This window comes from Thermodesulfobacteriota bacterium, assembly GCA_040756475.1.
Classification (GTDB): Bacteria; Desulfobacterota; Deferrisomatia; order Deferrisomatales; family JACRMM01; genus JBFLZB01.
Window position 1 is genome coordinate 1 of the sequence record JBFLZB010000016.1, and the last position, 43,792, is coordinate 43,792.

Below are 43,792 nucleotides of genomic sequence, written 5' to 3' on the forward strand. Positions count from 1 at the left end.
GCGGCGGGGTTCCCCCTGTAGGAGCCTGCTCCCGCAGGCGATGCGGCCCCGCAGGGCCGCTCGAACCCATTCCGGCCTTCGGCCGGATCGCCGGCAGGAGCCGGCTCCTACAACGGCGATGCGGCCCCGCAGGGCCGCTCAAGCCCCAGCCGGCCTTCGGCCGGATCGCCGGCGGGAGCCGGCTCCTACAAAGGCGATGCGGCCCGGCGGGCTACCGGAGTCTTCGGGGTGTGACGCTGCCGACCAGACCGGCGAGGCGGCGCAGTCGCTGCTGGGCCTGGGCCAGGGACTCCTGGTGGCCGTAGGCTGCGAGCGCGCGGCGGGCCTCTGGGCCGCCCGCTGGGGGCGCGGCCGGGAGAACGCCGGGGTTCCCGAGCCAGCGGTCCACCAGCTCTTCGCGGCGCCGCCGGTCCAAGCGACGGACCCGGTGCTCCAGGGCGGCCAGCACCGCCGCGCGCAGGGCGTCGCCGCTGAAGGGCTTGGCCAGGAAACGAAAGATGCCGCCGCGGGCCGTGGCCTCCTCGGCGATGCGCAGGTCCTTCTCGCCGGTGAACAGGATCCGTACCACGTCCGGGTGGGTGCGCCAAACCCGCTCCAGGAGCGTGGCGCCGTTCATGCCCGGCATGCAGTGATCGCTCAGGAGCACGGCCACGGGCTCCGCCGCGAGGGTTTCGATGGCCTCACCGGCCCCCGGCGCGGTCCGGACCCGGAGCCCGAGGGGCCGCAGGTGGCCCACGCACACGCCGGCGATCCCGGGGTCGTCGTCCACCACCAGGATCGCGGCCGACGGGGTCCCCACGGGCGGGAGAGACCCGTCCGGCAAAGGTGGGGGAGGATCGAGCGGGTTCATGTCGGAGCGGTCCCCCGGTTACGGCTGCGGCCCGAAGGTTCGCTCGGGCCCGATCGCATGATTGTCCGAAGCTCCCCATCGGCAGGAGGGAGGGGTTTCTTGAGCGGTTTGGAGGGTGTAGGACCCCCCGCCTTCGCGCCGGGAGCCGGGTCCCGCGGGCGACTGCGTGCGGTCTCGACCGACCTGCGGCGCGGTTTCCCTTGTAGGAGTTTGCTCCCGCAGGCGACTGCGTCGGGTCTGACCGGCCTTCGGCCGGATCGCCGGCGGGAGCCGGCTCCTACAGGGGGGCGGGGTCTGGCATGGGAGGACGGCCCGGAAACGTGACCCGGGGGGCTCAAGGTTTCGGCGCGGGGGCCGATGAGGGGGAGATCAGGGAGAACTCGCCGGAAAGAGGGGGACACCCATGCGCGCACTCGTCATCGACGATTCATCCACGATCCGCCAGATCATCCGCCAGACCCTGGAGAAGCGCCTGGGGTTCGAGGTGGTGGAGGCGGACAGCGTGGGCGAGGCCATGGACCGCATCGCTTGGGGGGGGCGGTACGACCTGGTGGTCACGGATCTCCTCATGCCCGGACTTCCGGGGTACTCCCTCATCCGCCGCATCCGGCAGGAGGAGACGGGGGGGGAAGTGCCGATCCTGGTGGTGTCGGTGGAGGCCCTGGACCGCAAGTGCCTCGAAGAGGCTGCCGAGGCGGGCGCGTCCGGCTTCCTGGCCAAGCCGTTCCGGATGGGCGAACTCGAGCGCGCCGTCCGGTCGGTGCTGGACGCCGGGGAGGCGCACCACCGAACTCAAGGGACTGGAACGCCGGTGGAGACCGCGCCGTCGAGGTGACCGCCCCTAGGCTCCGAGCACCTCGCGCACCTTGCGGGCCAGCGCGTCGCGGGTGAAGGGCTTCTGGAGGAAGGCCAGGCCGGGGTCCAGGACCCCGTGGCGGACAATTGCGTCGTCGGTGTAGCCGGAGACATAGAGCACCCGCAACCCCGGCCGCTCCTTCCGGAGGCGTTCGGCGACGTCGCGGCCGCTCATCCCGGGCAGGATCACGTCGGTGATGAGCAGGTCCAGACGGTCGAGCCCGCCCGCCAGGAGAAAGGCGTCGTCGGGGGTGCGGGCGTCGTGGACCGTGTAGCCCAGGGCCGCGAGGACCTGCCGCACCGTGGCCCGCACGGGGTCTTCGTCTTCCACGACGAGCACGGTCCCGGTACCGGAAACCGGTGTCTCCTCCGGCTTCGGGTCCGGGGCTGGGGCCCCGGCGTCCTCCGCCGCCCGGGGAAGGTAGACCTTGAAGGCGGTGCCCGTACCGGGCTCGCTGTAGACGGCGATGTGGCCGCCGCTCTGCTTGACGATGCCGTACACGGTGGCGAGCCCGAGACCCGTTCCCCTCCCTTGCTCCTTCGTGGTGAAGAAGGGCTCGAAGAGCCGGGCGACGACCTCCGGGGGCATGCCCTGGCCCGTGTCGCTTACCGCGAGCATCACGTAGGGACCGGGGGCAAGTTCGGGGTGGAGCCGGGCGTAGGCTTCGTCCAAGTCGGCGTTGGCCGTGGAGATCGTGAGCTTGCCACCCCGGGGCATGGCGTCGCGGGCGTTGAGCGCGAGATTGACCAGGATCTGTTCCACCTGCCCGGGGTCGGCCAGGGTCCTTCCCAGGTCGGGGTTCAAGAGCGCCTCTACCGCGATGTCCTCCCCGATGAGCCGGCGGATCATCGTTTGGATGCCGGCCACCACGGCGTTGAGGTCCAGGACCCGGGGCTGGAGCACCTGCCGGCGGCTGAAGGCCAGGAGCTGGCGGGTGAGGCTCGCGGCGCGCAAGGCGGCCTGGACCATCTCCCCGAGGTCGGCGCGGGCGGGATTCTCCGGCGCCAGCCGCGCCAGCGCGAGCTCCCCCCGCCCCAGGACGACCTGGAGCAGGTTATTGAAGTCGTGGGCGATTCCTCCGGCGAGAAGGCCCACCGCCTCCAGGCGCTGGGCCTGGGCGAGCTGCTCCTGGCTGCGGTTCAGCTCTTCCTGGGTGCGCTTGCGCTCGGTGACGTCGATCGCCAGGATCGCCAGGCTCACCACCCCCCCCGCCTCGTCCAAAACCGGCTGGAGCACCTGCTCGTAGGTGCGCCCCGAGCGCTCGTCCTCGAAGCGCACCGGGCGCCGGGTGCGCACCGCCTCCGCGAAGCGTTCCCGGCGCCGGGCGGCTACCTCCGGGGAGAAGAGACCGTGGACGTCGCGGCCCAGGAGCTCCTCCCGGGGGGCCCCCAAGCGACGCGCCCCGGTCTCGTTGACGGCGAGGATGCGCCCTTGGGCGCTCACCAGGAGCAGGGTCTCGGGGTTTCCGTCCAGGAGGGCCCGCAGGGTCGCCTCGCGCTCCCGGCGCTCCCGCTCCCGGCGTTCCACGTCCTCGGCCATCCGGTCAAAGGCCCGAGCCACCTCCCCGAGCTCCCCCGGGGCGCCGGCGAGCCGGGTCCGGGCCGAGAGATCCCCCTCCCCAAGGGCCCTGGCCGCCCGCGCCAGGGCGCGGGCGGGCCGAACGATCAGTGCCCCCCCAAACCCCCAGGCGGCGAGCACCGCGGCCAGGATCGCCCCTGCGAGCAAGGCCGTATTGACCAGGAGCACCCGGTTGGCGCCGGCGTAGGCCACGGCCGTGGGGATCCCCACCGCGACGTGACCCACCTCGTCGCTTCGGTGGCGCAGGGCGGCAATCGCGTAGAGGCGCTCCACGCCGTCGAGGCCCCGGAGCTCCCTTACCCTCTGGGAGGGCCGAAGGACGGCGCGCCCCAGCTCGGTTTCGGCCGCGGCCCGGCCGACCCACTCCCCTGGCTCGGGGTACCGGGCCAGCACGGTTCCCAGCCGGTCGAAGACGGCGAGCTGGGAACCCGGCGGCAGCTCGGCTCCCGCCTCGAGCCGTCCCAGCCAGTCCAGGCGCAGACCGGTCACGAGGACGAACTGGAGCCGGCCTGCTTCGTCGAGAAGGGGATGGGCGAAGGGGAGGACGGCCTCGCCGGTGACCCGACCGATCAGGTACTCCCCCACGGCCGGTTGGAGGGTATGGACGGCCTGGCGAAAGTGGTGCCGGTCTCCGAGGTTTACCGGGGAGCCCACTCCTCCGGGGGCGCAGACGATCTCCCCGTCGGGCCGGCCCACCAGGAGGGCGGCGAGCTGGGGGAGCTCGGAGACGAGGGAGGCGGAAAAGCGCTGGCACTCCTCGGACTCCGGCCGGAAGACGGCCGGGACCCGAGAGGCGGCGGCGAGCACCTGGCGGGTAGCCTCCACCAGGGTCTGGTGCTGGTCGCGCGCGATGCGCGCCAGGCGCAAGGCCTCGCCGTGGGCCGCCTCCCGGGCGAGGCGGCGCAGGGTGAGCCCGTTCCAGCCGATCAGCCCCACGGCCGGGGCGAGGGCCAGAAGGACCAGGAGGGCGACGCGGGTGCGCAGGCTAGCCAGCAGGGCGAGGACCATGCACGCTCCCTTCGGGCCCTGCGGGGCCCGTTTCTGGGAACCACCATAGCGGATCCGGCACCGTCGGCAAGGGGTTGCGGCGTTCCAGGCCGGCCCCCCTCTCAGGGCTCCGGCTCTCTTCGAAGTTCGGGGTAGAGCTCGCGGGCGCAGTCGCCGCAAATGCCGTGGGTGAACTGGGCGCTGCTGTGGGCCTGGATGTACTGCTCCAGGTGCTGCCAGCAGCCCCGGTCGTCGCGGATCTTCTTGCAGTGGGCGCAGATGGGCAGGAGCCCCGTGAGGGTCTTGAGTTCGGACCGCGCTTCCTCCAGTTCCCGGACCTTTCTGTGGAGCTCCCGGTTGAGGTTGACCCGTTCGTCCTCGAGGGACGACATGCGGGCCAGCACGTCGCTGTGGGTCAGCATGAGACGAGTGGCGAGGATCGCGACGCCGGTTTCCGTGCCCGCGGCCCACCCCACCAAGGTGTGCAAGCAGCCGCTGCGCGGTGATAGCGTCAGGCGCAGGAGCCGAAATTCCCCGGGGCGCGGCCAAGTGGGCCGGGGAGCCTCTGCCTCGTCCAGGAGAAACTCCGCCAGGGGACGGCCCAGGGGCTCCTCGCCAAGCTCCGCGAGCCGCAGGAAACCTCGGTTGCAAGCGGTAATCCGGCCCGCCCTGTCCACGGCGAGCGCGACGGCGTCCTCGGTGCGTGCGAGGAGGTCCAGGAAGGGGGCGGAGGCCGGATCACCCGGGGTCACGGCCGCTCCACGGAGGGAAACCAGGCCCGCACCACGTCGGCGGCCGCGCCCGCGTCGGGGGCGTAGGCATCGGCCCCCAACCGCTGCCAGAGGGCGGTGGACCAGGCAAACGCGAGCCCGCCCACCAGGATCTTGGTGGCGCGCAGCACAGGGTCGCCGCGGACCGCCGTCACCAGGTCTGCGGCCGCCTCGAGGTTGTAGGGGACGCACACGGAGAGGCAAAGCACCCGGGGCAGCCACGACTCCAGGAGCGCGAGCACGTCGCCGGCCGGCGTGTCGGCCCCCAGGTAGCGCACGTCCCACCCCTCGAGCTCCAGAAGGTCCGCCACCATGCGCGCGCCGACCTCGTGGTGCTCGTTGGGGGCGCAGGTGACCACGGCCCGCAGCCGCCGGGCCCGGGCCGGAGGAGTGAGCCGGCCATACAGCGCCGTCATCATCCGCCCCGCCACGGCGGTGGCCAGGTGCTCCTCGGCGACCGAGATCTCCCCGGCCTCCCACCGCCGCCCCACCTCGTAGAGGGCCGGCTGGAGGAGCTTCTGGTACACATTCCGAAGGTCGTGCTGGGTACGGCACGCGGCTTCCGCGAGGGCGACGCAGTCGCGCGTCCGGCCGTCGAGGAGGCAGTCCACCAAGCGGCCCACCTCGGGCTCCCGGGGGGGGCGGAGGGGAAGCGGACCCGCGGCAACCGACTCGGCGGCCTCGACCGTGGCGGGGTGGGCGCGGAGCATCCACCGGTAGGCGGGGAGGAGTGCGGCCCCGTGGTCGGGCGGAAGCCGGGCCTCCAGGGCCATCGCCCAGGCCCGGAGCTCCACGGGGAAATAGTCGTAGGAGAAGCCGTGGGCGCGGTACGCCCGGTACACCCAGGGGAGGATGCGCGCCAGGAGCTCGAAATCCCCCAAGCGCAGCACGGTGCTGAGGAACCGGTGGTGGTTGCGGTGATTGGCGCGCATGACCTCCAGGGGGTTGCCGCCCAGGAGGTCCCCCAGGTCGCGGCGGGCGGCCAGGGCATCGTCCACGGCTCGGACGAGGACGTCTCCCGCCCCCCGGTAGCCTGCGGCGGCTTCCGGGGAGACGGGAGGCAGGGCCAGGGCTTCGGCGACGAGAGCTTCCGAGGCGTTCGACATGGGCTCGGCTCCTCAGGGGCGGGGGCCCAGGACAGCATCGAGGGCGACGGCTAGCTCCTTGAGGCTCATGGGCTTGGTGAGGATCCGATCGAAGCGGTGGCTCCCGCAGGCCAGGGGGTCCGTGCCCTGGGCGTACCCGCTCATGCCGACCACCGGGAGGGCGGGCTCCAGCTCCTTGAGGGCCTGGCACAGCTCCCGGCCGCCCATCTCGGGCATGGCGAGGTCCGTCATCACGAGCGCGACACGCCCTGGCTCCTTTCTGTACAGAGCCAACGCGTCGGCCCCGGTTCGGGCGGCCAGGGTGGCGAACCCCAGGCGTTCGAGGAGCGCCTGGATGATGGCCATGACCGACGCATCGTCCTCGGCCACGCGCACGGACCGCCCCCGTCCCTGTTGGTCTGGAAGGCCATTGGCCTCTTCCGGCACCACCGCAGGTGGTAGTCGGTGACCACGAGTCTCAGCCCGCCCTCGGCGAGGGCGCGGTCGAGCTCGTCCTGGTCCCGGGCCTCCCGGAACTCGCAGTGCGGAAGCTCCTTCTGGAGCGCGCGAACCACGAGGCGGCGATCATCGGGGTTGTCGTCCACCAAGAGGATGCGCAAGTCACCTGGCATGAGAACCCTATTGCTCCATCGTCTCAGGAGGGCTCGAGACAGGGGATGGATCCCGAAGAACGGCCGTTTCACACCCATCTCCCGGGCGCCGAGAAAGCTACCAAAGATCAACCTCCATGCAACAGGAACCGAAGGGCGCCTCCCGGAGCCGGACCGGCCAGAACCGCTCCCGTCGGGCCGCTTTCTCCTTCGGCCTCTCGCGCGGAGACCTTGACCAAAGGGGCGTCTCCGCCCCGGGGCGTTGCTTGGGGCTTCCCGGTTTCTCGTGGGCGACACTCGATCCGCAGGGCTCGGCTCTCCCATCGTCCCGATCGGCACCCCTCCGGCGAGAACCTGCTCCCGCAGGCGATGCGGCCCGCGGGCCGCCCCGGACCGGCCTTCGGCCGGATCGCTGGCGGGAGCCGGCTCCTACTGCCGTCCCTCACCTCCTGCGTCGGTAGTGCGCCCGCATCACCTCCCGCCATGTCCCGTCCGCGCCTAGCACCCGCGAGGTGAACACCCGGTGGTCGTCGCTTTGGAGCTCGATCGCCTCCTGGTACCTGGCCGTCTTGCTCTCGTCGGACATGTCGGGACCCTCGGTGTCGAGGGTCAGCACCCTCTCGGCCGCGTCGAGCGTTCCGTCGTAGACCCACAGGTGGGTCATGACCGACGCGAGGAACGTGCCCACGAAGCGTCTCCTGCGCGGGTCGTACCCGAGGGTCAGCAGCGAGGTCACGGGGATCCCCTCCGGGGTATCGCCCCGCCCCTCGGCCTGGATCCACAGCTCCCCCACGGGGCGGACGGTCTCGGTGCCGCCGAACGTCTCCACAGGGGCATCCGGCCCCATGCGCGCCTCCGCTTCGAAGGTCCACTCGCCGGCGAGCCGTTGGAGCCACCGGTGCTCCTTTTGGGGTTGGGGCACTTCACCGCAAGGTTGGGGTGTCTTCTGGGTCTCCATTGCGCCATCTCCTTTCCGCGCAGCGCCCCAGCCTCCCGCCGCCGCTCGGCCGAGCCGATGCACAGCGGCCCCCGCCGTCCGTGGTTATCGAGCGGCAGCGGGCTCCCCGGCGCTACCACCAGAACTCGGGGTATCGCCGGGAGGGGGGGATGTTGTTCACCGCCAGCGCCACGACCAGTAGGATAGCCACGCCGGCGGCCACGGGCATCAGGACGTAGGCGAAGCCCAGGGCGTGGATCTTCTCGCCGCCGATGACGGCGATGAGCGCGGTGGCCCCGCCGGGGGGATGCAGGGTCCGGGTGGCGTGCATGAGGGCAATGGAGGTGGCCACGGCAGCCGCCGCGGCGAACCACGGCCAGGGGCCCAGGGCCTGCTGGCACGCCACGCCGACCAGGGCGGAGAGGATGTGCCCGCCGACCAGGTTTCGCGGCTGGGCCAGGGGGCTGCGGACGGCGCCGTAGATCAGGACCGCCGAAGCCCCGAAGGAGCCGACGATCAGGACGAGCTCGGTTCCCTCCAGCCAGAAGTCGTGGGCAAACGCAACGGCGGCGATGCCGAGGAAGGCCCCGGCCCAGGACCAGGCGATCTCCCCCGGGCTCACACCGGGCGGGCTGGAGGTCGTCCCCCGCATCTTCCGGAAGTACTCTTTCGGAGTCATGGCGCCGCGGCCCCGGCCGGTGGTCCGCCCTGGTGGAGCCGCATCACGTCCGCCCGGGCCACGATTCCTACGACCCGGCCGTCGGCGGACACGACAGGGACGCGGTTTACGCCCGAGCGCGCCATCCGTTCGGCCACTTCCGCCAGGTTGGCGTCTTCCCGGACCGTCACCGGGGGCGCGCTCATGATGTCCGCCGCCGCGCGCCCCCGCACGGGAACGGCCAGGCACTTCCTTCCGTGCAGGCACTGGGCGATGACCCCCATGAAGCCCTTGGCGGACCCGTCGGCCATGCGCGAGAGGAAATCGGTCTCCGAGACCACCCCCACCGCCCGGCCCTCGGCGTCCACCACCGGGACCCCGCTCACCCCCTCGCGGGCCATGCGCTCGGCGACCTCGTGGAGGGGGGTATCCGGCTCGACTGTCACCACGGGGAAGGTCATCACGTCCCGGGCCCGCAGCGAGCCGCGCACGCGCTGCCACGCGCGCCGCAGCGCCACCCGGTAGAGCTCCCGGAAGTCGCCGGGGGTGATGTCGACATACCCCGGGAGCTCCCGCATGGCCTCCATGACGTCGGCTTCACTTATCTCGGGTTCGGGGAGGCACGACGGCGTTTCGTCGGCCATGAGGTGAGTCCTTTCGGACCGAAGTGGACGCTGGGGAATCTCGTCCAGACCGTGTGGGTGGTCCCATTGTATCGGCCTTGGCCGCGAAGCTGGCCGAGGGCCAGAGCGGTAGGGTGGGCACGGCCTTCCGGCTTCCGGTCGTGGCCGTGGTTGCGGTGGGCGGTGCCCACCCTTGCCGTGCAAAGCCTGGGGGCGGGCTGGGGGTCTCCCCGGAGGCGGGGCAGGCGGCTTTGGCGATGCCCTGGCGGGCACAGGATGCCCTTCCCCTCCCTCGCTGGAATGCCACGGACCATCATCCAGAAGCCCACGGGATCCTGCGCCGCCGGAGGTGAGGCCCCCGGGCCCGCTCGCCTCGGCGGTCTGAGGCGCGGCCTCGTTAGGCACGCACCTCCAACTGCCGAGGAGACCGGGTCAGGACCCTCGGGCCGCCTTCGCCCACAACCACCGTGTCCTCCTCCCGCACCCCCCAGGGTCCGGTGTACAGGCCGCAGTTGCCGATGGCGATCACCACGCCCGCCGCCAGAGGCGCCGGTGCCGGCTCCCCGTGGAAGAACGCGTGCCCTGCGGGAAGAGGCGATTCCTCGAACTCGATGCCCACTCCGTGGATCGGTGGGCCGAAGATGTGGTCCTTGTGCCCGGCGGCCTCGAAGGCCCCGTGCATGGTCTGCTCGAGCTCCGCCATGGTCACCCCGGCGCCGGCCTTGGCGATGGTCTGCTCCAGGGCGTCCACATACAAGCGATAGGCCGCCGCCTGCTCCCTGGTCGGCTTCCCGAGGCAGACGGTGCGGCCCAGGTCCGCCGCGTACCCGTCGACCACGGGGTGGACGTCGATCATCACTAGGTCGCCGGGCTGGAGCTTGCGCGAGGTGGGGGTGCCGTGGGCCACGTTGGTGCGGGGGCCCGAGGCGACATAGGTGCGGTAGAAGTCCTCGGCTCCCGCCTGCCGCATGGCGTACTCGGCCTCCCCCGCCACCTGGCTCTCGGTCATGCCGGGGCAAAGCCGCTCGACCGCCCGTTTCATCCCGGCGTCGGCGACCCGGGCGGCGGCCTGGAGCCGGGCGATCTCGCCTTCGTCCTTCACCAGGCGCAGCGCCGACAGGAGCCCGGTGCAGTCCACGGGGACCACGGCCTCGGGCTTGGCGTGGGGGTGGGTGAGCATGCCCATCCGGGGCTTGGGCAGGAAGGCGACCTCCACCCCCACCTTCCCCTCCCGGATGCCGAACTGCTCGAAGTAGTGGGCGATGGAGTGGATCATCCCCACCTCGTCCTCGAAGCCGGCGACGTGGTCGAAGGTGGCGAGGGTGCCCACATCCGCGAGATCCGTCTCGGGCACCCCCATGCCCACCTCCCCCGCCCGGGTGATCATGGCGTAGGCACACAGGCGCCCGTCGCCCACCAGGTAGTACAGGTTGGCGGGCTTGACGAGGATGAGGGCGTCCATCCCCTGCTGGTCCATGAGCTGCGTGGCGCGGCGAATTCGCTCCCGGTGGATCGACATGGGGTGTACCTCCGTTGGTTCTCCGGCTCGTGGTTTGCGTCGGCGCTCCGAACTTCGGCGCCGTCAAGTCTCTTCTGACCGTGGGTGCTGTCAAGAACCGAACCGCCCGGCGGCGGAGGAGCTCCGGCGGCAGGCGAGGGCCGTTTGGCTCAAGGATCCGTCCAGACCACGAGGTCCCCCGTGGACCTGCGGTACCGTGACTGGGCCGCGCGGTAGTCCCACCGGGCCCCGACGTGTTCCGCTTCGGCCCGCGCCAGGGCGGTCTGGGCGTCGAGCAGATCGGTGACGGTATCGGCTCCCGCCTCGTAGCGCTCCCGGGTGAGTCGCAGGCCTTCCCATGCCTCCTCGACCAGGGCCTCGGCGGTCTGCGTCGCCTCCCGGGCCTCCAGGAGCCGCGACCAGGCGGACCACACCTCCTCCTGCACGGCGAGAACCAGGCCCTGGGTCCGGGCTTCGTGCCGGGCGAGCTCGGCGCGGCTTCGGGCCTCCCCGTGCACCCGGGAAAAGCCCGTGAAGAGGGGGACTTCCAAGAATGCGCCGGCCGACCAATCCACGTCCTCGGGGAGGAAGCTCTCGTCCCGAAGCCCATAGGCGCCCGCGAGGTTGATCCTGGGTCCGAAGGCGCTCCGCGCCTCGTCGACCTGGCTTCGCAGGGCAGCGGTCTCCCGGAGGGCGGCCTGGATCTCGGAACGCTCCCGCACGGCTCGCTCGATCACCTCCCCAACATCGCTGGGCGAGGGCGCGAGGACCTCGACAGCGGCGCCGTCGATCCGGGTCCCCGCCGTCACCGGAAGCCCCATGGAGACGTTGAGTCGGCCTTGGGCGATGCGCACGAGGCTGTCGGCCCGGACCAGGGCGAGCCGGGCGTCCGAGACCCGGGTCTGGGCCCGGATCACGTCGGCCCGGGGCACCGCGCCGGCCTCTTTCCTCTCCTGGGCCAGGCGCAGGTGATCCTGGGCCCGGACCAGGGATTGCGCCGCAACCCCGCGGTGCTCCTCGGCGGCGACGAGCCCGAAGAAGGCCTCGTGCACCGCCAGCGCAAGGTCTTGACGGATCGTGCGCTCGTTGAACCGGACCATTGTCTCTCGGGCCTTTGTCGCCTCCAGCCGGGCCTTGCGCGCTCCGCTGTCGAAGAGCAGGTAGCGGGCCTCGAACCCTGCGCTCCAGTCGTCCGTGGGGCCGATCGTGCCGGGCACTTCTGCCCGGGCAAGCCCGTCGGGCAAGAAGGCGTGGGCCTCCCAGCGCCGGTAGGAGGCCCGAGCCGAGAGCTCCGGGTAGTAGGGGGATCGAGCCTCTCCGGCGCCCTCCTCGGCAGCCCGCACCCCCTCTCGAGCGGCCCGGGCGGCAGGGTTCGCGTCCAGTGCGATCGCCACGCAGGTCTCGAGGGACAGGGGGCCCTGCACCGGGAAAGGGACTGCCGGCAGGGCCTGGGTCTCTCCCGCGCGCTCCCGGGAGGACTCGGATTCGACCACGAGCCGGGGCACGTAGCGGTCGACGGCGGGGGCCTCCGCCGCCCACGCGGCGCCTGCAACGGAGAAACAAAGGGTGAGCACTCCGGCGCAGGCCGCCGGCACGGTCCGGGTCACGACACCACGCTCCATCTCGGCCTCCGTTCGATTCTCGTCTTCGGCCCTCAAGCCAGGGTCTTGTGGAACCGGCTCGAGGCAAGCCACAGGGAGACGACCCCCATGACCAGCAGCGCCACCAACTCGGGCCAGAGCACGCCCGGTCCTACGCCCTTCAGAAAGATCCCCCGCACGATCACCAAGAAGTAGCGAAGGGGGTTCAAGTACGTGAGCCACTGGATGACTACGGGCATATTGGAAATGGGGAACATGAAGCCCGACAGCAAGACCGCTGGAAGGTAGAAGAAGAAGGTGCTCATCATGGCCTGCTGCTGGGTCTGGCTCACCGTGGAGATGAAGAGTCCGAGCCCCAGGGTCGTCATGAGATACAAGGATGTGGCCACGAACAGAAGAAAAAGGCTCCCCCGAATGGGCACGCCGAACATGAAAAGACCGATCATGGTGATGACCAACACATCTGCGTAGCCGATCAAGGCAAAAGGTACGGTCTTGCCCAGGATGAACTCCATCGGCCGGATGGGGGTCACCAGGATCTGCTCCATGGTGTCGATCTCCTTTTCGCGCACTACCGCCATGCTGGTGAGCATCAACGTAATCAGCATGACGATGATCGCGATGACCCCTGGCACGTAGAAGTTACGGGACTCGAGGTTCTCGTTGAACCAGGCCCGGGTCTCGAGCGCAACCCGGAAAACCTCCCCCGACTGGCCCCCGCTCCGCCCCCGGCGGTCGGCCAGGAGCTCTTCGTTCAGGCGCCCGACGATCTTGGCCCCGTAGCCGAGCACGATCCCCGCGGTGTTGGAGTCGGTCCCGTCCACGATGAGCTGGGCACCCGCGGTGCGCCCGGCTCCCAGTTCGTCGGCGAAGCCCCGGTCGATCTGCAGGAGGGCCTGGGCCTGGGCGCGGTCGATCAGCTCCTGGGCCCGGCGGTCGCTTCCCACCGCCTCCACCACGTCGAAGTAGCCCGATTCCACGAATCGCGAAACGAGCTCCCGGCTGGCCACGCTGTTGTCTCGGTCGAGCACGGCCAGAGCCACGTGCTTGACGTCGGTGGACACCGCGAACCCGAAGACCAACACCTGGATCACGGGCATCAGGAAGATCACCCCCGTCATCCGTGGGTCGCGGAAGATCTGGAGGAACTCCTTCCGGAGCATGTGCCAAATGCGCTCGATCACGGCTGCGCCCGTCCCTACGCCAGTTCCTTCCGAAACTTCCGGGTTGCCAGGGCCACCATGGCCACGGCGAAGAGGGTCAGGAGGCCGGCCTCCAGGGCCAGGATCTCCAGTCCCACTCCCTTGAGGTAGATCCCCTTGAGGAGCGAGACGAAGTGCCGGGCCGGGATTACGTGGGTCATGACCTGGATGGGCCGGGGCATGTTGGCGATGGCATACATGAAGCCCGAGAGGAGGAAGGCAGGAAGGAAGGTCAGCACCATGGCGAGCTGGCTCGCCAGGAGCTGGTTCTTGGTGACGATGCTGATCACCATCCCCAGCGAGAGCGCCCCGGCCAGGAAGATGGCCGCCATGCCGAAAAGCAGCGCTGCGTTGCCCCGCAGCGGCACCTGGAACAGGAACTCACCCATCAGGACCGCGAGGGCGACGTCGAGCATGCCGATCCCGAAATAGGGGAGGAGCTTCCCCAGGATCAGCTCAGAGCCTTGGATCGGCGTGGAGATGAGCTGCTCCATGGTGCCCCGCTCCCACTCCCGGGCCACGGTGAGCGAGGTCAGGAGCGCCGCGATCACCATCATGATGACGGCGATGAGGCCCGGGATGATGTAGTTCTTCGACGCCAGGTCCGGGTTGAACCAGACCCGGGACCGCAGGTCGATCGGGAGGGCGGGGGCTTTCGCCCCGGCCCGGCGCAGCCCGTCGAGGGCCACCCCTCGGGAGTAGGCGAGGTTCACGGCGTCGGCGTAGCCCATCGCGATGGTGGCGGTATTCGCGTCGCTCCCGTCCAGGATGAGCTGGACCCGGGCGGGCCGCCCCGACCCAACCCGCGCCGCGAAATCCGTGGGGATCACCAGGGCCGCCAGGACTTCCCCTCTGTCGATGGCTCGCTCCAAATCCCGGTAGCTCTCCACATAGGACCGCACGGTGAAGTAGGGAGAGCCGCCGAAGTGACTCACGTACTCCCGGCTCGCCGGTGTGCGGCTCTGGTCCCAGACCGCGAAGGGCACGTCGTCCACGTCCAGGGTGAGGGCGTAGCCGAACAGCATCAGGAGCAGCATGGGGATGGCGATTCCCATGCCGAGGCTTCTCGGGTCGCGCCGGATGTGCAGCAGCTCCTTTCGCGCCACCGCCCAAACCCGATGGGCTCTCATCGCTGCACCTCTTGCTGCGCTTCGCCCGTGCGGTCGCGGGCCTCGATCAGGGAGACGAACACGTCCTCGAGGGAGGGGAGGATCGGTTCGACCCGGGTGGGGCGGTAGCCCCGCTCCTCGAGTCGGGAGCGGATCGCGCGGCTCGCCGCCTCGCCGTCCCCCGCCACCGCGTGGAGCCCGCGGCCGAAGAGCGCCGCCTCTTTCACCCCGGCCAGCCCCTCCAGCTCTGCGAGGGCGTCCTGGGGCCGGTCGCAGACCACCTCGACCACGTCGTCGGGCATCTCGTCGGTCTTGAGGGCCTGGGGGGTACCCAGGGCGATCAGCTCGCCCCGGTAGATCAGCCCCAGCCGGTCGCAGTACTCGGCCTCCTCCATGTAGTGGGTCGTGACGAAGACGGTCACCCTCTGGTCGGAGAGCTCGTAGATCAAGTCCCAAAACCGCCGCCGGCTCATGGGGTCGACGCCGGAGGTGGGCTCGTCGAGGAACAGGATCGGGGGCTCGTGCAGGATCGAGCAGCCCAGGGCCAGCCGCTGCTTCCAGCCGCCCGAGAGGATCGACGTGCGGGAGCGCCGATGCTCGGCGAGGCCGGCCATCTCGATGACCCACTCCTTGCGCTCTCGGCGCTGCATCTTGGGGACGCGGTAGATGCCGGCGTAGAAGTCGATGTTCTCCTCCACGGTCAGGTCGTCGTAGAGGGAGAACTTCTGGCTCATGTACCCGATGCGGCCCTTGATCTGCTCGGCTTGGGTGCCGACGTCGAACCCGGCCACCGTGCCGGTTCCGGAGGTGGGCGCCAGGATGCCGCAGAGCATGCGGATGGTGGTGGACTTGCCGGCGCCGTTCGGCCCGAGGAAACCGTAGATTTCTCCGGCCGAGACGTCGAAGCTGACCCGGTCGACCGCGACGAAGGCACCGAAGCGCTTCGTGAGATCCCGAACGGTGACGACCGTCTCTCGTTGCCCTCGGTCATCCCGCGGCATGGCTTTCCCTTTCTCGCCCCACCACCGAGACGAACACGTCTTCGAGGGACGGTTCGATGGGGCGGATGCCTAGCAGCTCCAGGTCTGCCCCTGCGAGGAGCTCACGGGCCCGCGCCGCCAATCGCTCGGGCTCGCGGGTGACCAGGTGAATGCGGTCGCCGAAGAGCCCCACCGAGTCGGCTCCGGCGTCTGCGCGAAGCAGCGCCGCCGCGTGCCGCGGCTCCGACGCGTGGATCTCGAGGAGCGTCCCCCGCATCCGTCCCTTCACCTCGGCCGGCGTACCCATTGCCAGCAACCGCCCCTCGTGGAGGAGCGCCAGTCGGCTGCACCGTTCCGCTTCGTCCAGGTAGGCGGTGGAGACGAAAATGGTGACGTTCTCGCGCAGGAGCTTGAAGAGGATCCGCCAGAAGTCCCGTCGCGACACGGGGTCGACACCGTTGGTGGGTTCGTCCAGGAAGAGCACCCGGGGGGTGTGGATCAGCGCGCAGGCGAGCCCCAGCTTCTGCTTCATGCCCCCCGAGAGGTTCCCGGCCAGGCGCTTCCGGAAGGGAGTGAGGTTGCTGAATCCGAGAAGCTCGTCGATCTTCGCAGTCCGCCCCTTCCTGGCCACGCCGTAGAGGTCGGCATAGAAGAGGAGGTTCTCCAGGACGGTGAGGTCGGTATAGAGGCCGAAGCGCTGGCTCATATACCCGATCACCTCCTTGACCGCCTCGGCGTCTTGGACGACGTGCTTGCCGTCGACCCAGGCATCCCCCGAGGTGGGGCGCAGGATGGAGGTGAGAAGGCGCATCGTGGTGGTCTTCCCCGCGCCGTCTGGGCCTACCAGCCCGAAGATCTGGCCCTCGGCCACCTCGAAGGAGAGCCGATCGACGGCCGCGAGGTCCCCAAAGGACCTCGTCAGCTCCTCCGCGCGAATCGCGGCCACGGTGCCCCTCACTCCCCGCTCGCCAGGAGGATCTCGCCGTCCGCAGGCATGCCGGGCTTGAGCTCTCCGTGGGGGTTGGGAATCTGCACCTTGATCCGGTAGACCAACTTGACGCGCTCTTCCCGGGTCTGGACGCTCTTGGGAGTGAACTCGGCTTCGGAGGCCAGGAAGGTGACCTCCCCCTCGTAGGTCCGGCCCGGGTAGGTGTCGGTGGTCACCCGAACCCGCTGCCCCAGGTGGACCCGCCCCAGGTCGGTCTGGCCCACGTACGCTCGAAGCCACACCTGCCCCAGGTCCCCCACAGTGACCACGGGGGTGCCGGGCGAGACGTACTCTCCTGCCTCCACGTGCTCGGAGAGGACCACGCCCGAGAGGGGAGCCGCGAGGACGGTGTAGCCCAGGCGCGTCTCCGCCAGGGCCAGCGCCTCCCGGGCCTGGTCCCTGCGCGCCCGGGCTTGCTCTATCACCTCCGGGCGGGGCCCCGCCCAGACCAGGGCCAGGGCTTGCCGGGCCTGGTCCAGGCCGGCGCGGGCCTGAGCGATCTGCTCGCCCCGGGGGCCCTCCCGGACCAGGAGGTGGCGCTCCTCGGCGCTTCTCAGGACCGCACTGGTCGTCTTGTAGGCGGCCTCGGCTCCTTCGAGCTCTTTAGCGGAGATCACCTCTCGCTCGAAGAGGCGCTTTTGGCGGTCGTACTCCGCCGACCAGCGCTCGGCCTCGGCGCGGGCCTGCTCCACGGCTGCCTCGGCCGCGGCGATCTCCTGGGGCCGGGAGCCGGCCAGAAGCTCGTCGAGCCAGGCCTGGGCTCTTCGCACGGCGGCTCGTTCCCGCTCGATCTCCTCCGGCCGGGAGCCGGCCTCGAGCTCGGCCAGGGCGGCCTCGGCAGCACGGACCTCGGCCCGCCGCAGGGCAGCCTCGCGCTCCAACTCCTCGGCGTCCAGGACCGCCACCACCTGCCCCGCGGTCACGACCTGACCCTCCGACACCCGGCGTTCCGCCACCCGGCCGGGGATCTCGAAGCTCACCTCGGCGCCGGTAACCTCGATATTGCCGGAGACGAGCAGGGTGCCGGGGCTGGAAGAGGGGCGAAACAAGAGGTAGACGGCGACCCCGGCGAGCAGTACCGCGAGGATCAGGACCGCGACGAGAGCCCGTTTCATGGTTCACCTCTGGCAAACGAGGCCCCCCTTTGCGGCCCGTCGAGGCCGCAAAGGGGGGCGGTGCGCTGGGCTCAGTGGCCGTCGTGGTGGGCAGCGCCGGCTTTGATCAAGCCGTGGAGTCCTTCCACGTAGTGGGTGAACTCCACGTAGGACTCCACGAACTCCCGCCCCGCGTCCACGCTGCTCTCCGCGTGCTTGTGCTTCTCCGAGGCGTCGGCGAACCGCTCCCGGATGCCCTTGGTCATGGCGTTGGCGAGCACGTCGGCCAGTTTGTCCACGGAGCCGCTCTCCAGGGCCTTGTCCGCCAGGGCAACCGCCGGGTCGACGGCCGCGCCGGGCTTGAGGCCGGTGTAGGGCGCCCCCTCCCCGGCGCGGTGCACCCGCACCAGGGTCTCGAAGAAGTAGAGGTCGGCGAGCTCCTTCTCCGCAGCCCCCTTGCCCCGGACCGCCAGGGTCCGCTGGAAGGCACCCCGGATCTCCCCTTCCTCTTCGGGGCGCACCCACTTGAGCACCGGGGTCACGTCGCCCTTCTCCAGGGCCGTGCGCGCCGTTCCCACCACCGGCCCGTCCAGGGTGTCGCAGTGGGCGCCCGCCGCGACGGGCAGGACGAGGGCCAGGCCGAGGGCGGCCACGCACGCGAGGGAAGACAGGTTCGACTTCGTCGGGTTTCTCATAGCATCTCTCCTTCTCGGCCGCTCTCGCGGCGCTGGGTGGGCCGGGGGAGGCCGGGCGCTTCGATGGCGCCGCGAAAGACCTCCCAGGCCCGTTGGGTGTGCTTGGTGACGTCGAACTGGCCGTCGCTCAGGTGCCAGAGGATTGCGGAGGGCTGGACGAGCCCAAGGAAGAGGACCGAAAGGGTGCCGGCGTCGAGCTCGGGGCGGATGCGCCCGGCGGCCTGGCCCCGGCGGATGACCTCCGCCACGCTCGCCAGGTAGCCGGTCACCACGGCGTGGACCTCGCCCTTGCGACCCGGGCGGCTCGCATAGAGCTCTTCGGAGAAGACGACCCGCGGAACCCCCACGTTGTTGCGGATGAGCTGCACGTGGCGGGTCAGGATGCGGCGCAGGCAGTCCAGGGCGTCGTCTACCTCGGTGCACGCCTCGCGCACGTTTCGCAGGAGGCGCTCGCGGATGAGGCCCACGACCGCGTCGATGACCCCCTCCTTTCCGTCGAAGTGCCGGTAGATGGCCGAGGGGACGAGCCCCACCCGTCGCGCCACGGCCGCCACGCTCAAGCCCGCCAGCCCCTGCTCCGAGATCACCGCCAGGGCCGCCTCCGCAATCTGCTCTCGCCGCACCTGGGTCCCCAGCCGCGCCTCACCCATGAACTCTCCTTTGTGAATGCATCGTCACTTTAGTGGGAGGAGCCTAGCCCTCCCTTGACCCAGGTCAAGGGGACGAAAATCGGAGGGCGCCTGCAACATAAGAGTTCTCTAATGCTTACAGGGCAAGTGTGGCGCTCTGGAGGGCGAATCTCGCAGCCAGCGGCGCCTGGCTTCTCCAGTGCCGCCGGCATGTGAACAAATCATCACAAATGGGAGGGCGGATCGGGGCAGGGGCACGGCAAGGGAGGTTCGGCTGCTCCCACATCGCGCGGGCGCGGGTCAAGAAAAAAGGCCCCGCAAGGGGGCCTTTGGAGAAGATCGGGCAGGCTGGGTCCGGGTCAGTCAACGGTGGCTTGGAAGGGAAATCCCCTGCTTTGCCGTCCGCCGCCGGATCATCGCGGGCGCGTCTCCTTCGCCCTCCTGGAGACGGTGCAGCGTTTCCCTGCACCGTCTCCAAGTAGACCTCCCTCGACGGCGACTGGCGGAAGCCCCCCGGCCGGCGGCGGAACTCCGACGGCGGCGGATCAGCAGCCCGGCAACTTTGCGGGTCGGCACAAGAGGTCTGCGCTCGCCGCCAGGCGACCGCAGGCGTCGCACACGTACTCCAGCTTCTCCCGCATGGACCGGCAGACGTGGCGAGCGCTCTCCGCCCCCTCCCCGCAGTAATCGCACGTGCCCCCCTGGACCGGCAGCGGAGCGCAAAGATGTCCCTTTTCCTTCGTCAGACCGCCACAGGTGGCACACTTGTACAGTTCGCCCATGATCGTTTCTCCTCTTTGGTTGGATACGCCCGGTTTCGGGCGCCGGGGTTTTCCTCTTAGCACAGCCGGCACGAACGGCAAGGACTCACAAGCACCTCCTGGCTTCGGGATCGAAACCTGGTTCTCTTCCGGATCGTGTGGGTCGACCCGCCGGGGAGCGAATCCCGGGGTCTGGGCCCGTAGGGGCGCACAGCGTGCGCCCGCGGGGGGTTGCGTTCGTCCTCCGGGGAGGGCGCACGCTGTGTGCCCCTACGGGTAAGACAGCCGTATTCCCAAGCCCTCAGCGGCTACGCGAACCCACACGGATCGCAACAGACCCTTGCCGGAGCCGTGAGGCCTCGACCGGGTGGTCAGGTGGTGCCCCCTGGCACGTGCCCCCTCTTGGAGTTCTACGGCCCCAAAGCCTTTCGGTTCTTCTCGGCCAAGGCCCCCCCTACCGGGTAGAACCCCTGCTCTTCGGCGATCTTCTGGCCCGCCGGGGAGAGGGCGAACTGGAGGAAGCGGGCCACGTCGCCGGTGGGCTTGCCGTTGGTGTACTGGAGGAGCGAGCGGGACAGCGGGTAGGTTCCGTCGTTGACCGCCGCCCGGTCCAGCGGGCTGATCGCGGGGCCGCCCCCGGCCGGCGCCACGTCCAGGGCCCGGATGCCGGGCAGGACCTTGCCGTCCTCGCCCAGGATGTACCCGATGCCCACGTAACCCGCCGCCGAGGGGTCCTTGCGCACGGCCTCCACGATCTGGGCGCTCCCGTTCATGTGGTTCATGCTGGTGGCGTAGTCCTGGTTGCCGAGCACGTGCTCCTGGAAGAAGACGTAGGTGCCCGAGTTGGACTGGCGGCCGTAGAGGGTGACCGGGGCGTCGCTTCCCCCCAGGGCCTTCCAGTTGGCCACCTCGCCCCGGAAGAGCCGGCCGATGTCTGCGACGCTCAGGGCCGCAACGGGGTTGGCGGCGTTGAGGATGACGCACAGGCCGTCTACCGCCACGGCGAGCTCCACCGGCTCGACGCCTCGGGCCCGGGCGAGCTCGATCTCCTTGGGGCGGATCTCCCGGGAGGAGTTGGCCAAGTCGGTCTTCCCATCGATGAGGGCCGCGATGCCGGTGCCCGAGCCGCCTCCGGTCACCGCGGCGAAGACCCCGGTCTCCTCCAGGAACGCTTCGGACCAGGCCTGCACCAGGTTCACCAGGGTGTCGGACCCCTTCACCTGGAGCATCTTCCTGCGTTGGGCCTCGCCCGGAGGGGCAAGGAAGGCGCCGGCCAGCAGGGCACACAGGGTGACGAGCAGCACGCTTCTCTTCATGGGGGCTCTCCTGTCTTGATTCCAGGGCCATTCAAGGGCCCACTGCGTTGCGGCATCGGGTTTCCACAGCTGCGCCCAGGATAGACCCCCCATGTTACGAGATGATGACGAAACGTTGACGGCTGTGTGAAGGCTCGCCCTGGGGCTCCAGGCAGGCCCGCCGGCATGGGATTTCACACATCCGCAATCGGGCGGTAACCTGCCCGTAACATTCGGGGGCTACCCTGCGGCTTCTCTCAACCGGAGCATTGGAGCCAGATGCCGTGAGCTCGACACAACCCACCCCGGCCGCCCGTGCCTCCCAGGCACCGGTGAGGCGCAAGCCCCGCGCCCGGTGGGGCGAGCGCTTCGTGGAGCTCGTGCTGGCGTCCTGCGGGTTCGGCTCGGTGGCGGTGCTGGGGGGCATCTTCGCCCTGCTCTTCTGGAAGGGGGCCCAGGCATTCCGTGAAATCCCGCTGTCGGAGTTCCTCGCGTCGGCCCGCTGGGACCCCACGAGCCCCGTGGAGGCCGGGTACGGCATCCTCTCCATGGTGGCGTCCACCGCCCTCGTGACCCTGGGCGCCATGGCCGTGACCGTGCCCGTGGGCATCGGGGTCGCCTCCTACCTGGCGGAGTTCGCCCGGCCCCGGGTGCGGGAGGTCCTGAAGCCCGCGGTGGAGATCCTGGCCAGCATTCCGAGCGTCGTGGTGGGCTTCATCGGGATCGTGGTGGTGGGCCCCTGGATCGCCCGCACCTTCGGGCTCCCCAACGGGCTCACGGCCCTCAACGGCTCGCTGCTGCTCGCGGTCATGGCGCTTCCCACGGCGGTGAGCCTCTCGGAGGATGCGCTGCGCAGCGTACCCCGGGACCACCGGCTGGCGAGCCTCGCCCTGGGGGCCAACCCCTGGGAGACCCTGGTGAAGGTCACCCTGCCCGCCGCGGCCCCGGGAATCCTGGCGGCCATGATGCTGGCCATGGGGCGGGCCATCGGCGAGACCATGACCGTGCTCATGGCCACGGGCAACGCCCCGGCGCTTCCCGACGGCTTCCTCTCGGCGGTGCGCACCATGACCGCGACGATCGCCATCGAGCTCGGGGAGGTCCCCCGGGGAACCTCCCACTACTTCGCCCTCTTCGCCGTGGGCTTTGCGCTGTTTTGCATCTCGTTCACCGTGAACTGGATCGCGGACCGGGTGCTCCACCGGTATCAGGGGGGGCGGCAGTGAAGCGGCTCTGGTCGGCCCTGGGCCGCTCCTACCTGGTGCTCTGCACCCTGGCCACCGTGGCGGTGCTCCTGGGCTTGCTGGGGCACATCGCCTGGGAAGGCTGGGAGGTCCTGGGGTGGGAGTTCCTGACCACGCCGCCCCGCAAGGGGATGACCGAAGGGGGGATCTTCCCCGCCATCGCCGGAACCACCATGGTGAGCCTGCTGACGGTCTTCTTTGCCCTGCCCCTGGGGGTAGGGGCGGCGGTGTATCTGAACGAGTACGCCCGGGACGCCTCCACGACCCGGATGATCCGTCTGGCCATTCGCAACCTCTCCGGGGTGCCGAGCGTCGTCTACGGGCTCTTCGGGGTGGTGCTCTTCGTGGACCTGCTGGGCCTGGGGACGAGCCTCCTTTCCGCGGGCCTCACCCTGGGGCTCCTGACGCTCCCGTGGATCATCACGGCCAGCGAGGAGGCGCTTCGCGGCGTGCCCCAGAGCTACCGGGACGGGGCGCTCGCCCTGGGGGCGACCCGGTGGCAGGCGGTGCGCACCGTGGTGCTTCCCCCCGCCATGCCCGGCATCCTCACCGGCGCCATCCTGGGGCTCTCCCGCGCCGCCGGGGAGACGGCGCCCATCCTCTTCACCGGGGTCGCCTTCTATCTGCCCTTCGTGCCCGGCTCCCCCTCGGACCAGTTCATGGCCCTGCCCTACCACCTCTACATCCTCTCCACCCAGCACCACGCCATTGAGAAGGTGCGGCCGCTCGCCTACGGCACGGCGCTCGTGCTCGTCGGCCTGGTGTTCGCCCTGAACCTCGGGGCGTTCGCGGTGCGGAGCCGGATGCGCCGAAGACTGGAGAGCGCCCGCTAGATGGAAGCCACCCGTATCGCCTGCAAGGGGGTCGGGGTCTGGTACGGCCAGACCAAGGCCCTGGACGCCATCGACCTCGACATCCCCACCCACCGGGTCACGGCCCTGATCGGGCCCTCCGGGTGCGGCAAGAGCACGTTCCTGCGGTGCTTGAACCGGATGAACGAGCTCATCCCCGGCACCCGCACGGAGGGGCAGATCTTTCTGGACGAAGAGGACATCCTGCGGCCCCAGACCGACGTGGTGGACCTGCGCCGCCGGGTGGGCATGGTGTTCCAGCGCTGGAACCCCTTCCCCAAGTCGGTCTTCGACAACGTGGCCTACGGCCCGCGCATCCACGGGGTGAAGGACAAGGCCCGCCTGGCCGAGCTCGTGGAGAGCGCCCTCAAGATGGCCTCCCTGTGGGACGAGGTAAAGGACCGATTGCGCCACTCGGCCCTGGAGCTCTCCGGCGGGCAGCAGCAGCGGCTGTGCATTGCCCGGGCGCTCGCGGTGGAGCCCGAGGTGCTCCTCATGGACGAGCCCGCGAGCGCGCTGGACCCCATCTCGTCGGCCCGCCTGGAAGACCTGATCGGCGAGCTGAAGAGCCGCTACACCATCGTCATCGTCACCCACAACATGCAGCAGGCGGCCCGGATCTCGGACTACACGGGGTTCTTCTACGTGGGCAAGCTCGTGGAGTTCGACCGCACCCAGGTGATCTTCACCACCCCCCGCGAGGAGCGCACCGAGGCTTACGTGACGGGGCGGTTCGGGTAGGGGCAGGTGAGGACGACTTTGGACAGGATGACAGGATGAAACGGGATAGAGCGCGAGGGTGGACGTCGGGTTGACCGCACCGGCGTCACTCGACCCGATCCGAGCCGTCTTCATCCTGTCCATCCTGTTATCCTGTCAACAACGGTTTTCCGAGGAAACTCATGCAACGACACACGAGCAGGGCGTTTGCGGCGGATCTCGAAGCCTTGCAGGAGAAGGTCCTGCGGATGGGGGCGCTGGTGGAGGACGCCATCGGGCGGGCCTTGAGCGCACTGGTGGACCGGGACCCCGAGCTGGCTCGGGAGACCATCGGGCGCGACCATTTGGTGAACCGCCTGGAGGTGGAAGTGGACGAGCACTGCATCGAGCTCCTGGCCCTGCGCCAACCGGCCGCCGGGGATCTCCGCCTCATCATCACCGGTCTCAAGATCACCACCGATCTCGAGCGCATCGGGGACCTCGCGGTGAACCTCTGCGAGCGGGTACTCGAGCTCCTGGAGGCTCCGCCCTTGAAACCCCTCATCGACCTGCCCCGCATGGCGGACCGGGCCCGGGCCATGCTGCGCCAGGCCCTCGACGCCTATGTCGCCCGGGATGCCGAACGGGCCCAGGAGGTGTGCGCCCTCGACGACGAGGTGGATCGCTTGAACGACCAGGTGTTCCGGGAGCTCCTCACCTACATGCTCGAGAACCCCGCTAACATCCCCCGGGCGCTCGGCCTCATCATGATCGGCAAGTACCTGGAGCGCATCGCCGACCACGCCACCAACATCTCGGAGATGGTGATCTACCTGGTGAAGGGCAAGGACATCCGTCACACGGTCTGGAAGCGCACGACGCCCCAGGAGGGCTGAAGCGATGCCCCGCGTCCTCATCGTGGACGACGAGGAAGACCTGCTGGAGCTCCTGGCCTACAACCTGGAGGTCTCGGGCTTCCAGGTGGACCGGGCCCCCACGGGGCGCCTCGCCGTGGAGCTGGCGGGCCGGCGCACCCCGGACCTCGTCCTCCTGGACGTGATGCTCCCCGACCTCCAGGGCTTCGAGGTGCTGCGCCTCCTGCGCAGCCGGGAGAAGACCCGGGCGGTCCCGGTCATCCTGCTGACTGCCCGGGGCGAGGAGTCGGACGTGCTCGTGGGCTTCGAGCTCGGGGCCGACGACTACGTGGTCAAGCCCTTCAGCCCCCGGGAGCTCCTGGCCCGGGTGCGCGCGGTCCTCAAGCGTTCCCGGGGCGAGGAGCCCGAGCGGCCCCGGCTGCGCTTCGGGGACCTGGAGCTCGATCTCGACGCCCACCGGGTGCTCCGGGCCGGAGAGGAGCTGGTGCTGGCGCCCCAGGAGTTTCGGCTGCTCGCCTTTCTGGCCACCCACCCCAACCGGGTCTACTCCCGGGAAGCCCTGATCCAGCAGGCCTGGGACCCGGAGGTGTACGTGGACCCGCGCACCGTGGACGTCCACGTGCGCCGCCTGCGGGCCCGGGTGGAGCCCGACCCCTCGAACCCCGTTCTCATCGAGACGGTGCGGGGCGCCGGGTACCGCTTCCAGGCCCGCCCCGCCAAGGAGTGACCCCCGGTGGCACGAACCCTCTTCGCCCGACTCGCCGTCCACTCCGCCGTCCTCCTGGTGGTCGTGCTCCTGGTGGCGGGCATGGCGCTCGACCCCTTCATCGTGGGGCGCGAGACCCGGCGCCTGGAGTTGCGGCTCACGAGCCTCGCGAGCCTCGCGGCGGTGGACCTGCCGCCGGCAGGTCCCGTGCTCCAGGAGACCGTGCGCCGCAGGGGGGCGGCGGGCGGGTTTCGACTTACGGTGGTCGACCGGGACGGGACGGTGCTCGCCGATTCGGAGTTCGATCCCTCGGGGATGGAGAACCACGCCGGCCGCCCCGAGATCGCCGCGGCCCGGGCGGGTGCTCGGGGGACGGGGGTGCGCCGCAGCCCCACCCTCGGGGTGGACATGATCTACGTGGCCGTCCCGGGGCCGCCGGTGGTCCGGGCGGCCCTTCCCCTCACCGACGTCCGCTCCGTGCTCTGGGAGGCCCGCCGGAAGGTGCTCTTCTCGGTGGTACCGGCCCTCGCCCTGGCCCTGGGGCTCGCGCTCCTGCTCTCCCGGGGCCTCACCCGCCGGTTCTCGGCCATGGCCGCCTTCGCCGCCCGCCTCGCGGCCGGGGACTACGGGGCCCGGCTCGCCGTTCACGGCAGCGACGAGCTGGCCGACCTGGAGCGCAGCCTCGGGGATCTTCGCGCCGACCTGGAGCGGCAGGTGGGCGCCCTCCAGCGGGACCGCAGGCGCCTCCAGGCCCTCGTGGACGGTCTGCCCGACGCCGTGGCCCTGCTGGACGGCGAAGGGCGCCTCGCCGTGGCCAACGAGCCCGCGCGCCGGCTCCTGCGCCTGCCCCGGGGAGCCCTCGAGGGGCTGCCCGGGGCGGAGCTGCTGCGCGAGCCGCGCCTCCTGGAGGCCCTGGACCGGTTCGGGAAGGAAGGGGGCGCCGCGCCCGAGCCGGTGCGGCTCACCTGGCCCGAGCCCGCCTGCGAGCTGGAGGCGAGGCTGCGGCCGCTTCCCGACCAGGAGGGGCGCCCCGGGTTGCTCGTGGTGCTGCGCGACCTGACCCGACAGGCCCACCTGGAGCGGGTGCGCACCGACTTCGTGGCCAACCTCTCCCACGAGCTGCGCACCCCGCTTACCGCCGTGCGGGCGTCGGCCGAGACCCTGCTCGACGGGGCCCTCGAAGACCCCGGGGCAGCCCGCCGGTTCCTGGAGTCCATCCGGCGAAACGCCCTTCGGCTCGAGACCCTGCTGGCCGACGTCTCCGACCTGGCCCGCATCGAGGCCGGCGCCGAGGACCTGGCAGCCCGGGAGCTCGACGCCCGCAGTCCGGTGGAGCACGTCCTGGAGCTCTTCCGCGCCGAGGCCGAGGCGGCGGGGGTGACCCTCTCCGGGGAGCTCCCGTCCGAGCCCCTGCCCCTGGTCTCGGATCCGGACCGGGTGGAGTCGATCCTCGTCAACCTGGTGCAGAACGCCGTGCGCTACACCCCCCGGGGCGGCGCGGTGACCGTGGCCGTGGAGGCGGCACCCCAGGGGGCGTCCTACCGGGTGCGCGACACCGGCATCGGGATCCCCCCCAAAGACCTCCCCCGGGTCACCGAGCGGTTCTACCGGGTGGACCCCGGCCGCTCCCGCGCCCAGGGGGGTACGGGCCTCGGGCTCTCCATCGTGAAGCACCTGGTGGAGCTCCTCCGGGGTAACCTGCGGATCGAGAGCGAGCACGGAAGAGGCACCGCGGTCACCGTCGTGGTGCCGAACCTGCGGCGGGGGTGAGGGGGCAGGGCGCGGTTCACCGCGACGGAGGGAGCGCGATGGATGCCGCCGGAAAGACGGTCTTTCTCTGCGCGGAAGGGATGTGGGCCCGGGGGCACGGGGCATCGCACCCTTTGAAGCCCGAGCGCCTGCGGCGCACCTTCGAGCTCCTGCGGGCGTACGGCGCCTTCGGCGTCTCCGGCTCGGCCCTGGCGGAGCCGCCCGCCGCAACCCGAGACGAGCTAGCCCTCTTCCACACCGCCGAGTACCTGGACGCGGTGGCGGCCCTGAGCCGGGGGGAGGACCGCGCCGATGCCTGGCGGTACGGCTTCGGGCCGGGGGACAACCCCGTGTTCCCCGGAATGTGGGAGACCGAAGCGCTCAAGGCCGGCGGCGCCCTGGAAGGCGCCCGGCTCCTCCTGGCCGGCCGCGCCCGGACCGCCTTCAGCTTTGCCGGAGGCTTCCACCACGCCGGTCCCGCCCTTGCCCACGGGTTCTGCGTCTTCAACGACGCGGCGGTGGTCATCGGCCACCTGCTGCGCGAGGGCCTGCGGGTGGCCTACGTGGACGTGGACGTCCACCACTGCGACGGCGTGCAGGACGCCTTCTACGACTCGGACCGGGTGCTCACGGTGTCGCTGCACGAAACGCCGCTCACCCGCTTCCCCGGAACCGGCTTCCCCGAGGAGGTGGGAGAAGGGCCGGGCCGGGGCTACAGCCTCAACGTGCCCCTGGCCCCCTTCACCACCGACGACGTCTACCTGTGGGCCTTCCGCCGGGTCGTGCCCCCCGCCGTCCGGCGGTTCGCGCCCGACGTGCTGGTGACCCAACTGGGGGCCGACACCCACTTCTCCGACCCCCTGGCCCAGCTCCTCCTCACCACCCGGGGGTACGTGCGGGCGGTGGAGGCGCTGCGGGAGCTCGCCGCCCCCACCCGCGGCTGGCTCGCCCTGGGCGGGGGCGGCTACTGCGTGGAGCTCGTGCCCCGAGCGTGGACCCTGGCCTACGGGATCCTCTCGAACCAGGAATTCCCCGACGCCTTCCCCGAAGCCTACGCCGCGGCCTACGGCCCGGGGTACCTCCACGACGCCGCAGGCCCGGTGCCCAGCCGGCGGGCGCGGGACGCGGCCTGGGCCTATGCTCGGGCCTCGGTCGAAGCCCTGGCCCGGGAGGTCGGAGACCTCTGGGGAATCGAGGGCACCCCAACCCGGGGCCCGGAGGGCGAGATGTGAGGAGTGGGTGGCACCCGGCAACCATCGGGGGCGACGGAGCTGTGCCGAGGGGGCGACTCGGGGTATTCTGAGCGGGCATTCATTCCTCCCCTGCCCCGAGGCCCCCATGCCCCCTCCCCGCTCCGCTCCCGATGCCCCCCCTCCCGACCTCCTCCCTTACACCGCGGCGGAAGAGCGCGTCCATGTGGTCACCCACGGCCTCGGTGCGCTGCTGAGCGTCGCCGGCCTGCTTGCGCTCCTGTGGCTCGCGGCCGAGCGGGACGATCCCTGGCGCATCGCGAGCGCCGCAGTCTACGGTGCCACCCTGGTGGTGCTCTTCGCGGGCTCCACCCTGTACCACAGCGCCCGCACCCCTGCCTGGCGCCGTGTGGCCCGCACCCTGGATCACTCCTCCATCTACCTGCTCATCGCCGGCACCTACACGCCGTTCACTCTGGTGACCCTTCGGGGAGCCTGGGGATGGGCGCTCTTCGGCGCGGTGTGGGGCCTGGCCGCCGTGGGGATCGCCCGGGAGGCGTTGTGCCGCCATCGGCGCAAGGGAGTCTCCATCGCGCTCTACCTGGGCGTGGGGTGGGTGGTCGTCGTGGCCGCGGGCCCCTTGACGGAGCGGCTGGCCGCGGGCGGACTGGCGCTCCTGGTCGCGGGGGGCCTGTGCTACACCGTGGGCACGATCTTCTACGGCCTGAAGCGAATCCCGTTCATGCACGCCGTCTGGCACCTGTTCGTGCTGGCCGGGAGCTGGTGCCATTATGCTGCCGTGGCGATCTACGTGGTGTAGGGCCCAGGCGCCCCCAGAATCCACCACCAAATCCGGGGCGGGGTCCGGGAGCCCCGGAGCGTAGCCCCGTGCCGCATCGACTGAACCGCCCCAGTCCATGGAACCCGGTGAGGCCAGGCGCACCGGTTCCGCGAGGGATCCCTCCTCCAATTGCCGCGGATTGCGGGGCGGAGCGCAGGGGCTCCCGGACCCCGCTTACCACCCAGGCGGTGGATCGAGGGCCCGCCACGCTGTTGACCAGGAGAGCACTTTCGTTTACAAGGGTCGGAGACGGGAGCTTGCCAAACCTCGGTTGGAGAAATTCCATGCTCGGAAAGAAGCTCAAGACAGCCCGACACGCCCGGGGCCTGAGCCTGGAGGAGCTGGCCCGAAAGACGGGGTTTTCAAAAAGTTTTTTGTCCCAGATCGAGAACGCGAAGAACTCCCCGTCCATCGCGAGCCTGAAGCGCATCACCCAGGCCCTGGACGTGAGCATCGGCGAGCTCTTCGAGTCGGACCGGGGCGACCAGATCTATTTCCTCAAGAAGGCGGACCGCATCCCCTTCGAGGTGGTCAAGGACAAGGTCATCTTCGAGTTCGGCGCCTCCAAGGTCCCCAACCGCAAGATGGAGGTCATCTTCTTCACCCTGCTCCCCGGGGGGGAGAGCGAAGGGGACTACACCCACGAAGGGGAAGAGTTCGGCACCGTGGTGGAGGGAACGCTCCACCTGGAACTGGGGGGCCGGGAGTACGTGATGGACCCGGGGGATTCCATCTACTTCAACTCCTCGGTTCCCCACCGGTGGAAGAACACCGGCCCGGCGCCCATGCGGGCGCTGTGGGTCATCACCCCGCCGTCGTTTTGACCAGGGGGCTCGGGGGGGATGGGTGAGGCCCCGGGATTCCCCTGTAAAATCGCTATCGGTATCGCGATCGGTATCGACATGGGGTTCGATACCGATACCGATACCGATACGGATACGGAAGAGGCGAAATGGACATCTTCCAGCGAAGCATCCACTCCAACGTCAAGCGCCGCGGCGAAGACCACCTCCTGGTGACGAGCTCGCTGCTGGACCTGGAGCACTCCATCCACTTCGAGATGGTGGTGCGGATCTCCACGGCCACCATCGAGGCCGCCAAGGGGGCCATGAGCAAGACCCCGCTCACCCTGTGCCTGCGGGGCACCGAGGGGATCTCGGAGCTGGTGGGGCTCACGATCGGCCGCGGCGTGGTGCGGCAAATCCAGGGGCGGCTCGGAGGTCCGCGGGGCTGCGCCCACATGGTGGAGCTCATCCTCGACGCGGTGCGGCTGGTGTCGATGCTCCTCATCGGCGACACGGTCAACTACTGGAGCGAGCTCAAGGAGGAGATGACCGAGGAGGAGATCGTGGCCCGGGGCAAGGAGAAGCTCAAGAACACCTGCCTCGTGTTCGCGGAGCCTTAACCGCCCCGCAGACGGTCCATCGTCGGTATCGGGATCGATGGCGATACCGATCCCGATAGCGATGGCGATACCGATGGCGATGGCGATGGGAGCAAGGGCGAGGGCGTTGACATGCAGACCAAGCGGGTGACGCTGGAAGAGGCCATCGGGCAGTTCGTGCACGACGGCGACGCGGTGGTGCTGGGGACCGCCCTGGAATCCCTCATCCCCTTTGCCGCCGGGTACGAGATGGTCCGCCAGGGCCGGCTGGATCTGACGCTGGTGGGGCCCATCTCCGACATGCTCTTCGACGTGCTCGTGGGGGCAGGCTGCGTCCACCGGGTGGAAGCCGCCTGGGTGGGAAACGTGATGATGGGGACGGGCTACAACTACCGGCGGGCGGTGGAGGACGGCGTGCCCCGCCCCATCGAGGTGGTGGAGCACTCGAACCTCACGCTCCAGGCCGGGCTCAAGGCCGCCGCCCAGGGGCTTCCGTACCTGCCCACCCGAACCGCGCTGGGAAGCACGATCCTGGAGCGCAACCCCGGACTGACGACCACCCGCTGCCCCTTCACCGGCGAGGCGCTGGTCGCCGTGCGCGCCATCCAGCCCGACGTGGCCGTGCTCCACGTGCAGCGGGCCGACGCCCGGGGCAACGCCCACGTGTGGGGCAACCTGGGGGTAACCCAGGAGGCCGCCCTGGCGGCCCGGAAGGTGGTCCTGGTGGCGGAGGAGATCGTTGCCCCGTCGGTCATCGCCAGCGATCCCAACCGCACCTTGATCCCGGGGTTCCTGGTCTCGGCCGTGGCCGAAGTGCCGGGGGGTAGCCACCCTTCCCCCTGCCAGGGCTACTCCAACCGTGATCACGGCTTCTACTCCGCCTACCACGCCGCGAGCCGCACCCGGAAGGGCTTCCTGGAGTGGCTCGACCGGTACGTCCTGGACCCCGGCAGCCACGCCGGGTATCGGGAGCTCCTCCGGGGAGAGGGCCGGCTCGACGCCCTCGCCGTGGCCGAGCACGCATACTCCGCACCGGTGGATTACGGATACTAGTCGTGATGCGTGAGACGTGAGACGTGAAGCGTGAAGGGCAGGAGCCGATGAGCCCGCTTCACGTCTCACGCTTCACGCTTCACGTCTCACGCTTCACGAGCAAGCCATGAGCACAGAGAATGTGACCCCCGAATACACGCCCGGAGAGCTGATGATCGCGGCGGCGGCCCGGGAGATCAGGGACCGGGAGCTCGTCTTCGTGGGCATGCGGCTGCCGCTCCTGGCGTTCCTCCTGGCGCGCTCCACCCACGCACCTCGGGCGGTAGGGCTCTTCGAGAACGGGGTACTCCGGGACACCCCGGCTGCGGCGCCCCTCATCACCATGAGTGACCCCCCGAACATCCGGGAAGCGCGGATGTGCATGGGGATGGAGACGGTGATGGGCCTCTTGCAGTCCGGCCGGGTGGATCTGGGGTTCATCGGCGGGGCCGAGGTCGACCGCTACGGCAACCTCAACACCACCGAGGTAGGGGACGGCGACAGGATCGTGCGCTTGCCCGGCAGCGGGGGGGCGTGCGACATCGCGTGCCTGGCCGGCCGGCTGGTGGTGGTGATGAAGCACGAGCGCCGCCGGTTCGTCGAACGGGTGCGGCACGTGACGAGCCCGGGCTACGGGCTCGGAGGCCGCTGGCGGGAGGACCAGGGGCTGGTGCGGGGCGGGCCCGCGGCGGTCATCACCGACAAGGCCGTCTTCGGGTTCCACCCCCGTACCCGCGAGATGGTGCTCCTCTCCGTCCACCCCGGCACGTCGTCCGAGGAGGTCCGCGACCTTACCGGGTGGCCCTTGACCCTGCCTCCTCGGCCGGCGACGACGGCGGAGCCGACCCCGGTAGACCTGGAGGTGATCCGCAAATATGACCCGGAGGGGTTCTGGAGCCGATGAGCGCGATGCCCGGGGTGGAGCCGCGGTAGGATCCCGTGCTCCTTCCCTCCTACCGGAAGAGCCTGGACGACGGCCGCCTCGCCGCGTCCCTGCGGGAGGCCTGGCGCCGCCTGCGCTCCTGCGAGCTGTGCCCGCGGCGCTGCCGGGTAGACCGCCTGTGGGGCGAACGGGGCTTTTGCCGCACGGGGCGCCGGGCACGGGTGGGGTCGGCCGGTCCCCACTTCGGGGAGGAGGCTCCCCTGGTAGGGCCGCCGGGCACGGGGGGCTCGGGCACAGTCTTCTTCTCCGGCTGCAACCTCCTGTGCCGCTTCTGCCAGAACTGGGAGCTGAGCTGGGAGGGCGACGGCCGCGAGGTGGCGCCGTCCGAACTGGCGCGCACCTTCCTGGCGCTGGAGCGCGGGGGGTGCCACAACGTGAACCTCGTGACCCCCTCCCACGTGGTGCCCCAGATCCTCGCGGCCGTCGCCCTGGCGGCCCGCCGGGGGCTCGCCATCCCCCTCGTCTACAACTCGAGCGGGTACGACGCGGTGGAGACCCTGCGGCTCCTGGACGGGGTCGTGGACGTGTACATGCCCGACCTCAAGTGGGCGAGCCCGGAGGTGGGCGAGCGCCTGGCCGCGGCGCCGGACTACGGGGATGTGGCCCGGGAGGCCGTGCGCGAGATGCACCGCCAGGTGGGGGATCTCGTGCTGGACGAGCGGGGCGTGGCGGTGCGCGGCCTCCTCGTCCGGCACCTGGTCATGCCCGGGGGCCTGGCGGGGACCCGGGAGGTGATGGCGTTCCTCGCCCGGGAGATCTCGCCGCACACCTACGTCAACGTCATGGCCCAGTACCGCCCGGTGGGCGACGCCCGGGAGCTACCCCCCCTCGACCGCCGGGTCACCCGGGCCGAGCACGCCCAGGCCCTTGCCGAAGCCCGGCGGGCAGGCCTGCGTCGGATCGACGGGCTGGCGTGATCCCCCTCCCCCTCCGGGCCTACCCCTTCCCATTGTCGCGGATCGTATTGCCCAGCGCAGGGGTTCCCCGAACCCGTTTGCCACCCAGGCGGTGGATCGGGGGCTTTGCCAACCCTGTTGAGGGGTGCTCCGAGTGTGCTACCCTTCCCGCTTTCCTTTCCCTGGAGCCTGGGCGGGAGCGCTGGAACGAGGGAGCGGATGGCAGGCAAGGCCGAAGGGGGGGAGGACCCCTGGGTGGAGGCGTTCCTCCACCACCTGACCTACGAGCGCAACACCTCTGCCCACACGGTGCGAAACTACGGACGCGACGTGCGCTCCTTCGCCGCCTGGGCGGCGGGGCGCTCCGGCGCAGGCGCGGGACCGCGCTTCTGGACGGCGGTGGACGCGGGGGCGGTGCGCGCCTTTCTGGCGTCGCTCCACGGGGACCACGCCCGCACGTCCATTGCCCGCACCCTGTCGGGGCTGAGGGGCTTTTTTCGGTATTTGGTGCGCGAGGGCCAGCTGGCGGCCAATCCCGCCGAAGGCCTCGCGGCGCCGAAGGCGCCCCGGAGGCTCCCGGGGTTTCTGCCCGTGGACGAGATCTTCCACCTCCTGGGAGCGGTGGAGGGGGAGGGGCTCCTGGCCGCCCGGGATCGTGCGCTCCTGGAGTTGCTCTACGGCACGGGCATCCGGGTGGGGGAACTGGTGGCCCTCGACGGCCGAGACCTGCGGTTTGCCTCGCGCACGGCGCGCATCCGGGGCAAGGGCCGGGTGGAACGGGAGGCCCCCCTCACCGAGCCCGCGGCCCGGGCCGTGGAGGCCTATCTGGAGGCGCGCGCCGCCGCCGGTCTCCCCCTGGAGCCCGGGGGGCCCGTGTTCCTCAACGTGCGGGGAGGGCGCCTCACGGACCGGAGCGTGCGACGGGTGCTCGACCGCTGGCTCCTCAAGGCCGCCATCGCGCGAAAGGTGAGCCCCCACACCCTGCGCCACACCTTCGCCACCCACCTCCTGGCGGGGGGCGCGGATCTGCGGGCGATCCAGGAGCTCCTGGGGCACAAGAGCCTCTCGACCACCCAGAAGTACACCCACGTGGGGATCGAGAAGCTCATGGAAGTGTACGACAAGGCACATCCGCGGGCGTAGGGAGCTGCCCGTTGTCCGTTGCCCGTTGTCCGTTGGAGAAAGAGCCCGTTCCACCATGGACCATGGTCGAGGTTCTGGAAGGAGACGCATGAGCTTCGAGGCTCCAAGATTTCACGGCACCACCGTGGTCTGCGTGCGGCGCGACAACCGGGTGGCCATGGGGGCCGACGGGCAGGTGACCTTCGGCAGCACGGTGCTCAAGCGCACGGCCCGCAAGGTGCGGCGGCTGCGCGACGGCAAGGTGATCGCCGGATTCGCCGGGGCCACGGCCGACGCCTTTACGCTCCTCGAGCGCTTCGAGGGCAAGCTCGAGGCCCACCGGGCAAACCTCCACCGGGCTGCGGTGGAGCTCGCCAAGGACTGGCGCACCGACAAGTACCTGCGACGCCTGGAAGCCATGCTGCTCGTGGCCGACGCCGAGGCCACCCTGCTGCTCTCGGGCACCGGCGACGTGGTGGAGCCCGAGGAGGGGATCGTGGCCATCGGGTCCGGAGGGCCCTACGCCCTGGCGGCGGGCCTCTCGCTCCTGGAGCACACGGAGCTTGGGGCGGCCGAGGTCGCCCGCCACGCCCTCAAGGTCGCGGCGCGCATCTGCATCTACACCAACGAAGCCCTGGAGATCGAGGAGCTGGGAGGCTAGGGATGTCCGCATTCACCCCCCGGGAGGTGGTCTCGGAGCTCGACCGGTACATCGTGGGCCAGGACAAGGCCAAGAAGGCCGTGGCCATCGCGCTTCGCAACCGGTGGCGGCGCCAGCAGGTGCCCGAGCACCTGCGCGACGAGATCACGCCCAAGAACATCCTCCTCATCGGCCCCACCGGGGTGGGCAAGACCGAGATCGCCCGGCGCCTGGCCCGGCTTGCCGGCGCCCCCTTCGTGAAGGTGGAGGCGAGCAAGTTCACCGAGGTGGGGTACGTGGGCCGCGACGTGGAGAGCATGGTGCGCGACCTCACCCGGGTGGCCGTGGCCATGGTGCAGGAGGAGGAGACGGCCAAGATGACCTCCCGGGCGGAGGAGCTCGCGGAGGAGCGGCTCCTGGACCTCTTGCTGCCCCGCCGGGCCGGGCCGGCGGAAGAGCCCGACCCCACCCGGGAGAAGCTGCGCCAGATGCTGCGGGCGGGGGCGCTGGACGACCGCATGGTGGAGGTGGAGATCACGGCGGCCTCCCCGGCGCCGGCCATGGAGATCTTCACCGGCCAGGGCATGGAAGAGATGGGCATGCAGATCCAGGACATGCTCGGCAACTTCTTCCCCAAGAAGAAGAAGCGCCGCACCGTGAAGGTGCCCGAGGCCCTGGAGCTCCTGCGCGAGCAGGAGGCGGGCCGCCTCGTGGACCCGGAGCGGGTGACCGAGCTCGCCCTGGATCGCGCCCAGAACCACGGGATCATCTTCATCGACGAGATCGACAAGATCGCTTCCCGCGAGGGCGGCCGCGGCCCCGACGTCTCCCGGGAGGGGGTGCAGCGCGACATCCTCCCCATCGTGGAGGGCTCCACCGTGCATACCAAACAGGGCACGGTGAAGACCGACCACATCCTCTTCATCGCCGCCGGCGCGTTCCATATGTCCAAGCCCTCGGACCTCATCCCCGAGCTCCAGGGGCGCTTTCCCATCCGGGTAGAGCTCGACGCCCTGGGCAAGGAGGACTTCGTCCGCATCCTCACCGAGCCCCAGAACGCGCTGACCCGGCAGTACGCCGAACTGCTGCGCACCGAGGGGATGGAGCTCACCTTCTCCGAGGACGCGGTGGACGAGATCGCCGAGATGGCCGTGCGGGTCAACGACAAGACCGAGAACATCGGCGCCCGCAGGCTGCACACGATCCTCGAGCGGGTGGTGGAGGAGCTGAGCTTCCAGGCCCCCGACCTGGAGGACCAGAGCCTCACCATCGACCGGAACTACGTGCGCCGCCGCCTGGCCGACGTGGTGGCCGACGCCGACGTGGCCAGGTACATCCTGTGAGGTGACGGGTGACGGGTGGCGGAAGGGGCTCGCCTGTCGGGGCCTTGCCCTCCCATACGTCCCATCCATCGATGTCCGGAGCGAAGCAAGTGAAAGAGCTCATCGAAAAGGCCCGCGTCCTCCACGAGGCGCTGCCCTACATCCGGCAGTTCCAGGGCAAGGTGGTGGTGATCAAGTACGGGGGGCACGCCATGGTGGACGAGGCCCTCAAGGAGAGCTTCGCCCGAGACGTGGTGCTTCTCAAGTACATCGGGATCAACCCCGTGGTGGTCCACGGCGGGGGGCCCCAGATCAACCAGGTCCTCGACCGGATGAAGATCGAGTCGAGCTTCGTGGACGGCATGCGCGTCACCGACGCCTCCACCATGGACGTGGTGGAGATGGTGCTGGTGGGCAAGGTCAACAAGGAGATCGTCAACCTCATCCAGCTCCACGGCGGTCGGGCCGTGGGCCTCTCGGGCAAGGACGGGGGGCTCATCCGCGCCCGCAAGCTCTACATGCACAAGAAGGTGGACGACCGCCTGCCCCCGGAGATCATCGACATCGGCGCCGTGGGCGAGGTGGAGGCGATCCACCCCGCGGTGATCGAGACCCTGGACCGGGGAGGCTTCATCCCCGTGATCGCGCCCGTGGGCGTGGGGGAGAAGGGCGAGACCTACAACATCAACGCCGACCTCGTGGCCGGGAAGGTGGCCGGCGCTCTCAAGGCCGAGAAGCTCGTGCTCCTGACCGACGTGGAGGGCATCCTGGACGGGGACGGGAAACTCCTGAGCACCATCCGCCAGGAGGACGCCCCAGGGCTCGTGGCGAGCAAGGTCATCCGGGGGGGCATGATCCCCAAGCTCCAGTGCGCGTTGGACGCCCTGGACGAAGGCGTGCGCAAGGTCCACATCGTCGACGGCCGCGCCCGCCACGCCGTGCTCCTGGAGATCTTCACCCGGGGCGGGGTGGGGACGGAAATCCTGGGGAAGTGACGGCAGTGTCACCCCGTCCGACTCGTCGGACTCGTCTGACCCGTCGGACCGGTGTGGGCGACGCGAGCGAGGGCTAGACCATGGGCAATCAAGACATCATCGGCCTTTCCGAGCAGTACCTGATGGCCACCTACGCCCGGTTCCCGGTGGCCCTGGTGCGGGGCCAGGGGATGCGGGTGTGGGACGCGGACGGCCGCCAGTACCTGGACTTTCTCGCGGGCATCGCAGTGTGCAACCTGGGGCACTGCCACCCCCACGTGGTGGAGGCGGTGCGCGAGCAGGCCGGACGGCTGATGCACGTCTCGAACCTCTACCACATCGAGCCCCAGGCGCGGCTGGCAAAGCTCCTGGTGGAACACACCTTCGCGGACCGGGCGTTCTTCTGCAACAGCGGCGCCGAGGCGAACGAAGCCGCCATCAAGCTCTCCCGCAAGTACCAGAAGGACCGGGGGGAGCCCCGGCGCACCGGGGTCGTCTCCGCCACCATGAGCTTCCACGGCCGCACCCTGGCGACCCTGACGGCCACGGGCCAGGACAAGGTGAAGGTCGGGTTCGACCCCCTGCCGGCGGGTTTCAGCTACGTGCCCTACGACGACCCGGAGGCGCTGGAAGCGGCCGTGGGGCCCGACACGGCAGCGGTGCTCCTGGAGCCCGTCCAGGGGGAGGGGGGCATCCGGGTCCCCTCGGCGGGGTACCTGCGGCAAGTGCGGGAGCTGTGCGACGCCCGGGGCGCGCTGCTCATCTTCGACGAGGTGCAGACCGGAGTGGGGCGCACCGGCACCTTTCTGGCCTGCGAGCAGGAGGGGGTCGCACCGGATTTGTGCTCCCTCGCCAAGGCGCTGGGGGGCGGGGTAGCCATCGGGGCGCTGCTGGCCACCGAGACCGTGGCCCGCAGCTTTAGCCCGGGCACCCACGCCTCGACCTTCGGCGGCAACCCCCTGGCGGCGGCCGCAGCTCTGGCTTCCGTGCGCACCGTGCTCGGCGAAGGGTTCCTGGCCCACTGTCGCCGCATGGGAGAGTATCTCCTGGCCGGCCTCCGGGTAGCGGCGGGCGCCTGCCCTGCCGTGGCGGCGGTGCGGGGGCGGGGTCTCCTGGCGGGGCTGGAGCTCGCCCCGGGGTACCCGGCGGCCCACCTGGTGCGGGAGCTCCTGGAGCGGGGCTTCCTCACCGGAACCGCCGGCGAGGGAGTGCTGCGCCTGGCCCCGCCCCTGATCGTGGAGAAGGAGGAGATCGACGCCCTCCTGGCGGCACTGGCAGAAGTGCTCGAAACCCTGTGAGAGCGGCGCCCGCCCCGGCGTCCCGCAGGGATTGCCCCTTGCAGAGGAGCCCGACCATGCCCCGCCACTTTCTGCGCCTCACCGACTCTACCCGGGAAGAGCTCCTGGCGATCCTCGCGCTGGCCCGGGACCTCAAGACCCGCCAGGCGCGAGGGGAGCCCCACCGGCTCCTGGAGGGGAAGACCCTCGCCATGCTCTTCGAGAAGAGCTCCACCCGCACCCGGGTCTCCTTCGAGGTGGGGATGTTCCAGCTCGGCGGCCAGGCGCTCTTCCTCTCCCCCCGCGACACCCAGATCGGTCGGGGCGAGCCGGTGCAGGACACCGCCCGGGTGCTCTCCCGGTACGTGGACGCCGTCATGGTTCGCACCTTCTCCCAGGACCTCCTGGAGGAGCTCGCCCGCTGGTCGAACGTGCCGGTGATCAACGGGCTCACCGATCTCTACCATCCCTGTCAGGTCATGGCGGACCTCCTCACGGTGCTCGAGCGCCGCGGGAGCCTGGAGGGCCTGCGGGCGGCCTGGATTGGGGACGGAAACAACATGGCCCACTCCTGGATCAACGCCGCGGCGGTCTTGGGGTTTCGCCTGCGGCTGGCATGCCCCGAGGGTTACCGGCCCGCGCCCGAGGTCTTGGAAGCCGCCCGGGCCGCCGGCGCCGACGTGGCGGTGGTGGCAGACCCGAAGGAGGCCGCCGCCGGGGCCCACGCGGTCAACACCGACGTGTGGGCCTCCATGGGCCAAGAGGCCGAGCAGGAGGCCCGGGTCCGGGCCTTCCGGGGCTACACCGTGGACGCCCCCCTCATGGCCGCCGCCGACCCCGCGGCGACCTTCCTCCACTGCCTGCCCGCCCACCGGGGCGAGGAGGTCTCGGACGAAGTCCTGGAGGGGCCCCAGTCCGCCGTATGGGACGAAGCCGAAAACCGCCTCCACGTGCAGAAGGCGATCCTCGTGACGCTGCTCAAGGGTTTCTGACCGGTCTGACGAGTCTGACGAGTCTGGCGGGTCCGACCCGTCCGAGCTTCGAGAAAGGAAGAAACATGGCAAGACAGAAGGTCAAGAAGGTCGTGCTGGCGTACTCCGGGGGGCTCGACACCTCGGTCATCTTGAAGTGGCTCATCGAGGAGTACCGGTGCGAAGTGGTGTGCTTCGCGGCCGACCTCGGCCAGGGGGCGGAGCTCACCGGCCTGGAGGAAAAGGCCCGCAAGACCGGAGCCTCCAAGATCTACGTGGAAGACCTGCGGGAGGAGTTCGTCCGGGACTTCGTCTTCCCCATGTTCCGCGCCGGCGCCGTGTACGAGGGGTCGTACCTGCTCGGCACCTCCATCGCCCGTCCCCTGATCGGCAAGCGCCTGGTGGAGATCGCCGAGATGGAGGGGGCCGACGCGGTCTCCCACGGTGCCACCGGTAAGGGCAACGACCAGGTGCGCTTCGAGCTCACGGCCTACGCGCTCCAGCCCGACATCCGCATCATCGCCCCCTGGCGGGAGTGGAAGCTCAACTCCCGAGAGCTCCTGCTCGACTACGCCAAGACCCACGGCATCCCCGTGCCGGTGACCAAGGCCAAGCCCTACTCCAGCGACCGCAACCTCCTGCACATCTCCTTCGAGGGGGGCATCCTGGAGGACCCCTGGCGGGAGCCCACCGAAGACATGTTCCTCCTCTCCGTGAGCCCCGAGAAGGCCCCCGACAAGGGCGAGTACGTGGAGGTGGACTTCGAGGCGGGCAACGCCGTGGCGGTGAACGGCGAGCGCCTGGGCCCGGCGGCGCTGCTCGCCCACCTGAACGAGATCGGGGGTCGCCACGGCGTGGGGCGGGTGGATATCGTGGAGAACCGGTTCGTGGGCATGAAGAGCCGGGGCGTGTACGAGACCCCCGGAGGCACCATCCTGCGTGCCGCCCACAAGGCGGTGGAGAGCCTCACCATGGACCGGGAGGTGCTCCACCTGCGCGACTCCCTGGTGCCCCGGTACGCGGCGCTGGTCTACAACGGCTTCTGGTTCGCCCCCGAGCGGGAGACCCTCCAGACCTTCATGGACGAGGCACAGAAGGACGTGACGGGCACCGCCCGCCTCAAGCTCTACAAGGGCAACTGCACCGTGGTGGGCCGCAAGAGCCCCCGCACCCTCTTCGACCCCGAGGTGGCCACCTTCGAGGCCGACACGGTCTACAACCAGGCCGACGCCACCGGCTTCATCCGCCTGAACGCCCTGCGCCTGAGGACGCTGAAGAAGCTGCGGGGGTAAGGCGCGTGAAGCGTGGGTCGCAAAGCGTGAGGGGCCGGGGGCTCGGCACTTCCTCTCACGTCTCACGCCCAAAGGAGATTCCATGTCCGAGAAGCCCTGGGGCGGGCGATTCCGGGAAGAGACCCTGAAGATCGTGGAGCGGTTTACCGCTTCCATCGGCTTCGACCGGCGGATGTACCGGCAGGACATCCGGGGTTCCCAGGCCCACGCGCGGATGCTTGCGGCCGTGGGGGTGCTCACGACGGAGGAGGCCGAGACGCTCGTGGCGGGCCTCGACCGGGTGCTCGCGGAGATCGAGGCGGGCACCTTTGTCTTCCGCGACGCCGACGAAGACATCCACATGGCGGTGGAGAAGCGCCTCACCGAGCTCGTGGGCCCGGTGGGGGGCAAGCTCCACACGGGCCGGAGCCGCAACGACCAGGTGGCCCTGGATCTTCGGCTCTACCTGGCCGACGAGGTCCCGGAGGTGCTGGACCTCCTGCGGGGGCTGTGCGAGGTCTTCCTGACCCGGGGCGAGGCCGAGGCCGCCGTGCTCCTGCCCGGCTACACCCACCTCCAACGCGCCCAGCCCGTGACCTTCGGCCACCACTGGCTCGCCTACTTCGAGATGTTCCTCCGGGACGCCGAGCGGTTTCGCGACGCCCTGGGGCGGATCCGACGCTCTCCGCTCGGGGCCGGCGCGCTCGCGGGCACCCCCTATCCCCTGGACCGGGCACGGGTGGCCCGGGAGCTCGGGTTCGCCGAGGTGTGCCGCAACAGCCTGGACGCCGTGTCGGACCGGGACTTCGCTGTGGAGTTCCTCTTCGCCGCGACGGTGGTCATGACCCACCTCTCGCGCCTGTCCGAAGAGCTCGTCCTCTGGTCGGCCCAGGAATTCCGGTTCGTGGAGCTCTCCGACGGCTTCTGCACGGGCTCCTCCATCATGCCCCAGAAGAAGAACCCCGACGTGCCCGAGCTCCTGCGGGGCAAGGCAGGGCGCGCCGTGGGGAACCTGGTGGCGCTGCTCACCACCCTCAAGGCCCTGCCGCTCGCCTACAACAAGGACATGCAGGAGGACAAGGAGCCCGTCTTCGATTCCCTGGACACGGTCAAGGGCAGCCTCGCCATAGCCGTGGAGATGGTCCGGAGCCTCCGAGTGCGCCCCGAGAAGGCCGAGCAGGCCCTCCAGGCCGGCTACCTCACCGCCACGGATCTCGCGGACTACCTGGTGCGCAAGGGCCTGCCCTTCCGCCAGGCCCACGAGGTGGTGGGCCGCATCGTCGGCCACCTGGAGGCCGCCGGCGGCACCCTGGAGGGGCTGCCCCTGGAGACCCTGCGGTCCTTCTCGGACCGGATCGACGCCGACGTGTACGCCGCCCTCGATCCCCGGGCGAGCGTGGCGGCCCGCCGGGCCGTGGGCGGCCCCAACCCCGAGAACGTCCGGCGGGAGGCCCGCCTGGGCCGGGAGCGCCTCGATGCGGTCTGGCCGAGGAGGGACTAGGCTTGCTCTCCCCTCGCGGGAGAGGCCCGGGGCAAGGGGTGGGTCGGTCGTCCTGGCCCTCCTCGTCGTGCTGACCTGCGCCTCCTGCGGCCGCCGGGGTGACCCCCGGCCGCCGGAGCTCCAGCTCCCCCGCGCACCCCAGGCCGTAGCCCTCTCGGCACCCGGGGGCCGCCCCACGGTCTCCTGGACGGCCCCCCGGGACGACCTGGGGGGGCGCACCCTGACCGGCGAGGTCCGGTACCGGGTGGTGCGGCGCGCCTGGCCCCCCGGGGAAGCCCCCTGCGAAGGATGCCCCGAGGACCTACGGCCGGTGGCCGAGGTCGACCCCGCGGCCCGAAAGACCCAGGGGCTGCCCGAAACCTCCTGGACCGACCCCGACGCCTCCCCCGGCTGGACCTACCGCTACCGGGTCGAGGCGACCGACCGACGCGGCCGCCCCGGCCCTTCCTCCGGCCCCGCCCAGATTCTCTGGACCCCCCTTCCCGCACCCCGGACCGAGGCCCTTCCGGGGGACGCCGAGGTGTTGCTCCGAACCGCCCCCGCCGAGGTCCCGCCCGGCTTCGAGCTTCTGGGCCTGCGGGTCTACGACGCCTCCTCGCGCCGGGTCGGAGCCGCCGCGCCGGGGCAGTGGGAACTCCGGGTCGGAGGCCTCCCCAACGGCGTTCCCTGGACCGGGTCGGTGCATCTGGCCGCCCGCACCCCCGAGGGGTGGGAAGTGGAGAGCCCCGGGACCCCGGCGTCGGCCGTCCCCATCGACGCCGTCCCCCCCCTGCCCCCCTCGGATCTCGTGGCCCTGGCGGAGCCGGAGGGTGTATTCCTCCACTGGGCCCCCTCCGGGGCCGAGCGCTACGCCGAGGTGATCGTGCTGCGGGCAGACGAGGGGGACTTTGCCGAGCTCGCCCGCCTGAAGGGCGAGGCCGTCTCCTACGTGGACGCCAGCGCGGCGCCCGGCCGCACCTACCGCTACAGCGTCCGGGCGCGGGATGCCGCCGGAAACGAGAGCCTGCCGGCCCGGGAGGCCGTGATCCGGGCGCGCTGAGGAGGCGGGGCTTCACCGGCGCAGAACGGGAGACGAGGCGACGATGAAGATCGCGGTAGTCGGGGCGGGGGCGATGGGGTGCCTCTTCGGGGGGATGCTCGCCCGGGCGGGGGAGGACGTGGTGCTGGTGGACGTGAGCCCCGCGGCCGTAGAGGCGCTGGGCCGCCGGGGCGTGCGTCTCTGGGAGGGGGAAAACGTCCGGGACGTGCCGGTCCGGGCGGTCCCGAACCCCGCCGCCGCCGGGCTCGCGGACCTGGTGCTCGTGATGGTGAAGGCCCAGCACACGACTTCGGCGGCGGGCTCCCTGGGACCGCTGCTCGGCCCCTGCACGGCGGTCCTCACTCTCCAGAACGGCCTCGGGGCCTCGGACGTCCTGGCCGAGGCCGTGGGGGCAGAGCGCCTCCTGGTGGGGGTGACGGCCCAGGGGGCGACGCTGCTCGCCCCCGGCGAGGTGCGCC

43 protein-coding genes are annotated in these 43,792 nt (G+C 70.6%); 24 read left to right on the plus strand and 19 right to left on the minus strand.

Translation table 11 applies throughout. The annotated features are described in order from the left end of the window. Positions 1-211 precede the first annotated feature (211 nt). A complete protein-coding gene (locus AB1578_03860; protein ID MEW6487037.1) occupies positions 212-799 on the minus strand; it encodes a response regulator in 588 nt (195 codons plus the stop codon). A gap of 454 nt (positions 800-1,253) precedes the next feature. Between AB1578_03860 and AB1578_03865 the strand changes: the two genes are divergently transcribed. Next, the gene (locus AB1578_03865; GenBank protein ID MEW6487038.1) at positions 1,254-1,685 is read left to right on the plus strand and encodes a response regulator; all 432 of its coding nucleotides are present in this window, start codon (positions 1,254-1,256) and stop codon (positions 1,683-1,685) included. 6 nt (positions 1,686-1,691) lie between these two features. Here the strand turns inward: AB1578_03865 and AB1578_03870 are convergent, their stop codons facing one another. The 18 genes from AB1578_03870 to AB1578_03955 all read right to left on the minus strand — a co-directional run bounded on the left by AB1578_03870 (position 1,692) and on the right by AB1578_03955 (position 20,828). Further along, the gene (locus AB1578_03870; GenBank protein MEW6487039.1) at positions 1,692-4,292 is read right to left on the minus strand and encodes an ATP-binding protein; all 2,601 of its coding nucleotides are present in this window, start codon (positions 4,290-4,292) and stop codon (positions 1,692-1,694) included. A gap of 101 nt (positions 4,293-4,393) precedes the next feature. After that, positions 4,394-5,023: a hypothetical protein gene (locus AB1578_03875; GenBank protein ID MEW6487040.1), complete on the minus strand. Its 630-nt coding sequence runs from the start codon at positions 5,021-5,023 to the stop codon at positions 4,394-4,396. Then, positions 5,020-6,147, minus strand: a complete 1,128-nt coding sequence (locus AB1578_03880) for a B12-binding domain-containing protein (GenBank protein MEW6487041.1) — start codon at positions 6,145-6,147, stop codon at positions 5,020-5,022. Before AB1578_03880 ends, AB1578_03875 begins: the two co-directional genes overlap by 4 nt. A gap of 12 nt (positions 6,148-6,159) precedes the next feature. Further along, positions 6,160-6,522 (minus strand): response regulator, encoded by a 363-nt coding sequence (locus AB1578_03885; protein MEW6487042.1) that lies wholly within the window; start codon positions 6,520-6,522, stop codon positions 6,160-6,162. Between the two features lie 657 nt (positions 6,523-7,179). Continuing rightward, on the minus strand, positions 7,180-7,695 hold the full coding sequence (locus AB1578_03890; protein MEW6487043.1) for a DUF1579 domain-containing protein: 516 nt from the start codon (positions 7,693-7,695) through the stop codon (positions 7,180-7,182). Positions 7,696-7,807: 112 nt separating this feature from the next. Next, positions 7,808-8,353: an HPP family protein gene (locus AB1578_03895; GenBank protein MEW6487044.1), complete on the minus strand. Its 546-nt coding sequence runs from the start codon at positions 8,351-8,353 to the stop codon at positions 7,808-7,810. Beyond that, complete coding sequence (locus AB1578_03900; protein MEW6487045.1) at positions 8,350-8,976, minus strand: CBS domain-containing protein; 627 nt, start codon at positions 8,974-8,976, stop codon at positions 8,350-8,352. Before AB1578_03900 ends, AB1578_03895 begins: the two co-directional genes overlap by 4 nt. Before the next feature lie 376 nt (positions 8,977-9,352). Then, positions 9,353-10,474, minus strand: a complete 1,122-nt coding sequence (locus tag AB1578_03905) for a Xaa-Pro peptidase family protein (protein MEW6487046.1) — start codon at positions 10,472-10,474, stop codon at positions 9,353-9,355. A gap of 149 nt (positions 10,475-10,623) precedes the next feature. After that, positions 10,624-12,075, minus strand: coding sequence for a TolC family protein (locus AB1578_03910; protein ID MEW6487047.1), 1,452 nt, complete (start codon positions 12,073-12,075; stop codon positions 10,624-10,626). 32 nt (positions 12,076-12,107) lie between these two features. Further along, positions 12,108-13,238, minus strand: a complete 1,131-nt coding sequence (locus AB1578_03915; GenBank protein ID MEW6487048.1) for an ABC transporter permease — start codon at positions 13,236-13,238, stop codon at positions 12,108-12,110. 14 nt (positions 13,239-13,252) lie between these two features. Beyond that, positions 13,253-14,386, minus strand: a complete 1,134-nt coding sequence (locus tag AB1578_03920) for an ABC transporter permease (GenBank protein MEW6487049.1) — start codon at positions 14,384-14,386, stop codon at positions 13,253-13,255. Continuing rightward, positions 14,383-15,366: an ABC transporter ATP-binding protein gene (locus AB1578_03925; GenBank protein ID MEW6487050.1), complete on the minus strand. Its 984-nt coding sequence runs from the start codon at positions 15,364-15,366 to the stop codon at positions 14,383-14,385. Before AB1578_03925 ends, AB1578_03920 begins: the two co-directional genes overlap by 4 nt. Then, positions 15,353-16,291: an ABC transporter ATP-binding protein gene (locus tag AB1578_03930; protein ID MEW6487051.1), complete on the minus strand. Its 939-nt coding sequence runs from the start codon at positions 16,289-16,291 to the stop codon at positions 15,353-15,355. Before AB1578_03930 ends, AB1578_03925 begins: the two co-directional genes overlap by 14 nt. An 8-nt stretch (positions 16,292-16,299) precedes the next feature. Further along, positions 16,300-17,448, minus strand: a complete 1,149-nt coding sequence (locus AB1578_03935) for an efflux RND transporter periplasmic adaptor subunit (GenBank protein ID MEW6487052.1) — start codon at positions 17,446-17,448, stop codon at positions 16,300-16,302. Between the two features lie 71 nt (positions 17,449-17,519). Beyond that, a complete protein-coding gene (locus tag AB1578_03940) occupies positions 17,520-18,122 on the minus strand; it encodes a DUF6448 family protein (protein ID MEW6487053.1) in 603 nt (200 codons plus the stop codon). Beyond that, complete coding sequence (locus AB1578_03945) at positions 18,119-18,772, minus strand: TetR/AcrR family transcriptional regulator (protein MEW6487054.1); 654 nt, start codon at positions 18,770-18,772, stop codon at positions 18,119-18,121. Before AB1578_03945 ends, AB1578_03940 begins: the two co-directional genes overlap by 4 nt. 524 nt (positions 18,773-19,296) lie before the next feature. Next, positions 19,297-19,533, minus strand: coding sequence for a hypothetical protein (locus AB1578_03950; protein MEW6487055.1), 237 nt, complete (start codon positions 19,531-19,533; stop codon positions 19,297-19,299). Positions 19,534-19,922: 389 nt separating this feature from the next. Next, complete coding sequence (locus AB1578_03955; GenBank protein MEW6487056.1) at positions 19,923-20,828, minus strand: PstS family phosphate ABC transporter substrate-binding protein; 906 nt, start codon at positions 20,826-20,828, stop codon at positions 19,923-19,925. A gap of 263 nt (positions 20,829-21,091) precedes the next feature. Here AB1578_03955 and pstC point away from each other — a divergent pair, with 263 nt between their 5' ends. The 23 genes from pstC to AB1578_04070 form a co-directional block, all read left to right on the plus strand. Further along, the gene (gene pstC, locus AB1578_03960; protein MEW6487057.1) at positions 21,092-22,033 is read left to right on the plus strand and encodes a phosphate ABC transporter permease subunit PstC; all 942 of its coding nucleotides are present in this window, start codon (positions 21,092-21,094) and stop codon (positions 22,031-22,033) included. Beyond that, a complete protein-coding gene (gene pstA, locus AB1578_03965) occupies positions 22,030-22,884 on the plus strand; it encodes a phosphate ABC transporter permease PstA (GenBank protein ID MEW6487058.1) in 855 nt (284 codons plus the stop codon). Before pstC ends, pstA begins: the two co-directional genes overlap by 4 nt. Then, positions 22,885-23,643 (plus strand): phosphate ABC transporter ATP-binding protein PstB, encoded by a 759-nt coding sequence (gene pstB, locus AB1578_03970; GenBank protein ID MEW6487059.1) that lies wholly within the window; start codon positions 22,885-22,887, stop codon positions 23,641-23,643. Between the two features lie 161 nt (positions 23,644-23,804). Beyond that, complete coding sequence (gene phoU, locus AB1578_03975; protein MEW6487060.1) at positions 23,805-24,497, plus strand: phosphate signaling complex protein PhoU; 693 nt, start codon at positions 23,805-23,807, stop codon at positions 24,495-24,497. A gap of 4 nt (positions 24,498-24,501) precedes the next feature. Continuing rightward, positions 24,502-25,203: a response regulator gene (locus tag AB1578_03980; protein ID MEW6487061.1), complete on the plus strand. Its 702-nt coding sequence runs from the start codon at positions 24,502-24,504 to the stop codon at positions 25,201-25,203. Between the two features lie 6 nt (positions 25,204-25,209). Then, complete coding sequence (locus AB1578_03985) at positions 25,210-26,952, plus strand: ATP-binding protein (protein MEW6487062.1); 1,743 nt, start codon at positions 25,210-25,212, stop codon at positions 26,950-26,952. A gap of 38 nt (positions 26,953-26,990) precedes the next feature. Further along, the gene (locus AB1578_03990; protein MEW6487063.1) at positions 26,991-28,163 is read left to right on the plus strand and encodes an acetoin utilization protein AcuC; all 1,173 of its coding nucleotides are present in this window, start codon (positions 26,991-26,993) and stop codon (positions 28,161-28,163) included. 106 nt (positions 28,164-28,269) lie between these two features. Continuing rightward, a complete protein-coding gene (locus AB1578_03995) occupies positions 28,270-28,941 on the plus strand; it encodes a hemolysin III family protein (protein ID MEW6487064.1) in 672 nt (223 codons plus the stop codon). A gap of 305 nt (positions 28,942-29,246) precedes the next feature. Then, positions 29,247-29,786, plus strand: a complete 540-nt coding sequence (locus tag AB1578_04000; protein ID MEW6487065.1) for a cupin domain-containing protein — start codon at positions 29,247-29,249, stop codon at positions 29,784-29,786. Positions 29,787-29,914: 128 nt separating this feature from the next. Next, the gene (locus tag AB1578_04005) at positions 29,915-30,367 is read left to right on the plus strand and encodes a DUF2889 domain-containing protein (protein MEW6487066.1); all 453 of its coding nucleotides are present in this window, start codon (positions 29,915-29,917) and stop codon (positions 30,365-30,367) included. 111 nt (positions 30,368-30,478) lie between these two features. Beyond that, the gene (locus AB1578_04010) at positions 30,479-31,399 is read left to right on the plus strand and encodes a CoA-transferase (GenBank protein ID MEW6487067.1); all 921 of its coding nucleotides are present in this window, start codon (positions 30,479-30,481) and stop codon (positions 31,397-31,399) included. A 106-nt stretch (positions 31,400-31,505) separates the two neighbouring features. Further along, positions 31,506-32,282 (plus strand): CoA-transferase, encoded by a 777-nt coding sequence (locus AB1578_04015; protein ID MEW6487068.1) that lies wholly within the window; start codon positions 31,506-31,508, stop codon positions 32,280-32,282. 35 nt (positions 32,283-32,317) lie between these two features. Beyond that, entirely contained in the window at positions 32,318-33,238 is a 921-nt protein-coding gene (locus AB1578_04020; protein ID MEW6487069.1) for a radical SAM protein, read from the plus strand. A gap of 198 nt (positions 33,239-33,436) precedes the next feature. Next, the gene (locus AB1578_04025) at positions 33,437-34,360 is read left to right on the plus strand and encodes a tyrosine recombinase XerC (GenBank protein ID MEW6487070.1); all 924 of its coding nucleotides are present in this window, start codon (positions 33,437-33,439) and stop codon (positions 34,358-34,360) included. Positions 34,361-34,448: 88 nt separating this feature from the next. Further along, on the plus strand, positions 34,449-35,000 hold the full coding sequence (gene hslV / locus AB1578_04030) for an ATP-dependent protease subunit HslV (protein MEW6487071.1): 552 nt from the start codon (positions 34,449-34,451) through the stop codon (positions 34,998-35,000). 2 nt (positions 35,001-35,002) lie between these two features. After that, on the plus strand, positions 35,003-36,322 hold the full coding sequence (gene hslU, locus AB1578_04035; GenBank protein MEW6487072.1) for an ATP-dependent protease ATPase subunit HslU: 1,320 nt from the start codon (positions 35,003-35,005) through the stop codon (positions 36,320-36,322). Between the two features lie 89 nt (positions 36,323-36,411). Next, positions 36,412-37,296 (plus strand): acetylglutamate kinase, encoded by an 885-nt coding sequence (argB, locus tag AB1578_04040; protein ID MEW6487073.1) that lies wholly within the window; start codon positions 36,412-36,414, stop codon positions 37,294-37,296. A gap of 80 nt (positions 37,297-37,376) precedes the next feature. Then, positions 37,377-38,573, plus strand: coding sequence for an acetylornithine transaminase (locus tag AB1578_04045; protein MEW6487074.1), 1,197 nt, complete (start codon positions 37,377-37,379; stop codon positions 38,571-38,573). A 56-nt stretch (positions 38,574-38,629) separates the two neighbouring features. Continuing rightward, on the plus strand, positions 38,630-39,544 hold the full coding sequence (gene argF / locus AB1578_04050; protein MEW6487075.1) for an ornithine carbamoyltransferase: 915 nt from the start codon (positions 38,630-38,632) through the stop codon (positions 39,542-39,544). A 65-nt stretch (positions 39,545-39,609) separates the two neighbouring features. Then, positions 39,610-40,815, plus strand: a complete 1,206-nt coding sequence (locus tag AB1578_04055; GenBank protein MEW6487076.1) for an argininosuccinate synthase — start codon at positions 39,610-39,612, stop codon at positions 40,813-40,815. Positions 40,816-40,897: 82 nt separating this feature from the next. Next, complete coding sequence (gene argH / locus AB1578_04060) at positions 40,898-42,295, plus strand: argininosuccinate lyase (GenBank protein MEW6487077.1); 1,398 nt, start codon at positions 40,898-40,900, stop codon at positions 42,293-42,295. Between the two features lie 67 nt (positions 42,296-42,362). After that, the gene (locus tag AB1578_04065) at positions 42,363-43,334 is read left to right on the plus strand and encodes a hypothetical protein (GenBank protein ID MEW6487078.1); all 972 of its coding nucleotides are present in this window, start codon (positions 42,363-42,365) and stop codon (positions 43,332-43,334) included. Between the two features lie 43 nt (positions 43,335-43,377). Beyond that, positions 43,378-43,792 (plus strand): 2-dehydropantoate 2-reductase N-terminal domain-containing protein (locus tag AB1578_04070; protein ID MEW6487079.1); only part of this gene is annotated, 415 nt, incomplete at its 3' end.

What these genes read in the sequence shown, in the direction of transcription:
- AB1578_03865 (MEW6487038.1), top strand. Translation starts at nt 1,254, where the DNA reads ATGCGCGCACTCGTCATCGACGATTCATCCACGATCCGCCAGATCATC.
- AB1578_03870 (MEW6487039.1), bottom strand. Translation starts at nt 4,292, where the DNA reads ATGGTCCTCGCCCTGCTGGCTAGCCTGCGCACCCGCGTCGCCCTCCTG.
- AB1578_03880 (MEW6487041.1), bottom strand. Translation starts at nt 6,147, where the DNA reads ATGTCGAACGCCTCGGAAGCTCTCGTCGCCGAAGCCCTGGCCCTGCCT.
- AB1578_03890 (MEW6487043.1), bottom strand. Translation starts at nt 7,695, where the DNA reads ATGGAGACCCAGAAGACACCCCAACCTTGCGGTGAAGTGCCCCAACCC.
- AB1578_03895 (MEW6487044.1), bottom strand. Translation starts at nt 8,353, where the DNA reads ATGACTCCGAAAGAGTACTTCCGGAAGATGCGGGGGACGACCTCCAGC.
- AB1578_03900 (MEW6487045.1), bottom strand. Translation starts at nt 8,976, where the DNA reads ATGGCCGACGAAACGCCGTCGTGCCTCCCCGAACCCGAGATAAGTGAA.
- AB1578_03905 (MEW6487046.1), bottom strand. Translation starts at nt 10,474, where the DNA reads ATGTCGATCCACCGGGAGCGAATTCGCCGCGCCACGCAGCTCATGGAC.
- AB1578_03910 (MEW6487047.1), bottom strand. Translation starts at nt 12,075, where the DNA reads ATGGAGCGTGGTGTCGTGACCCGGACCGTGCCGGCGGCCTGCGCCGGA.
- AB1578_03920 (MEW6487049.1), bottom strand. Translation starts at nt 14,386, where the DNA reads ATGAGAGCCCATCGGGTTTGGGCGGTGGCGCGAAAGGAGCTGCTGCAC.
- AB1578_03925 (MEW6487050.1), bottom strand. Translation starts at nt 15,366, where the DNA reads ATGCCGCGGGATGACCGAGGGCAACGAGAGACGGTCGTCACCGTTCGG.
- AB1578_03935 (MEW6487052.1), bottom strand. Translation starts at nt 17,448, where the DNA reads ATGAAACGGGCTCTCGTCGCGGTCCTGATCCTCGCGGTACTGCTCGCC.
- AB1578_03940 (MEW6487053.1), bottom strand. Translation starts at nt 18,122, where the DNA reads ATGAGAAACCCGACGAAGTCGAACCTGTCTTCCCTCGCGTGCGTGGCC.
- AB1578_03945 (MEW6487054.1), bottom strand. Translation starts at nt 18,772, where the DNA reads ATGGGTGAGGCGCGGCTGGGGACCCAGGTGCGGCGAGAGCAGATTGCG.
- AB1578_03950 (MEW6487055.1), bottom strand. Translation starts at nt 19,533, where the DNA reads ATGGGCGAACTGTACAAGTGTGCCACCTGTGGCGGTCTGACGAAGGAA.
- AB1578_03955 (MEW6487056.1), bottom strand. Translation starts at nt 20,828, where the DNA reads ATGAAGAGAAGCGTGCTGCTCGTCACCCTGTGTGCCCTGCTGGCCGGC.
- pstB (MEW6487059.1), top strand. Translation starts at nt 22,885, where the DNA reads ATGGAAGCCACCCGTATCGCCTGCAAGGGGGTCGGGGTCTGGTACGGC.
- phoU (MEW6487060.1), top strand. Translation starts at nt 23,805, where the DNA reads ATGCAACGACACACGAGCAGGGCGTTTGCGGCGGATCTCGAAGCCTTG.
- AB1578_03980 (MEW6487061.1), top strand. Translation starts at nt 24,502, where the DNA reads ATGCCCCGCGTCCTCATCGTGGACGACGAGGAAGACCTGCTGGAGCTC.
- AB1578_03990 (MEW6487063.1), top strand. Translation starts at nt 26,991, where the DNA reads ATGGATGCCGCCGGAAAGACGGTCTTTCTCTGCGCGGAAGGGATGTGG.
- AB1578_03995 (MEW6487064.1), top strand. Translation starts at nt 28,270, where the DNA reads ATGCCCCCTCCCCGCTCCGCTCCCGATGCCCCCCCTCCCGACCTCCTC.
- AB1578_04000 (MEW6487065.1), top strand. Translation starts at nt 29,247, where the DNA reads ATGCTCGGAAAGAAGCTCAAGACAGCCCGACACGCCCGGGGCCTGAGC.
- AB1578_04005 (MEW6487066.1), top strand. Translation starts at nt 29,915, where the DNA reads ATGGACATCTTCCAGCGAAGCATCCACTCCAACGTCAAGCGCCGCGGC.
- AB1578_04010 (MEW6487067.1), top strand. Translation starts at nt 30,479, where the DNA reads ATGCAGACCAAGCGGGTGACGCTGGAAGAGGCCATCGGGCAGTTCGTG.
- AB1578_04015 (MEW6487068.1), top strand. Translation starts at nt 31,506, where the DNA reads ATGAGCACAGAGAATGTGACCCCCGAATACACGCCCGGAGAGCTGATG.
- AB1578_04025 (MEW6487070.1), top strand. Translation starts at nt 33,437, where the DNA reads ATGGCAGGCAAGGCCGAAGGGGGGGAGGACCCCTGGGTGGAGGCGTTC.
- hslV (MEW6487071.1), top strand. Translation starts at nt 34,449, where the DNA reads ATGAGCTTCGAGGCTCCAAGATTTCACGGCACCACCGTGGTCTGCGTG.
- hslU (MEW6487072.1), top strand. Translation starts at nt 35,003, where the DNA reads ATGTCCGCATTCACCCCCCGGGAGGTGGTCTCGGAGCTCGACCGGTAC.
- AB1578_04045 (MEW6487074.1), top strand. Translation starts at nt 37,377, where the DNA reads ATGGGCAATCAAGACATCATCGGCCTTTCCGAGCAGTACCTGATGGCC.
- argF (MEW6487075.1), top strand. Translation starts at nt 38,630, where the DNA reads ATGCCCCGCCACTTTCTGCGCCTCACCGACTCTACCCGGGAAGAGCTC.
- AB1578_04055 (MEW6487076.1), top strand. Translation starts at nt 39,610, where the DNA reads ATGGCAAGACAGAAGGTCAAGAAGGTCGTGCTGGCGTACTCCGGGGGG.
- argH (MEW6487077.1), top strand. Translation starts at nt 40,898, where the DNA reads ATGTCCGAGAAGCCCTGGGGCGGGCGATTCCGGGAAGAGACCCTGAAG.